Here is a 57,671-nt window from a genome sequence, read left to right on the forward strand (position 1 = left end):
TGTGCTTGACTTGGAAATGTCCATATAGGACATTTCTATTTGGTTATTAGGTAGGACATTTCTACTTGGGAATAACAATTTAACTTTAAAGCTACAATTTAATAAACAAATAATTGTACAAAAAGTATAAAATATAAAAAGGTATAAGATTTATTTTGGATTATGAGTAATCAACAAGAAAAAAAGCTATTTGCTGAACGACTGAATAAAGCTTTGCTGGAAGCAAAGCATCCTATTAGTCCCACTTACTTGGCGAATGAATTTAACAACCGTTACAATGGTCAACCTATCAGTGTACAGTCAGCCAATAACTGGTTATTAGGTAAAGCAATTCCTAATCAGGATAAGTTAGCCATATTAGCCTTATGGTTAAATGTATCTAATCAATGGTTACGTTTTGGAGACATTGATCAAATAAATACACCTAATAGTAATTCATTAGAGTCAATGGATTTAGATTTTCTATTGAAATTCAGAAGATTAAGTAATTCTCAAAAGAAACTGGTTACTTCATTGATAGATGAAATTCTAAGATAATTTATTATGTAGAAGCTTCATATAATGTTGCTTCTCCTTCCTGTAGATCTCAAGCAAATCTTCATATTCTCTTATTTTTGCATATAATCTTTTCAGCTCATTTTTTTTAATGACCACTGAATCTATAGGATCATAACAAGTTCCTAAACATGCCTTTTTTTTCTGTTCCATACTTAAAATAATAAATCAATATTTGATTAAATCATAAACCATCTACAATAAAAAACCAATAAAAAAGCCACAAAAATATACTTTTGTCTATAAAACTGTGACCTGGTTCATAAGCAAAAAACAATTTCAATCAATCACTTAATTTTACTTATTAAAGGAAACCATATTTTTTAATCAAAAAATCCCCGCAATTGCGGGGATTTTTTTATGAAATGATCAGCTGATGAATTACATCATACCGCCCATACCACCCATACCACCCATATCAGGCATCGCAGGTTTGTCTTCTGGAATATCAGTGATCATGCATTCAGTTGTTAACATGAGGCCAGCTACAGATGCAGCGTGCTCAAGTGCAGAACGAGTTACTTTCGCTGGGTCAAGAATACCCATCTCTAGCATGTCACCGTATTCGCCAGTTGCAGCGTTGTAACCAAAGTTACCTTCGCCATTTTTAACAGCGTTGATCACTACAGAAGGCTCATCACCCGCGTTAGATACAATTTGACGAAGCGGTGCTTCGATCGCGCGGCGAAGAATGTTGATACCTACATTCTGGTCATCGTTCGCGCCTGTTACACCTTCAAGTGCTTTAGCTGCACGTACCAGAGCAACACCACCACCAGCAACAACACCTTCTTCAACTGCAGCACGAGTCGCGTGAAGCGCATCATCTACGCGATCTTTCTTCTCTTTCATTGCAACTTCAGTTGCAGCACCGATTTTGATGACAGCAACCCCGCCAGCAAGTTTCGCTACACGCTCTTGAAGTTTTTCTTTGTCATATTCTGAAGTCGACTCTTCAATCTGTGCACGGATTTGCTGTACACGCTCAGAAATCTGAGTTGCATCACCAGCGCCATCAACAATTACAGTATTTTCTTTAGATACAGTTACTTTATGTGCAGTACCCAAGTGATCAAGTGTTGTTTGATCAAGCTGCATGCCGATTTCTTCAGAAATTACAGTACCGCCAGTCAAGATCGCGATATCTTGAAGCATCGCTTTACGGCGATCCCCAAAACCAGGCGCTTTCACTGCACATACTTTGATGATGCCGCGCATGTTGTTTACCACAAGTGTAGCCAGTGCCTCACCTTCAACATCTTCAGCAATGATCAGCAGCGGTTTGCCAGTTTTTGCAACAGCTTCAAGTACAGTGATCAGTTCACGGATATTACCGATTTTCTTATCAACAAGAAGAATGAACGGATTTTCAAGTTCTGCTGTCAAAGTATCTTGTTTGTTTGCAAAGTACGGAGAGATATAACCGCGATCGAACTGCATCCCTTCAACTACATCCAGCGAATCCTCGAAGCCTGAACCTTCTTCAACCGTGATCACGCCTTCTTTACCTACTTTTTCCATCGCTTGCGCAATCAGCTGGCCTACAGTCGTATCAGAGTTAGCAGAGATCGAACCTACTTGTTCAATAGCTTTAGAGTCTGATGCTGGTTTTGCAGTTGCCTTGATGTTTTCAACAACAGAACGTACTGCAATATCGATACCGCGTTTCAAGTCCATTGGGTTCATACCCGCAGTTACTGACTTGATACCTTCGTTCAAGATTGCTTGAGCAAGAACAGTCGCAGTCGTTGTACCGTCACCTGCGATGTCATTGGTCTTAGAAGATACTTCGCGAACAAGTTGAGCACCCATGTTCTCGAACTTGTCTTTTAAAGTAATTTCTTTGGCTACAGTAACACCATCTTTAGTGATGTGCGGCGAACCAAAAGAACGGTCGATGACAACATTACGGCCTTTAGGACCAAGCGTAACTTTTACTGCATCTGCAAGGGTGTTTACACCAGCAATCATTTTTGAACGAGCTGAATCACCAAATTTTACGTCTTTAGCTGACATATTTGACTCCGAATATTATTGTATCTTTACAAAATCTGATTTGGAACGAATAAAACTTTTTAGCGTAGATTAAGCTTCTAATACTGCTAAAATGTCAGATTCTTTCATGATTAAAAGCTCTTCACCGTCTACTTTTACAGTAGTACCTGCATACGTACCGAACAATACTTTGTCGCCAACTTTTACATCTAGTGCACGTACACCATTGTCGGTGATTTGACCATTACCAACTGCAATAACTTCCCCTTGAGCAGGTTTTTCAGCAGCCGAACCAGGAAGTAAAATCCCTCCCGCTGTTTTAGTTTCTTCTTCAACACGACGAATAACAACGCGATCATGTAATGGACGAATGTTGCTCATAAATAACTCCATCAGACTAAGTCTTTTTTAAGGTCACTGATGACGACTTAATTATTCCATGGGTCATCATCAAAAATTTTTGATGTCACTTTTATGGAGATGGAATAAAACGCTTCAAGGGCAAAAATGAAAAAAAATTGGTTTTTTTTAAAGAATTCTTAATTTTCGTCTATTTCTTGGACAGATCAGCTTTAAACACAAAAGATTGTGCCATTTCATCGAACAGATATTGAGAAATGTTTCCTGTGGCATCAATCAGGTTAAAGCTATTAGGTTCATTTTGATGCAGACGATTTGAGGCAGAAGTCCCCGCATGTACATCGTAAACCGGATGATCTAATCCTAGCTTAAATATCTGGTTCAGATCATAAGTCGCCGGTTGATGCAGATGTCCATGCAACACACCAAACAGGCCATGCTCCGCCCAGGCTTGTAACGCAATTTTAGCCATCAGTGGGCTGTCCTTGAAACCGCGCTTGTTTTGAGAAGGCACATAAAAAGGTTGATGGCTGACAATGATTTTTAGTTTGGAAACCGGTGCTTGGGCCAGCTTCATATCAATACGTTGAATCTGCTCAAGCGATAAATGTCCTTTGGTATGATACCGGCGCCGGATTGAATTCACGCCAATCAGGTAAAAGTTTTCTGTTTCAAACACCGGCTCCAGTTCGCCAAAAAAAATCTGGTAGCGGGTGAATGGATTGAAAAACCGGTTCCACAAATGATAAAGCGGAATATCATGATTACCTGGAATTACCATATAAGGTGTATTGAGCTGATCCAGAAATTTCTTACAGTCAAAGAACTGACCAAAACGCGCACGTTGCGTCAGATCACCACTCACCACTACCGCCTCCAATGGGTGAGACTGGCAAAATTGTTGAATCGCTTTTAAACACTCCGGTCTTTCTGTACCAAAATGCAGATCAGAAAGATGTAGAATCATGCGGCACCATTACATTTAAAGCATTTTTTAAAACTGAAATATTTAGAGGAGGTGTCATTTCTACAGTCTCTCCATCTATGGCGATCATCAGCTTGTTACGTCTAGATTCAATCCGTACCTGATCCGCAGCAAAACTATACACATCCGATGCTTCATCAATCTTGCCCCGGATGAGCTGATATACCAGCTTAAACAACGTCATTTTGTCACTCTTAGCGACCACGACACCGGCAACCTTCCCCTGTTCCGCAGCCTGAGCAATCCGCATTTTCATTTCGGCCAGTTGTAGTGGATTATTACCAAAAAAAATCAGTGGAGTTTTAACCGGGTATTTTTTTTGATCTACCCAGATTTTGAGTTTTAATTCTTTGCGATCGCGAATCAGCACATCTAGCGCAGAGGTATAGGCATGTATAGGTAGCCGCCCAAAGATCCGGTTGTAATCTTCACGCTTTTTTATAAATAAAGGATAGAGTCCCAAACTGGCATTATTCAGATAAATTTCCTGATTAATACGAGCGACATGAATAGATTTAATCTGACCTGTGGCAATGACTTGTGCGGCTTCAACCAAGTCCAAAGGAATACCCAGCAACCTTGCTACATAATTAAAAGTACCTAAGGGCAAAATACCTACCGGAATCTGCGTTTCAAGCAAATGCTTTGCGACAGAGTTCAAGGTTCCATCTCCACCAGCTGCGACCACTACCCCAGGTTCGGCAGACTGCTGATGGCGCAGTAAAACTTCGGCCATAATTGTTATAAATTGCTGTGAATCATTGATTTCATAGCTTTTAATCTGATAACCATGCGTTGAAAAAATTTCCATCAATTGCTTATAATTTTCTTGCTGATCGAGTAAACGAAAACCAGAATTATGATTATAAATAATCGATAAGGGTTTAGATTGATTAGACATTTTTTGTTCAGATTAATGTAGACCTATTGGCATTTTGTCCAATTCATACACAATTAATAGTGGCTTTATGTAAAATTCAAATAGTGACCATTTATTTAATCAATAACAAACAAGATTAAACCGTTTTATTTATATTATTGATTTTAAATAAAATAATTAAAATAAATACCATACATAAAATTAATAAATATTATATTAAGTCTTTGAATTTATTTGCATCTAACTGTTTTTTCTATATTTAAATTGAAAATAACATAATATTCCAAATAAGATCCAACGCTTCTTTGGTCTTATTTTTTTTACGATTTTATGCTTTAATACAGCCACTTTTTTTTCATATTTCATCTGGCCAGTATTTTATTGACCAGATTGTACTTTGTACAACATTTTGTACACATTTGAGATAGGCCTCACCATGACCCAAGTGAACGCACCAGAATTCGTTCGTCACCCTAAGCTTATTGCATGGGTGGAAGAAATTGCTAAATTGACAAAACCAGCAAAAATTGAATGGTGTGACGGTAGCGCAGAAGAATATCAACGTTATATCGACTTGATGATCGCTAACGGCACAATGCAAGCACTTAACCAGGAAAAACATCCGGGTTCTTATCTTGCAAATTCTGATCCTTCTGACGTTGCTCGTGTTGAAGGTCGTACTTATATCTGTTCAGAAAACAAAGAAGACGCTGGTGCGACCAATAACTGGGAAGCACCTGCTGAAATGCGTGCTCGCCTGAACGGTTTGTTCGACGGTTCTATGAAAGGCCGTACTTTGTACGTTGTACCTTTCTCTATGGGTCCTTTAGGTTCTCATATTGCACATATCGGTATCGAACTGACTGACTCTCCTTATGTAGCAGTCAGCATGTCTAAAATGGCTCGTATGGGTAAAGCTGTTTATGACGTTTTGGGTACTGATGGCGAATTTGTTCCATGTGTACACACAGTTGGTGCACCTTTAGAAGAAGGTCAAAAAGACGTTGCCTGGCCTTGCAACCCTGAAAAATGGATCGTGCATTATCCAGAAACGCGTGAAATCTGGTCTTACGGTTCTGGTTACGGCGGTAATGCATTGCTTGGTAAAAAATGCCTCGCTTTACGTATTGCATCTTATATGGGTCGTCAACAAGGCTGGTTAGCTGAACACATGCTGATCCTTGGCGTGACAAATCCACAAGGCGAAAAACACTACATCGCAGCTGCATTCCCATCTGCTTGTGGTAAAACAAACTTCGCGATGCTGATTCCACCAGCAGGCTACGAAGGCTGGAAGATTGAAACTGTAGGTGACGATATTGCCTGGATCAAACCAGGTGAAGACGGTCGTCTATACGCAATCAACCCTGAAGCTGGTTTCTTCGGTGTAGCGCCTGGTACTAATACCAAGACCAACCCGAACTGTATGGCTACACTGCACAAAGACGTGATCTATACCAACGTTGCTGTGACTGACAACGGCGAAGTTTGGTGGGAAGGTCTGACTAAAGAAGCACCTGCTAACCTGACCAACTGGAAAGGTCAACCACACACTGGCGAAGAAAAAGCAGCGCATCCAAACGCTCGTTTCACCGTTGCTGCTGGTCAATGCCCTTCTATCGATGCTGATTGGGAAAATCCAGCGGGTGTTCCAATTTCTGCGTTCATCTTCGGTGGTCGCCGTGCAGACACAGTACCGCTAATTTCAGAAGCTATTGATTGGGTTGATGGCGTGTATAAAGCTGCAACCATGGGTTCTGAAACCACTGCCGCTGCTGTTGGTCAACAAGGTGTTGTTCGTCGTGACCCATTCGCGATGCTGCCATTTGCTGGCTACAACATGGCTGACTACTTCACGCATTGGTTAGAAATGGGTGAGAAAGTGGGCGAGAAAGCTGCTGCTGCAGGCAACAAGCTTCCAGGTATCTACAACGTGAACTGGTTCCGTCGTGATGCTGAAGGCAACTTCGTATGGCCTGGTTTCGGTCAAAACATGCGTGTTCTTGAGTGGATCATTGACCGTTGTGAAGGTCGTGCAACTGCTGTTGAGACTCCAATTGGCCGTGTTCCAACTTACGAACAGTTGAACTGGAACGGTACTGATTTCTCTAAAGAACAGTTTGACCTGGTAACTTCTCAAGACAAAGATCAATGGATCAAAGAGCTTGAAAGCCACACTGAATTATTTAACAAATTAGGTGATCGTTTACCTGAAGCGTTGAAAAAACGTCAAGCTGAATTACTTGAAGCTGTTAAATCTGCTTAAGTGCTGATTTAATTTAAGAAGGTCGCGTAAGCGGCCTTTTTTATTAGGTGTCTAAACAATTGATCACAATTCGCCAGATCAACAGATCTGGCAAACTATGGCATACTCGGGACAATACATCAGGGAATATAACTATGAATAAAACCACAATTTTTTTAGGATTAGGTCTCAGCAGTCTACTCATCAGCGCATGCCAGACAGCACCACAACAATTTAATGGCCAGACAGGTTATGAAGTCCTGGAGCGTTCAGAAAATGCTGCGACCCTGAGCTATACACTCGCAGGACGACCAAGCCAAGATAAAAACCGCCTGCAAGCCGCTTGCAGACAGGTTTTAGGCAACTCTAAAACTTATAATATCCAGATTCTAAGCATAAATGAAATTCCCAACCCCACTGCGGAACAAGAACAATATGGCCGACAATTAGGGAACAGCCGTACGCAAATCAGCTTAAGCAATACACCTGATTTATATAATAGCGATAACCCCGGTGCACGCGAAGCCTTAGATGCCCGCCCGACGATCATGCGTGTGATTCGTTATACTTGCTCTTAATCACTGATACTTATTTAAAATGAGGCAATAAAAGGGCTAACAACCCTTTTATTTTTTAACTTTAAAGGGTTTTATAAAAACTGACATTACGAAACTCGGGTGACTCATCCAAATCCGGCCAGGTGGTCGCACTACGCTCATCCAGTTTTTCGTATTGGGGATGACTAAAGTTTTTTACCCGACTATCTGCAACCCACACCTCAGGCGCAAATTTTAAAAACTCATCCAAGAAGAAACGGTTGCATTGGTCATAAAGTACGTCGGCAGCTAACAGGATATTAACCTGTTCTGCCTTATACAGATCATCCAAGTATTCAAGCTCAACACCATTCAACTCAGCATTGGCACGACAAGCGTCTAAACTCACTTGATCGATGTCACAGCAAATCACACGCTTAGCACCTGCCATTTTTGCTGCAATTGCAACGACACCTGAACCTGCACCAAAATCCAACACTACTTTATCTTTTACATGATGTGGTTCTGCCAGCAGCCACTGCGCCATCGCAAGACCAGATGCCCAGCAAAAGATCCAATACGGCGTATCATTCCAGATACGACGGATGACTTCATCATCCAGCTTATCAGTTGGAAATACTGGCGGAATTAGCCAAAGTGAAATAGGTGTATCCGGCAATTGCTGTGCCAGCAACTCACAACCGGGAATTACCTCATGCAAGGGTTGAAGTAAATGATCAGGGGCTTTGGGGAATTGAAAAGTACAGCTCATTGGATTTCTTTTAATTGGTATTTATATCTTTGAAGAATCTCCCCTAGCCCCTCTTTAAAAAAGAGGGGGAAACTCCATCCAAAAATAGTGATCAGAGTTCCCTCCTTTGAAAAAGGAGGGTTAGGGAGGATTTAAAATTAACCTAGCGCTTTTTCAGCAGCTTCAACCGTTTGACGAATCAAAGTGGTAATGGTCATAGGACCTACACCACCTGGAACTGGCGTGTAAGCAGAAGCAATTTCTTCAATACCTTGTAACTGGATATCCCCCACACCGCCGCCATCACGTGGATGGAAACCGGCATCTACAACTACTGCACCTGGTTTGATCCAGTCTTTCTGAATCAGCTCAGCCTTACCTACCGCACCAACAATGATATCTGCTTGCTTCACGAAGCTTGCAAGATCTTGAGTACGTGAGTGGCAAATGGTCACAGTTGCATTGGCTTCAAGCAGCATTGCTGCCATTGGTTTACCCAAAATTGCAGAGCGACCAACCACTACCGCATGTTTACCAGCAATTTCAATGTTGTTTTCTTTCAGGATGGTCATGATGCCTGCAGGCGTTGCAGAACCATAAGCTGCTTCACCCATTGCCATACGGCCGTAGCCCAGGCAAGTGACACCATCTACGTCTTTTTCAAGCGAAATTGCATCAAAACATGCACGCTCATCAATTTGCGCAGGTACCGGGTGTTGGAGCAAAATACCATGTACATCTGGATTGGCGTTTAGTTTTTCAATTTCGGCAAGCAATTCTTCAGTAGTGGTTTCCTTAGGAAGTTCCACTTTAAGTGAATCCATACCAACACGGCGGCAAGCATTGCCTTTCATGCGTACATAAGTAGCAGATGCACCATCGTCACCTACCAAAATCGTCGCAAGAATTGGAGTACGACCTGATTTTGCTTTCAGCGCTTCTACGCGAGTAAACAAGTCAGCTTCTATTTGCTTCGCCAATGCACGACCGTCTAGAACTAATGCCACAGCATTTCTCCCAAGTGTTGATATGAATCAATTTTGCACATTCTACATGATAATGCTAAATATTTTCCGCCAGATGCTGTTTTTATGCGCATACGAATGAATACACTATTGTTTTTTTTTCTGAGCTTGATAATATACGCATCAACAAGACGCGGCGGGGTGGCAGAGTGGTCATGCAGCGGACTGCAACTCCGTGGACGCCGGTTCGATTCCGACCTCCGCCTCCATCTTGTTAAAGCCCGAGTGGTGAAATCGGTAGACACAGGGGATTTAAAATCCCCCGCCCACAAAGCGTGCCAGTTCGAGTCTGGCCTCGGGCACCATTCTTCTACTACAGAAAGATGGTGCAAATAAAGAACCCAGCGAAAGCTGGTTTTTTTATGCCTTTAATTTAGTTATTTCAAAAAATGAGTAAGTCTAAATTTCCTGTTTAAGTTTCATTACCTATTATGCCACCCTGCTTTCATTTAAAATATCATCCAGCAGAGCGTAAATATCCTTGCAGATCCTGTTCCAGTTTTTGCTGAAAATGAATTGGTTCAATGATTTTCACATAAGGTAACCAGTAACGCACCAAAGGCAGTAACTGCATTTCATGACGAATCTGGCAACTAATCAATAATTCTCCAGACTCCAGCTCCTGCTCAATCTGCTGTTCCGGAAATAAACGGCGCTCTTTAAAAAATACTGTGACTGCAGGCTGTACCTTGACCAAAACCTGCTGTTTTTGCCGTCCAAACCAGATACTGTCTTCATCTGTTAGCATTTTCAGTACTTCAGAATCATGCTCAAAACTTTCAGCCTCGAAGACCAGTTTTACCTGCTGCAACTGGCTTAGGCGATAGGTTTTCAACTCGCCCTGTATCACACCAGCCAAGTACCAGATACCATGATGATGAATCAAGCGATAAGGCTGGATAATTTGCACTTGATCTGAATAGAGTAGCTCAATCTGCTGACGTTTATAGATCGCACCTGCAAACAGCTTGAAATGTTCGGCAAACTGTTTGGCATCTTCAAAATAGTAGCCTTTTGCCGAAAATACCTGATTTGCCCGCTCATCCAGCAGTTCACGTATAAAAGACATATCCAGTGTCGGGTACAGATCACTGATCCCGGACAATTGGGCAAAATTCTGGATATCCTGTAACTTGAAACGTCCTAAATAGGAAGGTTCAAGATAATAGCGTTTTGTATTTTCATCCTGTATCAGCGGCAAATAAGAATTAAGGCGATCAAAATCACGCTCAATCGTTCGGGTGCTCACCTGAAATTCTCGTGCCAACTCCTGCACATTTAACTGATGCCCTATATTAAGTTTGGTTAAAATACTGGCCAAACGTTCTGCAAGGCGCTCATGCGTTGACGCATTGCCCTTCATAAATCCCCTCTTTCGCTATTTTTAGCGCAATGCATACTCTGCTTAGAATTTTTAAATTATGGGAAAATTATACAGCTTAATAAAAATGAGATTAGAGTTAATTACTTCAACTTAAGGCTAATAGGCACAGTCTTTTTAAGCTTTTTTACGGCGTTTAAAAGCAGATTTAGAACTTTTCCGGTTAAGCCGTTCCATATAGCGTTCCAGATGCAGCATGGCCTGATACAGCTTGTGTAAATCCGAACGGATGAACTGATTAAGAATAATGACTTTATGTAACCGCTTTAATGCCCGAAAGCCGTGTTCACGCGTATAGGGAGCTGACACTATTTTCATCATATACTTCCTCTTGTTATGTGATATTTCATTCAATACCAAACAATTTAGTCAGGTTAATTTTAATTGTTAATTTACTCCCCAGTTTCGACAGGTTGTGTCGAACAATTAACATTTTTACCATTTTTTAAAATTTAAACCCCTATATCAATCAATTAATTTAAATTGGTTGTCATTTTTTATGCAAAATAAAAGCCAACACAAGTTGGCTTTTATTGTTTTTAGTATTCTAATCACAAGAATAATTAGATGATTTCCACCACAATTTTTCCAATATGCTCACCCGTATCCATGGCTGCATGCGCCTCCTGAATCTGGTCAAACTTAAAGGTCTGATAAATCATTGGCAGACATTCGCCTTGTGCCCATAAGGGTGCCACATGCGTTTTCAAACCTTGTGCAATTTCAGCTTTTTCAGCCGTGCTACGTGCACGCATTGTTGAACCGGTAATAGTCAGACGTTTCATCATGATCTGACCCAGTTTCACTTCCTTAGCCTTGGCACCACCTAAAAATGCGATATATACCAGACGGCCATCACGGCGGAGCAAATTCAAATTACGCTCTAAATATGGCGCACCGACCATATCCAGAATCACATCTACACCTGCCTTATCCGTTGCTTCATTAATGACCTGCTCAAAGTCCTGAGTCTTGTAATTGATTCCTGTGGTTAGATGTGAAATCGCCTGGATTTTCTCGTCATTACCTGCTGTGGCAAAGGTTTTAATACCCAAGGATTTACATAGCATGAGTGCCGTGGTTCCAATCCCACTGGTTCCGCCATGCACCAGTACCGTCTCCCCTGCCTTGGCTTTACCCATCTGGAACACATTTGCCCACACCGTAAAGAAGGTTTCAGGAATCGCGGCGGCCTGCACAAAGCTCACGCCTTCAAGAATATTTAAAGTCTGGCTTTCAGGTACGACGCAATATTCTGCATAGCCACCACCATTGGTCAGGCCACAAACCTTGTCACCGACTTTAAACTGACTTACACCAGTTCCGACCGCAACCACTTCACCTGCCACCTCCAGACCTGGAACAGGAGTCACGCCTTTTGGCATCGGGTATAGACCCTGACGCTGCAAGATATCCGGACGGTTAATCCCAAAGGCATGAACCTTGACCAGCACCTCGTCAGCTTTGGGTTCAGGAATAGCAACTGTTTCATAAGCGAGTTTATCCACCCCACCCGGTTCTGTAATAATGACGTGTTGCATGTTTTGTTGCGACATGGATTGTTTCCCTAACATTGATGTTTTATCTCTCTTAAACTTATTTGAACATAGAACGCTTATGGATTGAAGGCTAATGGACTTATGTATAATCTTTGGGGTATTTTATAAATTGATATCAAGCAGACCATGACTATTATTATTCAAAAAGTTGAAACAGAAGATATAAATCCAGTTCTAGACATCTGGCTACATGCCTCCTTACAGGCGCATGCCTTTATTCCCGCAACATATTGGCAACAACAGCTGATTGCCATGCGTGATCTATATCTGCCTCTTTCTGAAAATTATGTAATCAAAGAAAATCATACAGTTCTGGGTTTTGCCTCACTGCTAAGATCAGAGCAGGTATTGGCCGCACTTTTCATTGATCCCGCCCAGCAGGGCAAAGGTTATGGTGTACGTCTGCTGGATTTCCTGAAACAGCAATGTGAGCAACTGCATTTAAATGTGTATGCTGAAAATACCTCAGCAGTTCAGTTCTACCAGAAACAAGGTTTTAAAATGACCAGTCAAGGGATTGACCAGAATACCGGCCATGCAGAACTGGCTATGAGTTGGTGCAGGCCTTGATCCGGAACATATAAGGGCAATTTATGTCAGCAGTCATCCTTTATAATGAAGATAATTATAGCGATTTTGAATGGTATGAAGGCCTTGCGGTGATCCGCTTCTATGCAGACTGGTGCAAGCCATGTGTTCAAAACTTTCCTGTATTTGAACAACTGGCAGGGTATTATGCTGAGTACAAACCAACCATCAAGTTCGGCAAGATCAATGTCGATCAATCGCCAATTCTGACTTTACGCTATAACGTCTATGGCCTACCTTCCACCCTGATTTTTAAAAATGGCCAGATTATTCACCGTATTGCCGGTGTAAAAAATCTGACTGAAATGAAAGCCATTCTGTCTCAAGTAATGGACGAATCATCCAACTGATGCAAGCAGACCAATGCCCTATTTGGCAGATTGATTCGGCATCTGCACAAACTGCATCAGGAATTTACGCACCAGTGGGAGTACCACCAGAATCAGTGGAAATGCCATCAGCCATGACATGCTCCAGGCATGCAGCCACACTGAGATAAACTGATCACTCCAGCCTTTATTCAGTAGCAGATTAAAGCAGGAAATTGCACCACTCATAATACCGGAAAGGATCAGCGGCATGAGCCAGTTCAGATGTTTGGCATGAAATTTGGGAACTATATTTTTCATCATTTTACCTAATTTTTAAATCGTGAATCGAATTACAGACGTGTGATGTTTATTGCTGCTTGGTCGATCTGTTTTGCAATCTTTTGAATATCTTCAGTGCTTAATTCATCATCAAACAGTTTGTATCGCAATGCAGCTTTCAGACTTTCCATCGCAGTATTAATGTCGATATAACGCTCATCATCTTTAATCCGGCGACGGGTTTCAAACCGGCGAAGAACTTTTTGCAGGGTTTCCTGATAGCTTTCCAGATGCTTAAGACCTTCGTCAGTAATGTGATATTGCTTGCGCTCATCAGCACTCATAGTCACTTGTGTATATTGCTGCTCTTCCAAATAACTAATGGTTGGACAGATCGTGCCGGTGCTCGGCTTGTAGTTTCCGCCGACCAGAGCAGCCACTTCTTTAATAATGTCATAGCTAAACCTGGGTGCCTGGGCAATAAAATGCAGCACCAGCAATTTCATTTCACCTGCTTCAAACAGACGTTTGCGAAGTTTTGGAGAGTTTTCTTGTTCTTCTGAAATAACAGAGTGAGGACTTACAGGCATGGTTAAGATATATCTTAAATTTAATTAAGATATATCTTATTGAGAATTTAATTAAAATTCTAGTTCTAATTCAACTTTTATTTGATCAACTTAAGCATCTAGAAAACCATCATGAATAATTTTATTTCTCATTTCTTTTAGAAAAGTCAAACTTGATGATTCGGACTCAAATAAACTTCCACTTAATTCATTCAACCTCAATAGTTTTCTTTTACCATGTTTAATATCATATTTATAACATTCAAGCTTTTGATAAGAAGAAAGTGTTATAAATTAATTTTCTTTCAAATTGATATGCATAATCCATCAATAGAGAGTGATATTCTTCCACCCCATTCTTGTAAAAAGATTGATTATTATTTTGTTCACCCTTTACCTCATTTAAATTAAAGTACAACATTTCAATTTCTCTTTTTTAACAGATTAATTCTTAATTATTTCCGACTCAAAAATTCTTTTATCATCTTTTCACTTACATCTTCCGGATAACAAAGTGGTGCATATCCACCAGCGCGGTTATAAGCACTGCGTTTCCCACAACGGCTGCCATTACGTGCAGTATTGTAAGGGCATGGACAATTGCCCGGATAACTCTCAATCGACTGTTTAATAATCTTCTGCTTGATTGCTTCAACACTTTGACTACTCTGTTTGGCTTCAGCTCCAAAAGCTACACACAAACCAACCAGTAATAATAATTTTTTCATAAATACCCCCATCTAGGGAGCATTGTATTAATTGACTAGTAAATTAAAAGATCACATTTTGACTAATCGAATGATTTTCATGCAAACAAAATTTAGGCAATAAAAAACCCGCTTTACAGCGGGTTTCTCTAAAACCAATCCAGTCTTATAGACGAACCAGTTCCACAATTTTCTCAGCAAGTTCTTCAGCAGATTCCTGAGCAAAAGTAACATCTGTACCTTCAGTTGCATCAGTTACTACAATCACACCAGTTTCACGAACCAGCGTAACTTGATCAGCTGAAAGACCCGCTTTCGCAATCGCAACCACACCTTGCTGGATCAGCAGGCTTTCAAGTGCTTGAGCATTTTCCAGTGCCTTAGCAGACACAGTTACTGCGGCAGGTTTCTGACCTAAACGCGCAGCACGCGTTTCAGCCGTTACAGGCTCGTTGTGCGCAGTCCATTCCACTGCCGCCTCAACCATCCCCGCACCCACAGTCACGTTGCTTAGACGGTCAATAAAGATGAATGAGCCGGTGTAACGACTATCCTGATAACGGTCGAATACCACTGGCGCATCAAATTCGATAGTGACATCAGCAATTGCATTCAGCTCCAGTTGCTCTACTTCCATTTTTTCCAATGTATTAACATTGGTACGGTAGTGAATTTTCGCAACTTTTGCTGGAATGGTCTGAGTACCGAACTTCACGTTATAAAGTTTGCCAATGACTAGCGGCTGATCATTCATCCAAACCACTGAGGCTCGCGCAGAACGTGAAATTAAAGGCTGCTCACCCGCTTTAACGAGAATGTTACCACGTGAAATATCAATTTCATCATTCAAAGTTAAAGTAATGGCTTGCCCCGCAACAGCGTGATCCAGATTACCATCAAAAGTGACGATTTCTTTGACTGTTGATTTCTTGCCAGATGGCAGGGCAACAATCTCATCACCAACTTTTATTTCGCCCAGAGCGATCGTACCGCAGAAACCACGGAAGTCGAGGTTCGGACGGTTCACATACTGAACCGGAAAACGGAATTCATCTTTGCTGGTATTACGCGTAATTTCAACAGTCTCCAAAGTCTCCATTAAGGTTTGACCTTGGTACCACGGCGTATTTGGTGATTTGTTAACGACGTTATCACCGTTTAGTGCAGAAATTGGCGTGAAAATAATATTTTCAGGCTTACGTTCACCCAACTGTTCAATAAACTTGTTGTACTCTGCCTGAATTTCATTGAAGCGTGCTTCAGAAAATTCAACCAAGTCCATCTTGTTCACGGCCACTACGATATTATGAATTCCTAAAAGACTCGCAATAAATGAGTGACGGCGGGTTTGAGTCTGCACGCCGTAACGCGCATCAATCAGGATGATCGCAAGATCTGCTGTCGACGCACCTGTCGCCATGTTACGGGTGTACTGTTCGTGTCCCGGTGTATCAGCAATAATGAACTTACGTTTTTCAGTCGAGAAATAACGGTAAGCCACATCAATAGTAATGCCCTGCTCACGTTCGGCCTGTAAACCATCTACAAGAAGCGCCAGATCAGGTGCATCGCCAGTGGTACCGACTTTTTTCGAGTCACGGGTAACTGCCTGCAGCTGATCTTCATAAATCAGTTTTGAATCGTAAAGCAAACGACCAATTAAAGTTGATTTACCATCATCTACGTTACCGCACGTCAGGAAACGCAATAAGTCTTTATTTTCATGTTGTTTCAAATAACCCAAGATATCTTGGCTGATTAAATCAGATTGATGAGACATTGCTCAAAGCTCCACAAATACGTTGAAATCGGTTGCTAATCTTTAAATCCACCTAAATCCTCCTTTAATAAAGGAGGACTTTCCTCCAATCAATTTCTGGAGTTCCCCCCTCTTTTCTAAAGAAGGGGTTAGGGGGAGATTACGAGACTCTAGAAATAACCTTCCTGCTTTTTCTTTTCCATCGAACCTGCTTCATCATGGTCGATCATACGGCCCTGACGTTCAGATGTGGTCGCTAAAAGCATTTCCTGGATAATTTCCGGCAAGGTGTTGGCTGTAGATTCCACAGCACCCGTAAGCGGGTAACAGCCTAGAGTACGGAAACGAACCGATTTCATTTGTGGTACTTCGCCTGGATTCAGGCGCATACGCTCATCATCCACCATGATCAGCGTGCCATTACGCTCAACCACTGGGCGTTCAGCCGCCAGATACAATGGCACAAGTTTGATATTTTCAAGATAGATATATTGCCAGATGTCGAGTTCAGTCCAGTTAGACAATGGGAATACACGGATACTTTCGCCTTTATTCACTTTACCGTTGTAAAGGTTCCACAGCTCTGGGCGCTGGTTTTTCGGGTCCCAACGGTGTTTAGAATCACGGAATGAATACACGCGTTCCTTCGCGCGTGACTTTTCTTCATCACGACGTGCCCCACCGAAAGCTGCATCAAACTGATATTTGTCCAGCGCCTGTTTCAGACCTTGGGTTTTCATGATGTCGGTATATTTTGAGCTACCATAGTCAAATGGATTTACGCCCGCATCACGGCCTTCCTTGTTCTGATGCACGATCAGATCAAAGCCATGTTCTTTTGCCATGTTGTCACGGAACGTGATCATGTCTTTGAATTTCCAGCCTGTATCTACATGCAGCAATGGAAATGGAAGTTTTGCAGGATAAAACGCTTTCAGTGCCAAATGCAGCATTACTGCTGAATCTTTACCGATTGAATACAGCATGACCGGATTTTCAAACTCGGCAGCAACTTCGCGGATGATATGAATACTCTCAGCTTCGAGCTGTTTGAGATGAGTAAGTCTTTCCTCATTTAACGACATGGACAACACCAGCTTAGAAAAACGTGTACTTATGACACTTTTGAAAATTTATATTCATTATAGTGATTTACCTATCCTATCCATTGCTTGTTTTATGATATTGATATATCAAAAGCTCATATAAAAATTCATCAATAATGAATATCAGTTTTTATGAATCAAGGTTTTGCATAACGCAGGCTTGGATATTTTGTAGTATTTATCCAGGGGCACTCTGTCAACAAACCAATAAAATCATAGAAAAATAATCTAAAGTAGTGGTTCTCAAACAGTTGAAAAATTACTAGAGTAAGCTCAACTCTGCCCTTTCATATATGTTATTTATGCCCTATAGCACTTTTGATCTCAGCACAGTAAAACACCGCCTGGAACAGGCTCAGCTTGCCGGCTACATTTATCAGCACCAGCAGCATATTTTAGTTCTGCAAGAACCTTTTAGTGATGATGGCAAGCCCTTGAATATCTATCTGCAACATGAACTGACCGCAGACCAAATCGGATTGCAGTTTGCTTTACGTTTACATGAAGGTCATTGGGAATTTCTAGTGGGCATCACCTATAGCAACCAGAATGCAGCTTACGAAATTGGTGTCAGCCATCTCAAAGGAGATCAAAAAGCCTTTAACTTGCTATATGCCTTTTATAATTATCCTAAAGCCTTCTATCTGGTGGCATTACCTTTGACGAGTAGTAGTCAAATGCTGGAGCAAACCCTGCAACAACAGCTTTTCAGTCAGCCTGATCTGAACTTCCTGAATACCGCAGTCAAGGTCAATCCTATGGGTGAACAGGTTAAATGGATGCAGCAGTATATTCTGCAACAGACCCTCGATATGAAAGTGCGAATTCAGACCGCCCTGCTCTAGCAGATTTAAACAGAAAATATAAAGATACTCTGGTTGAAGTATCTTTATATTTTTCCCAGAAACATACAGACAACAGGCGTTACTTGCCATAATTTCTATGGAATTATTCCATTTCTCTATCAAGAATCTGATTCGCTTATAGTTTATTATTAATTTTAATAGTTCACTGATTATTAAATAATCTATATATTCAATCCCTGTTTATTAGGTTTTTTGTTATTTTTTTGCATACAAAAACTACAATTACTGCTATCGTAAGCCTGATAAAAAATTTCAGATACTTTTCCTAAAAACATAATTATAGAGATAAAAAATGTGGGAACTGTTTACACATCCATCCAATATCGTATTTAGCATCAGTTTAAGCCTAATGCTGATGTTTGCTGCACTTGAGTGCATTCTGCTGTTGCTCGGTGGCGGATCACAGCATATGTTTGAACAGTTTTTACCTGACGACCCCCTGCATCCGGAAATAAGTCCGGATCACCCTCCCGGTGTTTTCAGCAAAGTATTTGACTGGTTATATTTGGGACGTCTGCCTTTATTTATCTGGCTGATTATTTTTCTGACCAGTTATGGTTTGAGTGGTTTATTGATTCAGGGCATATTTGAACGCCTGACCAGCCAACTTTTCAGTGTCTGGCTGATTTCTCCAGCCTGCCTGTTTCTGTGTATGCCCGTAGTACGCTTGCTTGCCAAGGCGGCCAGCAAGCTTCTGCCTCAAGATGAAACTTCTGCCATTCATAGCGATGAACTGATCGGACGTACCGCGACCATTATCTTGGGAAACGCTAGAGTGAATTCTCCGGCACAGGCCAGAGTTCAGGATCAGTATGGGCAGACCCATTATGTGCTGGTTGAACCTGAAAGTAATCAAACCTTAAATCAAGGCCAAGATGTGGTTCTGACCCAAAAAACTAAAAACGGCTTTCAAGCCATTGAACTTTAATTTTATTTAGCCAAAACTCAATTGAGACTTTATAACAATGTTAAAATTTGATTTATATAATATTTTAATTATTGCGGGAATTATTTTTGTAGCACTGGTGACCTTCGGTTTCATCATTGCACGCTTATACCGTCGTTCAAGCAAAGAAATTTCCTTTGTACGTACCGGCTGGGGTGGAGAAAAAGTGATTTTAGGCGGAGGTGCCATTGTGCTTCCAGTCTTGCATGAAATTATTCCGGTAAACATGAATACCTTGCGCCTTGAGGTGCGTCGTGCAGATGATCAGGCACTAATTACCCGTGACCGGATGCGTGTCGATGTCATGGCCGAATTCTATGTACGGGTCAAACCTACCGCTGATTCAATTGCCACCGCAGCACAAACACTCGGTCAAAAAACCATGTCACCCAATGAACTAAAAAATCTGGTGGAAGGCAAGTTTGTCGATTCACTGCGCGCAGTAGCCGCAGAAATGGCCATGGAAGAATTGCACGAAAAGCGGGTGGATTTTGTACAGAAAGTTCAGCAGGTGGTGTCTGAAGATTTACATAAAAATGGTCTGGAGCTTGAAACTGTTTCACTGACTGGTCTGGATCAGACCGGATTTAAATATTTCAATCCACAAAATGCTTTTGATGCAGAAGGCCTGACCAAGCTTACTGAAACTATTGAGGATCGTCGTCGCAAGCGTAACCATATTGAACAAGATACAGATCTGGCAATTAAAACCAAGAATCTGGAAGCTGAACAGGCTCGCCTGCAAATTATTCGTGAAGAAGAATATGCCAAGCTACAGCAGGAACGTGAAATTGCCATTCGACGTGCTGAACAGCTGGCTGAAATTGCCGCTCAGGAAGCTGGCAAAAAACGCGAAGCAGAGGAAGCCCAAATTGCGGCTGAACGCGAGGTCGAACTCAAGCGTATTTTGGCCGCCCGTGATGTAGAGAATGAAAACATTCAAAAGGCCCAGCTGATTCAAAAAGCCCAAGTCGAACAAAAGAAAACCATTGAACTGGCTGAACAGGATCGTGCCATTGCCATTGCTGAAAAATCCCGTGCCGAATCTGAAGCCAAAGCCCAGGCCGACCACGCCCGTGCGCAGGCGGTAAAAGCAGAAGAAGAAGTCATCACAGTACGGCAAATCCAGCAAGCGGAACGTCAAAAGGCGGTTGAGCTGGTCGCAGCCAAAGAACAGGCTGAAAAGGATGCGATTGCGATTACCGTAGCGGCTGAGGCAGGCAAACAGGCGGCAGCAGACGATGCAGAAGCCGTACGCATTGCTGCTGAAGCTGAAGCCGAAAAGGTTCGTCTCAAAGCCAAGGGTGAAGCAGATGCGAAAATCCTACTAGCTCAAGCGATGGAGAAACAGTATCAGGTCGATGCTGAAGGTACCCGTGCGGTCAATGAAGCTAATAATGTGCTGTCTTCAGAACAGGTCGAGATGCAGATCCGTCTGGCCATGCTGAAATACTTGCCTGAAATTATCCGGGAAAGCGTCAAGCCAATGGAAAATATTGACGATATCAAAATTCTTCAGGTCAATGGACTACATGGCAGTCATGCCGGTTCTTGTCAGGCAGATGCACATCATGAAGGGGGCAATGTTGCCCTTTCAGATCAGGTGGTCAATAGCGCCCTGCGTTATCGCAGTCAGGCACCGCTCATTGACAGCCTGATGAGTGAGCTGGGCATTCAGGGGGGTGATATCAACGGCATGACCCAGAGCCTCAAAGCTAAAACCTGAAAAATAGACTGAGATATAAAAAAGCTCCCATCTGGGAGCTTTTTTATTACACGTTTACTTTAGATATCAAGCTAAACCTTTATCTTTTAACACTTGCAGCATGGTTGAACCGAGTTCAGCAGGACTACGCGTATAGGCCATACCCGCACGCTCAAAGGCTGCAAATTTTTCTTCAGCTGTACCCTTACCACCTGAGATAATCGCACCTGCGTGACCCATACGTTTGCCTTTAGGCGCAGTTACGCCCGCAATATAACCAACAACCGGCTTAGTCACATTCGATTGAATATATTCAGCTGCTTCTTCTTCTGCCGTACCACCAATTTCACCAATCATAATGATGGCTTCAGTTTGCGGATCGTCCTGGAACAGTTTTAAGCAGTCAATCTGGTTCATGCCCGGAATCGGATCACCACCAATACCGATACAAGTCGACTGACCTAAACCTAGGTTGGTGGTCTGTGCCACGGCTTCATAAGTCAGTGTACCTGAACGCGAGATAATTCCGATTTTACCTGGTTGATGAATATGTCCCGGCATAATCCCGATCTTACATTCACCCGGCGTAATAATACCCGGACAGTTTGGTCCAATCAGACGTGTACCGTTGCCATTGGTTTCCAGATAACGCTTGGCTTTCAGCATGTCGAGGGTGGGTACCCCTTCAGTAATTACCACAATTAATTCAATGCCGGAATCAACCGCTTCAATAATGGAATCCAGTACAAAAGGTGCCGGAACATAAATCACCGAAGCATCTGCGCCAGTTTCCTTCACCGCTTCACGCATGGTATTAAAAACGGGTAAATCTAGATGGGTTTGACCGCCTTTTCCTGGAGTGACACCGCCCACAACTTTAGTGCCATAAGCCAAAGCCTGTTCAGAATGGAATGTGCCGTTTTTACCTGTAAAACCTTGTACCAACACTTTGGTGTCTTTATTAACTAATACGCTCATGATGGATACTCCTTAAGCTTTTACAGCAGCAACAATTTTTTCTGCAGCATCAGCAAGACCATGTGCAGAAATCAACTTCAAACCTGATTCATCCAGTAATTTTGCACCCAATTCCGCATTGTTGCCTTCAAGGCGAACAACCACAGGAACAGTCACATTTACTTCCTGAACCGCTGCAATAATTGCTTCAGCAATCATGTCACAACGTACAATTCCACCAAAAATATTGATTAATACGCCCTGTACAGAGCTATCTGCAAGAATAATTTTGAAGGCTTCAATCACACGCTCTTTCGTGGCACCACCACCCACATCCAGGAAGTTGGCTGGTTGACCACCGTAGAGCTTGATAATATCCATGGTTGCCATGGCAAGACCCGCGCCATTAACCATACAGCCAATGTTACCCTCAAGTGCCACATAGTTCAGATCAAATTCAGAGGCTTTCAGTTCGCGCTCATTTTCCTGAGATTTATCCCGCATAGCCGCGATTTCTGGCAAACGGTATAGCGCATTTGAATCAATTCCGATTTTGGCATCAACACACAGAATGTCACCATTCTCACGCACAGATAGCGGATTGATTTCGAAAAGTGCAAAATCATTCTCTACAAATGCCTGATAGGCAGCTGTCATGATTTTTACAAATTGATTGATTTGTCCATCTTTCAGTTTCAGTGCAAAAGCAACTTCACGTGCCTGAAATGGCATCAAACCGACTAAAGGTTCAACTTCAACTTTAATGATTTTTTCCGGGGTTTCTTCAGCTACCTTCTCAATCTCAACACCGCCTTCAGTTGATGCCATAAAAGTGATCCGGCGAGTCGAGCGATCGACTACAGCACCCAAGTACAGCTCGCGCTCAACCGGATAAACATCTTCCGAGACTAAAATGCTATTGACTGGCTGACCATTGGCATCTGTCTGATAAGTGACCAAGCGTGAACCAATTATCTGGTTGGCATATTCAGCAGCCTCGGCAGCCGATTTTACTACTTTTACACCGCCTGCTTTACCTCGACCGCCGGCATGTACCTGTGCTTTCAATACTGCGAACTTTCCACCCAACTGCTCAAAAGCTTGCACCGTTTCATCGGCATTAGTGGCCAGTATGCCCTCCTGTACAGGCATACCATATTTTTTTAATAGCGCTTTTGCTTGATACTCATGTAAATTCATGGAATAACCTTTTATTACTTCTTTAGCTTGTTATAACTCACCAGCACCCAGACGTCCGTCAAAGCAGCACCAGCATTTCTTCAAATCGTTATCTTTATTTTTAGATGATTGTTCCAATAAAAACAACCATGAAATACAAAAGAGCGACCTAAGTCGCTCTTTTTTTGCATTACTTACGTTTACGCTGAATCGCGTGAATTGCACGGCCATCAACAGCAAGAGCTGCTTCATGCACCACTTCAGAGAAGGTTGGATGAGCAAATGTCATTAACTGCAGGTCTTCAACTGACGATACAAACTCAAGTGCGATCATGCCTTGGTGGATGATATCAGACGCAGCAGGTCCAATCACATGCATACCCAATAGACGATCCGTTTTTGCGTCAGCAACAAACTTCACGAAACCAGCACCTTCACCCGCAGCCAAAGCACGACCATTGACAGCAAAACCGAATTGGCCAGTTTTTACTTCGTGACCTTTTTCTACAGCCTGCTGCTCTGTTAAACCAACCCACGCCGCTTCTGGGTGTGTGTAGATCACAGAAATAATGGTGTCATAGTTTACTTGCGCAGCATGTCCGTGAATACGCTCAACAGCCATCACACCTTCTTCCATGGCTTTATGCGCAAGCATTGGACCACGTACCAAATCACCAATTGCGTATACACCTTCAACTGAAGTTGCACACCAGTCATTTACTTCAACCAGACCACGTTCAGTCAGCTTGATACCTGAATCTTCAGCCAGTAGACCTTCAGCATAGGCACGACGACCTACACAAACGATCAATTTATCGAAAGTTTCAGTTTTATCTTCACCAGCTTGGGTATATTTAACTGTCACTTCACGACCGTTAATTTCAGTGCCAGAAACTTTCGCACCGATACGGATATCCATACCCTGTTTAGTCAGGATTTTTTGGTATTCTTTAGACAATGCTTTATCAGCCATTGGCAAGAATGCGTCCATTGCTTCAAATACAACAACTTCTGCACCAAGACGACGCCATACTGAACCTAGCTCAAGACCGATTACACCCGCACCAATCACACCTAAACGCTTAGGCACTTCAGTGAATTCAAGTGCGCCAGTAGAATCAACGATTAAGTCTTGATCTACAGGAGCTGAAGGAATGTTAATTGGTACAGAACCTGTCGCAAGAATCACGTATTTAGGCTCTAAAACTTGAACTTCACCTTCAAATGGTGTGAATTCAACTTTTTTGCCCGCAAGCAATTTACCTGTACCTTGCAACCATTCAATCCCGTTGCCTTTAAGCAACTGGGCAACACCGCCAGTCAACTGATCTACAACTTTGTCTTTACGACTCATCATTTTAGAAAGATCAAATTTAACTTCACCGGTCGTAATACCATGGTCATCTAAATGCTGAACGGTATCTTCATAACGATGTGAAGAATCAAGCAATGCTTTAGACGGGATACAACCCACGTTTAAGCAAGTACCACCCAAAGCTGGCTTGCCTTTATGAATACGTTTTTCGATACACGCAACTTTGTAACCAAGTTGAGCTGCACGAATTGCTGCTTCGTAGCCGCCCGGGCCACCACCAATTACGACTAAATCGAATTGAGACATGTTCATCTCCAAAAATGGGCCTAGAGTTTTGCCCTAAGCCCATAAATATATTCTTAAAAATTAAAGATCAAGGATAAGACGTGCTGGCTCTTCTAACAATTCTTTGATTGTTACAAGGAAACCAACTGCTTCTTTACCATCGATTAAACGGTGGTCATAAGACAATGCAAGATACATCATCGGCAAGATTTCTACTTGACCATTTACAGCCATCGGACGTTCCTGGATTTTATGCATACCCAGAATCGCAGTTTGTGGCGTATTTAGAATTGGTGTAGAAAGCAATGAGCCAAAAGTACCACCATTGGTGATCGTGAATGTACCACCAGTCATGTCTTCGATGCCCAGCTTACCGTCACGTGCCTTCGCAGCATATGCACGGATGCCGTTTTCAACTTCAGCATAGTTCATGCGGTCTGTATCACGAAGTACAGGAACCACAAGACCACGTTCAGATGAAACTGCAACACCGATGTCATAGTAACCATGATAAACAATATCATCGCCATCAATTGAAGCATTTACCGCTGGATAGCGTTTTAGGGCTTCAGTTGCTGCTTTAACGAAGAATGACATAAAGCCAAGACGCGCACCATGACGCTTCTCGAATGCATCTTTGTATTGAGCACGCATTTCCATGATTGGTTTCATGTTCACTTCGTTGAACGTGGTCAACATTGCAGTTTCTTGAGTTGCTGCAAGTAAACGTTCAGCTACACGCTTACGAAGACGTGTCATCGGCACACGTTTCTCAATACGCTCACCCACCGCAACGCTTAATGGCTGCGCTGCAGGTGCTGCCGGCTTCGCCTGATGATTTGCCACATCTTCTTTAGTGATGCGACCACCACGGCCCGTACCTTCGACATCAGCAGCAGCCACACCAGATTCAGTCAATGCTTTACGCACGGCTGGAGCCTGATCCTGTACCTGTTGACGTTCAACGATCGGTGCATTACCCGCTTCAGTTTGCGCAGCAGCTTGTTCAACTTTCTCTTCAGACTGAACTGCTTGAGTTTGCGTAGCGCCAGAAACAGCACCTTCTTCAAACTGTGCAATTACTTCAGCTGAAAGAACAGTATCGCCTTCACCTTTAATAATAGATGCAAGTGTACCGTCTGCAGGAGCGACAACTTCTAAAACAACTTTATCAGTCTCAATATCGCAGATCACTTCATCACGTGAAACTGCTTCACCTGGTTGTTTGTGCCAAGTTGCGATCGTACCGTCCGCAACTGACTCTGGAAATACCGGTGCTTTAATTTCGGTTGCCATTACTTAGAATCTCCTGGATTATTCAGCATCGATCGCAAGCGCGTCGTTGATGAGCTGAGCTTGTTGTTTTGCATGCAAATATGGTGAACCACATGCCGGTGCAGCAGAAGCTTCACGGCCGGCATAGCTAATACGTACTTGTTTACCCGCTTTCATCACATCATCATAAAGACGCGGTGCAATGAACAACCAAGCACCTTGGTTTTTCGGTTCTTCTTGTGCCCAAACAAGATCTTTCACGTTTGGATACTGAGCCAGAACTTCTGCCAGGCGTTTTTCTGGGTATGGATATAATTGTTCAATACGTACAATAGCAGTATTGTTCAATTCTTTTTCACGACGTTTTTCAATCAGATCGTAATACACCTTACCCCCACACAGAATCAGACGGTTTACCTCTGACTTGTTGATGTTATCTACTTCATCGATCACAGTTTGGAATGTGCCGTTTGCCAGCTCTTCCAGGCTCGATACAGCCAGCTTGTGACGAAGTAAAGATTTCGGCGAAGTAACGATCAGCGGCTTACGAATTGGACGAATCGCTTGACGACGTAATGCATGGAAAATCTGTGCAGGTGTAGTCGGTGTGATCACTTGCATGTTGTCTTCAGCACATAACTGCAAGAAACGTTCCAAACGTGCAGATGAATGCTCTGGACCCTGACCTTCGAAACCATGCGGAAGAAGCATGGTCAGACCACACACACGTTCCCATTTGGTTTCACCAGATGAGATGAACTGATCGATTACAACCTGTGCACAGTTTGCAAAGTCACCAAATTGTGCTTCCCAGATGATCAAGCTCTTTGGAAGAGTGGTCGCATAGCCATATTCAAATGCCAATACCGCCATTTCTGACAATAAAGAATCATAGATTGCAGTACGCGGCTGGTTTTCTTTGATGTGACAAAGTGGAATATAAGTTGAACCATCTACCTGATTATGCAGTTTCGCATGACGATGCGAGAAGGTACCACGGCCTACATCTTCACCTGTTAAACGAAGCAAGTAACCTTCATCTAGTACAGATGCATACGCCAGAGTTTCAGCAGCACCCCAGTTCAGTGGCATTTCGCCTGTTTGCATTTTCAGACGGTCATCAATTACTTTTGCAACTTGACGCTGCATCACGAAGCCTTCAGGAAGCTCACGCATTTTTACGCCCAGCTCTTTCAGACGTTCAATTGGGAAAGTTGTATCCCATTCGTCAGTATATTCATGACCCAGATAAGGCGTCCAGTCCACAAACATTTTTTTGTTCGGCTCAAGGACCAGTGCATTGGCAACGTGATTACCCGCTTCAAGATCTGAACGGTAGTTTTCTACCATCTGATCTGCGCTTGCACGATCAAGAATACCCTGCTGTACCAATTGATCCGCATAAAGCGTACGTGTAGTCGCTTTCTTGTTAATCACCTGATACATCATTGGCTGAGTTGCAGCTGGTTCATCTGCTTCGTTATGACCGCGGCGACGGTAGCAGAACATGTCAATCACAACATCTTTACGGAACGTATGACGGAAGTCATGTGCCAGTTGTGAAATGAACACCACCGCTTCAGGATCATCACCATTAACATGGAAGATTGGTGCCTGAATCATTTTTGCGATGTCAGTACAGTATTCTGTAGAACGCGCATCACGTGGATCAGAAGTGGTGAAACCCACCTGGTTATTGATCACGATATGAACCGTACCACCCACGGTATAACCGCGAGTTTGTGACATCTGGAAAGTTTCCTGGTTGACGCCCTGACCGGCAAATGCAGCATCACCGTGTACGATTAATGGCAATACATCATCGCCACCAATGTCTTTACGACGTACTTGACGTGCACGTACTGAACCTTCAACTACAGGTCCAACGATTTCCAGATGTGAAGGGTTAAACGCCAATGCCAGGTGAACTTCGCCACCCGGAGTCATGACGTTTGAAGAGAAGCCTTGGTGATACTTAACGTCACCAGAACCTTTCTTGTGAATAGACTTACCTTCGAACTCACCAAACAGGTCAGCCGGGTTTTTACCCATGATGTTAACAAGAAGGTTTAAACGGCCGCGGTGAGGCATACCGATCACAACTTCTTTACAACTTACAGAACCTGCACGCTGAATGATTTCGTTGACCATCGGGATGAATGCTTCACCGCCTTCAACGCCGAAACGTTTAGCACCAACGAATTTATTACCAAGATATTTTTCCAGACCTTCGGCTGCAGTCAAACGCTCAAGGATATGTTTCTTTTGATCTGCAGAGAAGTTAAATTTACCACGCGCACCTTCAAGACGTTGTTGAATCCAACGTTTCTCTTTAGTGTCTACGATGTGCATGTATTCAGAACCTACTGTATTACAGTAGGTAGATTCTAATGCTTCGACAATTTCTGCCAGGGTCGCTTCTTCTTTACCAATCGCCAGATTGCCAGTATTGAATACAGTATCTAGGTCAGACTGAGTCAAACCGTGCGCAGCCAGATCAAGGTCAGGTACAACTTCACGCTTTGCCAAACCTAATGGATCCAGTTTTGCCTTCTGGTGGCCACGATTACGGTACGCAGCAATCAACTGTAACACGCCAATTTGACGACGTTCATGTTCTGAGCTGACTGTTGACTGAACAACAGGCTGAATCCGGCTTGAATTGCGACCTAGCAGCAGGAATTGCTCACGTACATTACTGTGTGGTTGATCACCTTTTGGGAATTTATCGAAGTACGCTCTCCAGTCAGCACCCACTGAATCTGGAGCAGTCAGATACTGCTCATAAAGTTCTTCAATGTACGCTGCACTATCAGCGGAAAGTTCAGTGTCAAGACGCAGAGCGTCAGCAACTTCTTGCATTTGTGGACCCATTTCCTATTGCAAAAACATTTTCAGGATGCTTTTTAAGCAAAACCCAGGATTATTAGCATCAAATTGGTAATATGATACTAGTCCCCCATAAGGCATAAGCCATGAGGCGTTATCACCACACCAAGAAAATCTTGATATGTATAATGAACAATAACACCCCTCAGCGGTATCATCACTCATCGAATACCCGATCGAAACCGGGCAATTTTTTGCAAATCGACTTAGAAAAAAATAAGCATGAACAAAAGTTTTTTCTAAAGCGACTCAGTTCTATCTTTATATACCAGTCCCAGATTCTACAGTGTTTAAAAAATGTACCTAAAAGTGCTTTTTTTAAAGATATACATGGGCTGAATGCTACCATGTTCTCCACTTTTCAATTGATTTTTTTGACACATACCTTCTATAAATTGGCTAAATACAGTTCAGATATTTTACTCTAATATATGGTGCTTTATCCTAAAAATAGATTCAATGTAGACTTAAGTTCTAAGCATTTCCGATAAATAAAAAGAGAGCAAACTTCTCAATCCACTCCCTTTTCAAATTTCCGTTATATAATAACATCGTTCTTGTTATTTTTCAGGTCAGTTTTACACCGATCTTGTTATTTTTCAGCTCATTTTTAGCTCTAAAAGTCATAAATACCCCCAAATAATCCAGTGTCCGCCGTTAATGATGTTCAACATCTTCCTTATTCCCGAATTGCCTGAATCAACTCTATACATATTAAGTATGGTCTTCTTATTTTTATCTTATGATTGATTATTTTTTCTTGAATAATTTGCATAAAAAAGCACACCCTGAGGTGTGCCTTTTTCAAACTAGAGGAACAGCCTATTAGCCAGCCATATCTAAAAGCATATTACGGATGTGACCGATTGCTTTAGTAGGGTTCAAACCTTTCGGACATACAGATACACAGTTCATGATGCCTTTACAACGGAACAATGAGAACGGGTCGTCAAGACGAGCCAAACGCTCTTGTGTTCCAGTATCACGCGAGTCAATGATGAAGCGGTAAGCATTCAACAATGCTGAAGGACCCAAGAACTTGTCCGGGTTCCACCAGAATGATGGGCATGAAGTTGAACAGCATGCACATAGAATACATTCGTAAAGACCATCAAGATGCTCACGCTCTTCCGGAGACTGTAAACGCTCTTTAGGAGGTGCAGGCTGATTGTTGATCAAGAACGGATGGATCTTGTTGTACTGATCGTAGAACTGGTTCATGTCAACTACCAGATCTTTAATCACAGGAAGACCAGGCAATGGACGAACAGTAATTTCATTTGGTAAATCGTTCAGGTTCCAAAGACACGCCAAACCGTTTTTACCATTGATGTTCACACCATCAGAACCACAGATCCCTTCACGACATGAACGACGGAACGTTAAAGTTTCGTCCTGTACTTTCAATGCAAGAAGCGCATCAAGCAACATACGGTGCTTATCAGTCAGTTCCAGCTTAAAAGTTTGCATGTACGGTGCTTTATCCTTATCAGGATCATAGCGGTAGATATGAAATGTACGAGTACCTCTACTCATCTGAATTCTCCTGATTAGAATGTACGTGGTTTAGGTGGAATCGCATCAACCGACAATGGACGGTAACGAACTGGCTTGTACTCTAGACGGTTGTCAGCAGAGAACCAAAGAGTATGTTTCATCCACTCATCATCACGACGACCGTATGGGTAAGCAGGATGGTCTGGAGACTCTTCAAAGTCTACCACCGTATGCGCACCACGGCATTCTTTACGCGCTGCAGCTGAAATAAGCGTTGCTTTAGCAACTTCATACAGGTTTTCAACTTCAAGTGCTTCAATACGTGCTGTATTGAATACTTTAGATTTGTCTTTCAAGTGAATGTTGCGTACACGCGGTTCAATTGCAAGAATCTGTTTTACACCTTCTTCAAGCAGTGCAGATGTACGGAATACACCAGCGTGATCTTGAACGATGTCACGAATTGCATCAGCAACTTCTTGTGCATTCTCACCTGAGGTCGATTCGTCAAGTTTACGAACGCGCTCAACAGTTTGTTGAAGTACAGTGGTAGGCAGTGGTTCGTATTCATCACCGTGATGTTTAGTCACGTAATCAATGATGTGCTGGCCAGCAGCCTTGCCAAATACAACCAGGTCAAGTAATGAGTTTGTACCTAGACGGTTTGCACCGTGTACAGATACACATGAACATTCACCGATTGCATAAAAACCTTTCACTGGTTTAGTGAAGTCACGGCCTTCTTGATTGGTTGAATAAACGTCATTTTCTTTGTCGTAATGAGTAACAAGCGCTTCAGTTTCGCGAGTTTCAGGAACAACAACCTGGCCATGAATATTCGTCGGAATACCACCCATTTGGTAATGGATTGTTGGTACTACCGGAATTGGCTCTTTGGTGATATCAACGTTCGCGAATTTCTTGCCAATCTCGAATACAGATGGAAGACGTTTCATGATCGTATCCGCACCCAGATGCGTCATATCAAGCAGGATGTAATCGCCTTTAGGACCACAACCACGACCTTCTTTGATTTCCTGGTCCATAGAACGTGATACGAAGTCACGCGGTGCCAAATCTTTCAAAGTAGGCGCATAACGTTCCATGAACGGTTCGCCGTCTTTGTTACGAAGGATTGCACCTTCACCACGACAACCTTCAGTTAACAATACGCCTGCGCCCGCAACACCCGTTGGGTGGAACTGCCAGAATTCCATATCTTGTAATGGAATACCTGCACGAGCTGCCATACCAAGACCGTCACCAGTGTTGATATAAGCGTTTGTGGAAGCACGGTACACACGACCCGCACCACCTGTAGCGAATAATGTTGCTTTCGCCTGGAATACTGCAATTTTACCTGTTTCCTGGTCAATTGCAGTCACACCAAGTACGTCGCCTTCTTCATTACGGATCAAATCAAGCGCGATCCATTCTACGAAGAATTGAGTACCCATTTTCACGTTGCTTTGATAAAGCGTGTGAAGAAGTGCGTGACCTGTACGGTCGGCAGCAGCACATGCACGCGGAACCGCTTTTTCACCGTAGTTTGCTGAGTGACCACCAAACGGACGTTGGTAAATTGTGCCATCAGCATTACGGTCGAATGGCATACCCAGGTGTTCAAGTTCATATACAACTTGTGGCGCTTCGCGAGTCATGAACTCGATCGCGTCTTGGTCACCTAACCAGTCCGAACCTTTAACTGTGTCATAGAAGTGGTAGTGCCAGTTATCTTCTTGCATATTACCAAGAGATGCACCGATACCACCCTGCGCAGCAACAGTGTGTGAACGGGTTGGAAATACTTTAGTCAGAACGGCAACTTTCAAACCAGCTTGAGCAAGTTGGTAAGACGCACGCATACCTGAACCACCACCACCAACGATGACAGCATCGAAAGTTTGGTGTGGAATATTTGTGTAATCTTCTTTAGGGGTTATAGCGCCCATGATCTCTTCCTATCAAGCCCAGAAAATCTGGATCGCCCAGATCGCATATGCCAATACAGCGATAATCACTGCTGAAGTCAGTACAAGGCGTAAACCTGCTGCACCCGGGATGTTTTGACGAGTTGTCACATAGTCAGTGAATACTTGCCACATACCAATCCACGCATGCACAACTAACGAAAACACTGCCAATAAAGACATAATCTTCATTGGTGTTGTCATCATAAAGCCATACCATTGCTCAAAAGTGAATCCGCTATTGCAAAGGATCCAGCCCAATACAACAATAGTATAAACAGCTAGAACTACAGCACTGATACGTTGGAGAAACCAATCGCGAGAACCTGAACCTGTTAAACCAGTAGCGCTTTTCATTAGAGTACGATCCATACAAATGCTGCAACAATACCAATTGCAGACAAGATTAATGCGATAGTAGATGCAACACGGCCACTTTCTAGTTCTTCAGCAACACCCATGTCAGCAAGTAAATGCTTAACACCAGCGATGAAGTGAAAAATCAAGCCGGCGACAAATACCCATACAATGAAACGAACAATGAAACCACTCATGATTTCTTGAACTTGCGCAAAACCTTCAGGCGAAGACAATGACTTGTCTAAGAGCCATAGAAGGACCGGTACGAGTAAAAATACGATAACACCTGAAAGACGGTGTAGAATTGATGCAATAGCCACGGGTGATTTTAAGTTTACTTCTAAAACTTGACCCATGGACAAATTGACAGGTCTGTTGCTTTTCACAGCGGGCATCCTGTAAGTAAAAACTCCATCCGGAGTTTGTTGGAATTAATTCGAAGGAAAGCTGGCATTTTTAGGCAAATTCATTACCTAAAATCAAAACGACACTGAATTATAAAACGTCAACTATCAAAATACAAACGGCGGAATTTGGCTTTTTGGAGAAAAAGCCATTAAATAAGAATCATTAACATCAACAATTTAAATCTCTCTACCCTCCCAGTCCTCCTTAATCTTATCTATATGGTTGTTTTTAAAAAATTAATTTGATTAATTTAATCTACTTTCAACCTAAAGACTCATGTGCTCGTTTTAGACTAAAGACGCACAGTTCAAACACAAATATTATTTAAATCTCTTTTTAAATCAGATTAAAATCAATTGCCTATATTCTACAGACCAATTGCCCTCCATAAAAAGCAGATCAATCATGAAGATATCTCGTTGTTAAATAGCCACTTAATATTCATTACGATGGTTTTTTCAATCGATTTAGGCTATTTGGATTCAAAAAATCATTTATTTATTTTTATACCACGCCCTTCTGCTATAAAACTGGCCATTTATTAAGCTATTTTTTAATCAATTAAACAGAACTAAAAATCCAATTAATTGCTTTTATTTATAATTCCGAATGTGACGTTTTGGATGACAAAAACCATGTAAGTTATGAGATTTATATAGTTTTAAGCATATTGGCTTTAACTTCTGACAGCTTTTATCTCGATTTCTTATAAGAAAAAAACGCTTACAAATACCCCAGACAATCTATTTTTTTCTGCACCTAGGCATTAATTTGACTTATTATAGAGGTTTGATGCTGTGATTTTACTGAACTTTTTATACTGAACAGATCTGACTAAATTGCTGTGCGACTGTCATTTTTCATCCATAAGTATAATTGACAAAATTTCAGTACTCACTAATCTTATAGCAAATTTTTGATCCGTCCGTTTTGTGCATTAAAAAATTGATAGGCAAACCGGATATACATTCACCAGGACAGGAGATCTATTGAATGTCTGAAGCAACTGGCAAGAAAGCCGTTTTACAGCTTGATGGCAAAGAAATTGAACTACCAATTTACAGCGGCACATTGGGCCCAGATGTAATCGACGTTAAAGATGTGTTGGCTGCAGGTCACTTTACTTTTGATCCTGGTTTTATGGCGACAGCGGCGTGCGAATCTAAAATCACGTTCATCGACGGTAACAAAGGTGTACTTTTACACCGTGGCTACCCAATCGACCAGTTAGCGACTAAAGCAGATTACCTGGAAACTTGCTATTTACTGTTAAATGGTGAACTTCCAACTGCTGAACAAAAAGAAGAATTTGACGCTAAAGTACGTAACCACACGATGGTTCACGATCAAGTTAGCCGTTTCTACAATGGTTTCCGTCGTGATGCGCATCCTATGGCGATCATGGTGGGTGTGGTTGGTGCGTTATCTGCGTTCTATCACAACAACCTTGACATTGAAGATGTAAACCACCGTGAAATCACCGCGATTCGTTTAATCGCGAAGATTCCAACACTGGCGGCTTGGAGCTACAAGTACACGATCGGTCAACCTTTCGTTTACCCACGTAACGACTTGAACTATGCTGAAAACTTCCTTCACATGATGTTCGCAACTCCTGCAGACCGTGATTACAAAGTTGATCCAATTCTTGCAAAAGCAATGGACCGTATCTTCACACTGCATGCTGACCATGAACAAAATGCGTCTACATCTACAGTACGTTTAGCTGGTTCTACCGGTGCGAACCCGTATGCATGTATCGCTGCTGGTATCTCTGCACTTTGGGGCCCTGCTCACGGCGGTGCGAACGAAGCTGTTCTTAAGATGCTGGACGAAATCGGCACTGTAGAAAACGTTGCTGGCTTCATGGAAAAAGTGAAGACCAAAGAAGTTAAACTGATGGGCTTCGGTCACCGTGTTTACAAAAACTTCGATCCACGTGCGAAAGTAATGAAAGAAACTTGTGACGAAGTTCTTGGTGCACTTGGCATCAATGATCCACAGCTTGCCTTGGCTATGGAACTTGAACGTATCGCACTTTCTGACGAATACTTCATCAAACGTAACCTTTACCCGAACGTAGACTTCTACTCAGGTATCATTCTTAAAGCGATTGGTATCCCGACAGAAATGTTTACTGTGATCTTTGCGCTTGCACGTACTGTTGGCTGGATCAGCCACTGGCTAGAAATGCACAGCGGTCCTTACAAGATCGGTCGTCCTCGTCAGCTTTATACTGGCGAAGTTCAACGCGATATCGCTCGTTAATTCGAACGACGTTGAAAGACAGAAAAACCACCCTTTAGGGTGGTTTTTTATTACTGACAAAATCCTACACTTAGGTTATTTAATATCTTTTAAAATGAATAAATCTAAACCAAATTCATAGATTAAAATTCGAACAGGATTTGTACTTGATGTTGTTTTATGCTGCTCTGCCTTTCATTCTGAAACTTGTCCGTTTTGAACAGTTCAAATGTCGCAGCCTAACCCCTGGTGAAATCAGCATCTGCCAGCAGGTATTTGGCAACCTGATTGACTATTCAACAGTCAAAGTCATGAACCACCCCTACCTTCCCTGGCAATCCAGACATGTCATTATGGCACCCAGCGGCTATATTCATGCACGCAATTTAAATTATCGAGAAGACTATTCACAGGAAAGCTTGGCATATCAGGCACTATTCATTCATGAGATGACGCATATTTATCAATACCAACAGAAGATTAATGTGGTTTTAAAAGGCGCACTCCTGCAAAGTGCTTATTTTTTAAGCTTGAGAAAATATAATCCTTACAAATATCAATTTAATCCCAACAAATCATTTTCACACTACAATATTGAACAACAAGGTGATATTGCACGAGATATTTTCTTAAAAAGAATCCCGAATATAATTTTGAATCCCTGAATAAGCAGATGATATTTAATTACTTTAATTTTAAGAAAAATCAAAAGCACATATTTTAAAATCCCTTATTCCCGCTTAAGTCTTTACTTCTGCATATGTATACATGTATAAAACATCAGCATATTTTGTAATTTTATATCATTACTTTCCCATTCGATGTCTCTTCTTGCTAAGTCAAGTCTAGCTTATCGATAAAATTTCGATAAAATAAGCCAGTATGATTATTTTACTTCGCACATTAAGATTCAGTAATCATGCGATAAAAAGTTTTTAGTTTAGCCATTTGGCATTTTATGAATATCGAAGTGCACTTAACTGGATAATTAGAATAATAAAAATCAGTAATTTAGTGTATTAACCTATAGGAATAGGATTTAATTGGATGAAAAGTTTTAAAATTGCAATTGCTCAATTCTCTCCACATGTCGGCAATCTGGATGCAAATGCGCAAAGAATGATTGAGTTGGCTAGTCAGGCCAAAGAAGATAAAGCGGATCTGATCATCTTTCCTGAGCTTTCAACACTGGGCTACCCTGCAGAAGATTTATTAATTCGCCCAAGTCTGGTGAAACGTACCAAGGCGGCTTTTGAAAAACTGACTGAAGTAAAAGATATTGTCATGGTCTTTGGTTTCGTCAATCAAACCGAAGATGGTCAGCGTTATAACTCAGCTGCTGTCATGAAAGATGGCGAAGTGCTGGGGATCTATAACAAGCAAGTGTTGCCAAATTATGGGGTATTCGATGAAAAGCGCTATTTTGGCGAAGGTCATCAGCACCTGGTTTTTGAGTATCTCGGACACAAATTTGGCATACTGATCTGTGAAGATGTCTGGTCTTTAGCGACCGTTCAGCAACTGGCTAAATTGAATGTTGACACCGCTTTGGTACTCAATGCCTCTCCATATGAAGTAGGTAAGCCCCAGCATCGTATTGAAACTATGGCAGCCTTAGTCAAGCAGCTGAATATCAATCTGGTGTACTGTAACCAAGTTTGTGGACAGGATGATTTGATCTTTGATGGTACCAGCTTTGTGCTGAACAAATCTGGTGAGGTAGCTGTACAGGCCCCAAGCTTTCAGGAAAAACTGGCGATTGCCGAGTATGATGCTGAAAAGCTTCAATTCAAGACAGGTAGCATCACTCCTGCCTTAGACACCATGGCTGAGATTTATCAAAGCCTGGTCATGGCAACACGTGATTATGTACAGCGCTCCGGCTTTCCTGGTGTAATTCTAGGGCTGTCTGGCGGTATTGACTCTGCCCTGACTCTGGCAATTGCCGTAGATGCACTTGGTGCAGATAAAGTTCAGGCTGTGATGATGCCTTATACTTATACCGCACAAATCAGTGTGGAAGATGCAGCTGCTCAGGCCAAAAATATGGGCGTGACTTTCGGTATTGCCGAAATCAATCCAGTGGTAAACGGCTTTATGCAGGTGCTGTTCCCATTCTTTGGTAATGCTCCAGTCGATGCGACCGAGGAAAACCTGCAAGCACGCTCGCGTGGTACTTTATTGATGGCTCTGTCCAACAAATTTGGTAACCTGGTGCTGGCAACTGGCAATAAATCCGAAATTTCTGTAGGTTATTGCACCCTGTATGGCGACATGGTGGGTGGTTATGCTGTTCTGAAGGACGTGTATAAAACTATTGTGTTCGAATTGGCGAAATACCGTAACAGCATTTCAGAAACGCCAGTAATTCCAGAACGTGTTATTACACGTCCGCCTTCAGCAGAATTGCGCCCAGATCAGGTCGACCAAGACTCTTTACCTGCCTATGACATTCTGGATGCGATCTTGTATTCTTATATTGAAGAAGATATGAGTCAGGATGACATTATTGCCAAAGGCTTTGATGCTGAAGTGGTGAAGAAAGTGATTCGTCTGGTTGATACCAATGAATACAAGCGCCGCCAAGGAGCAATAGGTCCTCGTATCAGCTCACGGTCTTTTGGTCGTGAACGCCGTTACCCACTCGTCAATGGCTGGAAAGCAGGAAACTAAATCCAGTTTTCAATGATATAAATTAGAATCGTTCCAGCGAGTGCCGGGACGATTTTTTTATGCTGTACTAAAGTTTAAAGATCATATCTCACATCAAATAAAACTGATAGGTTGAGAACCTGTGCAAAATTAGTAGATACTTCAAGTATTATTTATGATTTTCTCTGCAGGCTTTTCTATCGACAAAAAAAGAGACCAAGCTGAGAGCTTGGTCTTTAAAAATGGTGGCTATGACGAGACTTGAACTTGTGACCCCCGCATTATGAGTGCGGTGCTCTAACCAACTGAGCTACATAGCCGTAAACTGTGTGCGCATTATCGTAATTTAAGCGTGTATCGTCAAGCATTTTAGAACACAAATGTTCAGACTTTATGCAAATACCCAATAAACTTTTAAAATATAAACAATAAAGCTTTTTTAGTAGGTAATTCACGTATTCATAATACTATCTATTGCTTATAGGATTCATCAAATGCATAAAATCAAAATACTTATTTCAGCAACCGGACTTTCATGTCTCAGTGCCTGCCAGATCATTTCCCCAATTTTTGTAGATTACAATGGCGTCAGACGTGATGTCGCACAGTGGATTAACCAGCAGCAACTGATGAGCATGCAGCAGAAACGCTCTTTGGCACAACTCAGCAGAGCACAGCAAAAAATCAAACGCTATCCGGAATATGAGCAAAATCAACGACTGGAAGTGACTCGAGAAAATCAGATCGCCTTACATTGTGCACGTTTGCATGTGACAGAACATAAAATCCGGCAGCTGCAACAGCAAATTTATGCAGATGAAACCCAAACCATTTTAAATCGCTATGAACAGCTGTCACCGCAAATAAAACTAGACCCCGCCTCTATTCAATGTGACTGACCGCAATTTTGGGCAAGCTTATTTTTTTACATATAAATGATTCACTTAGATTTCATCAACAATCAGATTAAAGCACTGTTAGCAGATGCTTTACTCTTCAATCTATTAGATCTTATACCTATGTATTTACTTGGTTTTATTTTTATAAAATACAGGCTATGATCAAAGTATAAACAATTATTCGTATTTCAGTTCAACGCGTCACAATTTTATAACTCTTACTTCCTCTCAGGAGAATTCTAATGCCTTTTGAACATATTTTAGTACCCATCGACGGTTCAGAAACATCTTATGCTGCAGTAGATAAAGCAGTAGAAATTGCCAAAGCATTCAACAGTAAAGTAACAGTCGTTCAGGTGCTGGCACTGGATCCTTATATCGCTGCAGAATATATCTCTGCGGCACAGACCAACGACCTGATTGAACGTGCCCGCACTTCAATCTTAAAAACCCTGGATGAAGCCAAAGCAAAATTCTCTGCGTCAGGTATTGAAGTGGATACACAGCTGCTTGAAGGTCAAGTGATTCACAGTGAGATTCTGGCAGCCGCAAAAGATTTAAATGCTGATCTGATTGTAATCGGTTCCCATGGCCGTACTGGCTTCAAAAAACTGTTCCTTGGTAGCGTAGCGCAAAGTATTCTTGGACAGGCGGACATTCCAGTCATGGTGATTCGCAAGTAAATAATTTTTAAAATTCCCATTTATACAAACCTCCACTTCTCAAAAAGTGGAGGTTTTATACTTCAACCTGACCATTCCACTGATAGCATTTTAAATCCACACGCTCACCTCTTAGAACAACTCCTTCCTGCATGAGTTTTTGCTGCTGGATATTTTGGCCATGCTGATCCAGTTGCTTCAGACTGATTTTCGCCTGAGCATTGATCACCCGATACCAGGGAATATCGCTATCAGGTTCTAAATGGCTTAATACTCGTCCGACCAAGCGTGCATGTTTAGGCAAACCTGCCAGTCTGGCAATCTGTCCATAAGTAGCGACTTTGGCATACGGAATCTGATTCACCACAGCCAAAATCATTTCTGCCATTTCCTGACTGGCTGAAGTTGTTTTGGTCACTGGCATGTTTTAATAACCCGTTTAAATGAAAATATACCTGTCTCCTTACACAACTCTCTGAGAATGATCAAGCCTGCTTATACTGATTTAGGCTTGTTCGATTCTTTGCCTAAACAAAAAACCCCATAGTATTTTGATATCATTGATCTTATATTTAGAAGTTGTCCGGGTTTTCTAACCGTTTGACTTCCTGAACCTTATCTGGATGATGCACCGTAGCGACGCCATCTTCATCTTTTTGATCAATCATGATATCAGGCTGAAAGACGGTGATGGTTTCATTTCCTTTGGTATCTTCCCCGACAATATAGCGAAAGCCCTTACGGTTCAGCTTGTGGCACATGCGTTGATACCAGCCTTTGAAGCCCTCAGTTTCTTCATTGGGATTATAGTAAAAGGCATTCATCACCGCAGGTAAGCCCAAGCCACATACCACACCGGACAATAGCACCACAATAAAGGTATAGCCCACCAGAATACTGCTATAGGCTTCCAGTTGTGGAACATTGGCTACAGCTAAAATGAGTGCCAGGGAAATCCCGCCCCGTACCCCACCCCAAGACAGGATGGTTAAGCTACCGTTATAGCTTTTCTTGCTGACTTTTGGAAACATGGCAAAGGCCAGATAGTTGGCTGCAAACCGGGCCAAATGCAGAATGACAAAGGCCACCATTCCGCCCAGAACCAGGCTGGTACTCAAGTCCAGAATAAACAATTCCAGACCAATCAGTGTAAACAGGAATGAATTGATAATTCCTTCAACGGTATGCCAGAAATGATTAACATCACCGATTTCAGCATCAGCCAGGATTTCTTTCCATTTATTACCAACAATCAAGCCACCAATTACACAAGCAATTGGCGCTGAAGCATGGGCCAGTAATGCCACCAGATATGAACCGCAGGCCAGCAAGGCTGTGGTCAGAATAAGCGATTCCATTTCATGTTTGCCGCGCAAAATCCGCAAGATCCCAAAACCAAATCCCAGACCGATCAGCACTGCCACCACAATCTCATAAAGCAGGGTTTGCAACACCCCTAAGACTGTAAAGTTTTCACCTTGCAGAACATTGAGCAAGGTCATAAATAGGGCAATACACATCGCATCATTAAATAGTGATTCGCCTTCCAGCTTGACAATCAGATGATGCGGTGCGCGAACCGAACTCAATACCCCCTTAATACCGATCGGGTCTGTGGCACCCAAAGCCGCACCGAGCAACAGTAAAACCAGCAGGTCGACATGCTTACCAATCAGGAATTGATAACCATATAAGGCCACACCAAAGAATACCGCACAAAACACCAAAGCCAGGCCCGCCAGAATACTGATGGGCCGCCAGTGGTTACGCAAATCCGAGACCTTAAACTTCAGTGCAGATGAGGTCAGAATAAAACAGATTACGCCATTGATCAGAAAATCATAAAAATCCACATGACGAACAGCCTGCTCGATATTGTCAATATTGATGCTAAAGAATGGATTGCCATGCAGTAAACTGGCACCCCACTGCAAAATAAAAACAAAAATTGCCGAGACAATCGGAACACCGATCGCTTGTGGAAAGCCCAACACACGCTTATTAAACATGGTTGTGGCAATGGACAAGGCAAAGACGACTGTGAGTAGCTGAAGAAAAAAGAAATTTCCCATTCGGTTTCCTAAAATCGGGCGAGATGGAGCACTATGCGCAGAGTGGAGTTGTTAAAATAGAGGTTTGAATAGCAGCGTATTCTGACAAAACAAGTTTAATCCTCTTTTTATCGAATTGAGTTAAGTTTCTTTTCAGTATTTCCGAATGATGATTTAACATACAGATCAGCACTTGGCTTTTGCTTTCCTCACCTTTCTATTTTGAATTTTTCTCCCATGCATCAAACTGTCAAAACCATTTTCCGCCTCTGTTTTGCAAGTTTGATTTTTCTGGTCACCTTGTCCTTATGTTTTACCAGCTTCGCTAAAATTCAGGAAATTCTGCAAGCTGAACAGCATTATCAGCAGGCAACCAGCATCCCCCTGAAAAGTACCGCTAGCGAACAGTATGTTCTGGTATCTAATAACCAGCGACCGGACAATGCTATTTTCATTCTGATAGCAGGAAATGGGTATGTGGCTAAAATCAACTGCGAGCATTACAGCACTTTATGCAGCGATGATTATAATCAATCACATACCCGCCAAATCCAGAACATTGACCTCATTAAAGCAGGAAACCTGTTTTATATTGAAAAAATCCAGTTTAGAGACAGCCGCGCCAGTAAAGAAACTACTCTTAAATATTCCAAACAGGATATTCAGCAGTTTTATCAGAATGACATCAGCAACCTGAAATATACAGTCTTTGCAATTACCCTGTTTGCTTTGGCTGCATTATTTGTCAGTATCAAAATATTAAGAAATTTCCGACGTTTTCTGTATAAATAAAAAAGGAGCCTAAAGCTCCTTTTTTATAAGCAAATGAGCTAAATATTTTGATTAAAGGTATCGCAATTCGCAATCTGACCGGATTGCAAGCCAGTATTAAACCAATGTACTCGCTGTGCGCTGCTGCCATGAGTAAAGCTGTCCGGTACCACCTGTCCGCGCGCACGTTTCTGTAAATAGTCATCACCAATTTTATGTGCAGCATCCATGGCTTCCTGCACATCACCCTGTTCCAGAAACTGGGTCCGCTGATGATTATGGTAGGCCCAGACTCCGGCCAGACAGTCTGCCTGTAATTCCTGGCGTACTGAAAGCTGGTTACTCTGTACTTCACTTGCCTGCTGACGTGCCTGTTGTACCTGGGAAGAAATACCTAGAATCGTCTGGATATGATGACCCACTTCATGGGCCACAACATAGGCCAAGGCAAAGTCTCCAGCCTGATCATTGCGCGAGAGTTCGGTGGCATTCTGTTCTCCGCTAATGCCCATCTGGGTACGCATATCTTTAAAGAATGCAGTATCAATATAGACTTTCTGGTCTGCCGGACAGTAGAAAGGTCCCATCGCCGCCTGAGCCGTACCACAACCCGAATTCACGATGCCATTAAACAGCACCAGTTTCGGAGGAACATACTGCTGGTTTAACTGCTGCTGGAACACCTGATTCCAGGTATCTTCAGTATCCGCCAATACGGTTCCGACAAACTCAATCGATTCCTGCTGTTCCGGGGTGGGATTTTCCAAGCCACGGGTTTCTGTTGCACCCGAGATACCCTGAGTTACCTGTTTGGTAGTTTGATAGGTTTGTTGTGGATCAACGCCAAAAAACTTCCAGGCCACAAAGGCGACAATTAACCCGATAATACTGATTCCGCCAGCTTTGGCACCGCCACCGCGACGGTCTTCTACATTGCTACTGACACGACGACCTTTCCAACGCATAGCCTTTTCCTTCTTTTAATCTGCTCAATTTCCAGATATTTCTGCATCTTAAGCTTTTGATGATTTAGGCCAGATCTTTTGGATCATTGCGACTACAAGCAATACCACGAGGCCCGCAACAAAACCAATGACCAGATTAATTAAAGTGGGAGTAACCGCACCAATAATATTTCCAACATTTGGAATATGCTGTATATGATCAACAGAATCTTCAGTTAAATGATGAAACCACGGAATAGTATGGGCAATAATCCCGCCGCCCACCAAAAACATGGCAAGTGTTCCCACAATGGTCAGTGTTTTCATTAATTTTGGAGCGAAAGCCAGCAAGCCACGTCCAATGCTCTGCTTGAAACTCGATGCCTGCTCAGTAAGATACAGTCCCAGATCATCAATTTTGACAATCATGGCTACAAATCCATACACACCAACGGTCATTACAATAGCAATCAGTGAAAGTACCATGACTTTAGTATCAAAAGCTGCTGTTGCTACTGTGCCTAATGAAATCACCACAATTTCAGCCGACAGAATAAAATCGGTCCGGATTGCACCTTTAATTTTTTCTTTTTCAAATTGGGCTAAATCGGTCTCAATTGTATTGAATTCGATTTCAGCTGCTTCTTCAGTTTTAACTTTTTTATGCTTCAGGCTATGCAGTACTTTTTCCACACCTTCATAACACAAAAACAAGCCACCAATCATCAGCAGAGGATTGATAAGCCATGGAGCGACGACACTAATCAGTAAGGCTAGAGGAACAAGAATCAGCTTGTTAACAAAAGACCCTTTGGCAACTCCCCACACGACAGGCAGTTCACGCTCGGAGCGTACACCACTGACTTGCTGGGCATTCAATGCCAGATCATCACCGAGGACGCCTGCTGTTTTTTTTGCTGCCATTTTGCTCATGACAGCGACATCATCCAGAACAGTAGCAATATCATCTAATAATAGTAATAAACTGCTCGCCATACTTATTATCCTTATCGTATTTCAGCTTATTTTAATCAAAATTCTTAAAAATATTGTATTCACTTGTTTAATTTATAAGATTTTTTTACTACAGCTTTTTTTCTGGCTGACAATCAAAAACAGAATGCCGTACAATGTTGCCATTCGTTAAAATACAGCTGTAGTACTGACTACCCTTTGGAATAGATAATGAGTAATCAAGATAATCGTCCAGTGATCTTGACGGGCGACCGTCCTACCGGACAACTCCACCTCGGCCACTTTGTAGGTTCATTACGCTCTCGTGTAGGTCTGCAGGATTCCCATCATCAACACCTGTTACTTGCGGATGCTCAAGCCTTAACCGATAACGCGGACAATTTTGAAAAGGTACGCCGTAACATTATTGAAGTGGCAACGGATTATCTGGCTGTGGGTATTGACCCGACTAAAACCACAATTTGTGTTCAGTCTTGCCTTCCTGCACTGAATGAATTGACCATGCTTTACCTCAACTTCGTGACAGTTTCACGTCTTGAGCGTAACCCGACCATCAAGTCTGAAATCCAGATGCGTGGTTTCGAACGTGATATTCCAGCTGGCTTCTTGTGCTATCCAGTGGCTCAGGCTGCTGACATCACAGCCTTCAAGGCCACTGTGGTTCCTGTGGGTGAAGATCAGATTCCAATGATCGAACAGACCAACGAAATTGTACGTCGTTTAAACCGTCAAATTGGTCATGACCTGTTACCAGAATGTAAGGCACTTCTTTCCAATGTTGGGCGCCTACCTGGTTTTGATGGTAAAGCAAAAATGTCGAAATCTTTGGGCAATACCATTGTGCTGGATGCGACAGATAAAGATATCAAGAAAGCGGTAAACGCCATGTATACCGATCCGAATCATCTGCGCATTGAAGATCCGGGGCAGGTAGAAGGCAATGTAGTATTTACTTATCTAGATGCTTTTGATCCAAATAAAGAAGAGCTGGAAGAACTCAAAGCCCATTATCGTCGTGGCGGTTTAGGTGATGGTACGGTAAAAAAACGTCTGGAAGGCATTCTTAAAGAATTGATTGGTCCAATTCGTGAGCGTCGTATTGAACTGGCTAAAGATCCAGACTACATCATGGACATTCTGAAAACCGGAACTGATAAATGTCGCGATATTACCCAAGCAACACTGGATGAAGTTAAATCTGGTCTCAGCGTATTCCATTTTTAAATATAAAAAATTGCTTTTAAAAGCTCTTCTGATGAAGAGCTTTTTTATTTAAGCTGAAAATGCGCAGTAATAATGCAAATATCCCCACATAATCTCCATAGTTTTAACCTTATTTAACATGTATTAACATGAATACTGATGAGTCATATGAGAATGCATCCTATTATGATCATATTCAGTAAGGAATCAGATTTAACTCTCTCCACAGTTAATGAAGTAGTTTGAAAGACGTTCCTTTTTCTACGCAATGACAACCCCAATCATTGCGTTTTTTTTGTCTTGAATTTAGTAAACCTATAAAAATAAAAAAGCCTACTCAGTCGCAGGACTTTTCAGTATCTAAAATTAGTATTTAAACAGCCCTTTCTCTAAAGGAATTTCGATTCCAAGTGAGGCTCCCCCATCTTGGCCATTCACCTCGGAATTACTCACCCAGACATTGAATTTGAGTGGCATGTTGGGACGGATATAATGCGACCAGTTCAAATCCAATGCTTTAATCTCATCATTAAAAGCAAAAGCAGCATTATTAACAGCAGCACGTTCTGATTGATTCACCTCAGCCAAAAGTATACGACCTGATAAGCGGTTCATAAAATCAATACGAAAGTTCCCACCCACGGAAATCATCTGCGCATCTCCCCCCAGAGCATGTGCCAGAGGATAACCATGCTGATAAAAACCATCTGTATAATTCGTATGATTATAAGAAATCCCTTGAACCTTGCCATTAGTCCGCGTATCTGCCCATTCTGCATAAACTTGGTATGGCATATTTTTCAAACTAGCAGAATAGTCGATTCCAGCCAAATACATTTTTTTTGCAGGTAAGCCGCCAGCCTCGTCCTCTCCCACATATTGAGCATATAGACCTACCGGAATTTGGGTAAGAGAAAATAAATTTAACCGCACATCGAAGCCGGCAATCTGGTTAGACGGGTCAGGTTCACCTGTACCCCCATTATCTTTACTGCCTACAAAAGCATCCCATAGCGAACTTAAACTTTCAGGTCGACCCTCACCCCCCACTGAATCGCACGCGAGGCACCGAGCTCTAAATAAGGTAAAGGCTGTGCTGTAACACGCAAACCAATCAATTTGGCGTCTGGAACTGCGTTATAGTCATCGAGTTGACCTGCAAAAGCCTGATACTGCCACGCCCCAATCCAAGAAAACCATTTATTTTCAAATGCTGTCTGTTCTGCACGTTGAACTGTAAAGCCATAGACCGGACGACTAGCATCACCACGAATCAAGCTGCCATCATGGCCTGGGCCCCAGTAAGTTGGAATCTGACCACCAATCAGCCATTGATTCCAAAGTTTCCCTGCTAGATAAGAGCCTTCAAGATTTACATTCTGATCATTATCAATTTGTGGATCTTTTTCAGCATTCACCCTGATTTTGGCATCCCAATTCGCATTGCCAGCATTAAACTCTAAAGCTGCCTGATATTGTGCTTTTTGCTGATCCCCGAAAGCCTGTGGAATATTTTTTTTATCCGTTTCTGCAAACAAACCTAATTTTAGCTGTTGATTATCTGCCTTTAGTTTAGAGAGAACCGAATCGATTACACGCTGCTGTACAGTATTACTGATCTGCGCATTTGATAAGGCTCGTTGAATTTCATCCCCACTAAGCGGCCAGGTTGAGGTACTGATTTAACCAGTTCAGGTCAGTACGCAAATTTGCATCATTTAGAACCAAGCCCTGAGCAAAAGCAGGAAAAGTAAATGTACTCAGCAATATTTTTAATAATTTTTTTTTAAACAACATAAACTAATTTTTCATTATTATTTTTATTCTACCCTAATCATGTTCATATTAATTTTCAATAACTAAATTGTTTATTTTTTAATCATTTTTCAAATATTTCTATAAAAAAATAACCCACACGATGGTGGGTTATTTTGTATTCAGCACTTAAGCATTTTTATGACGCATATGCGGGAACAGGATTACATCACGGATACTTGCTGCATTGGCAAAAATCATCACCAGACGGTCAATACCGATGCCCTCACCTGCTGTTGGAGGAAGACCGTATTCCAGTGCTTCGACAAAGTCTGCATCGTAATGCATGGCTTCATCATCACCAGCATCTTTTTCAGCAACCTGTGCCTGGAAACGTTCAGCCTGATCGATTGGATCATTCAATTCCGAGAAGCCATTGGCCAACTCACGGCCACCGATGAAGAATTCAAAACGGTCAGTAATGTGCGGATTATGATCATTACGGCGCGCCAATGGAGAGGTTTCCGCTGGATATTCTGTAATGAACGTTGGCTGACGCAATTTGGTTTCTACGGTTTCTTCAAATACCATCGTTTGCAGTTTGCCCAGACCAAAACCTGGCTTCACCTGCTCTTTCAATTCTTCCTGAAGGAATTTTGCCAGGAACTCACGGTCATTGACATTTTCAGGAGTAAATTGTGGGTTATTTTCAAGAATCGCATCGAACATTGAAATTTTCTTGAATGGACCTTTGAAGCTATACACTTCATCACCATAAGGCACGTCAGTGGTGCCCAAGATATCAATCGCCAGACGCTCCAGCATTTGCTCGGTCAATTCCATCAAGTCTTTGTAATCCGCATAAGCCTGATAGAATTCAATCATGGTGAATTCAGGGTTATGACGGGTAGAAACACCTTCGTTACGGAAGTTACGGTTAATTTCAAACACACGTTCAAAACCACCGACTACCAAACGTTTTAAATAAAGCTCTGGCGCAATACGCAAGAACAATGGCATATCTAATGCATTATGATGTGTTTCGAAAGGACGCGCAGATGCACCGCCTGGAATCACATGCATCATTGGCGTTTCAACTTCCATATAGCGTTTTTCAGTCAGGAAGGCACGGATACCTGCCACAACTTTGGCACGAATTTCAAAAGTCTTACGCGTTTCTTCATTGACGATTAGATCAAGATAACGTTTACGATACTTTACTTCAGTATCGTTCAGGCCATGGAACTTGTCTGGAAGCGGACGCAATGATTTGGTCAATAATTCAAAATGCTCGATATGTACATACAGATCGCCTTTACCCGAACGACCGATATAACCTTCCACTGCGATGATATCGCCTAGGTCCAGACCTTTAATGGTAGCAAGTACATCTTCTGGGAGTTCTTTACGCGCCACATAAAGCTGAATACGACCGGTCATGTCCTGGATCACGATAAATGAACCACGGTTCAACATCACACGACCGGCAACTTTAACGTAGACTTTTTCGCCTGCTTCAATTTCTTCTTTAGATTTATCAGCGAACTGGTCTTGTAAATCCTGGGCATAATGCTCACGCTTAAAGGTATTCGGCCATGGGCTCTTACCTGTTTCTTGTGCCTGAGCTTCGATTTGCTTTAACTTGGCATGACGCTGTGCAATTAAATCGTTTTCGGAAATGATTTGTTCAGAAGTCGATTGAGCGTTAGTTTGCGTCATCTCTGCCTCGAATAAGATTAGTTAAAAAATAGAAGTTGCATAGAATAGCAGAAATCGTTCCCAAATCGTAGCGCAAACCCTTCCACGAACCGGCTTTTCTTTGGAAATATCTACTATCCCCTTCTTTTTGCAATTCAGTTGCATCCATCTGCCACCCTGTTAAATTTCTTTTGCCCAATTTTTTGCAGCATTCGGCTGCTCTCAACTACGATTAAAGTCCAAAGCAAAGAGGTTTTACATAAAATTATTGGAGTGTGAAACGGCGGCTTAGACCAATAGCTAACTGTCTTGTACAGCTAGACGTTTTACAATGATGCTCAGATTGAAGAAGGCATGCCCATCCACAAATAAGCAATATGGCATGTCTCATAAAAATGAGTAATAAACTATGTCTAAGATTTTGTTTTTACATGGCTTAGATTCCTCGAAAGAATCCACCAAGTTCCATGCCATCGATATAGCCCCTAAATACTGTATCGATGTCGATTACCGAAATCTGAGCTATAGTTCGGTTGCCGAGTTTTATCACGAGACGATTGAAACCATCAAACCGGATATTCTGGTCGGACACAGTCTGGGCGGCTATTGGGCATTGAAAATGTCCCATGCCCATCAGATTCCATGCGTCATTGCAAATCCCAGTCTGCAACCCAATTTTCGTGATGACTATCCTGCAATTTGCGACAGTGATTTGCAGCACGATATTCCGCAAATGGCTTATCTGGAATTAGGCGATGAAATTCTGGATATGCATGCTGTACAAGCTCAGCTGGAAGATTATATGCAGATTCATGCTATTGATGGCGGACATCATCGTCTGGAGCACCCGGAACAGGTGAACGAGCTGATTCAGGAAATCGAATATCATTTTATCCGACAATAAAAAAGCCCCAATATCCGGGGCTTCTTTATATGCTTTAAGCTTAGGCTACTGCAGCTTCAGGCTGGGATTTATCATCCAGTACTGACCAGATCTCCATGCCTAATTCCATATGCAGGTCAGGAAGATCAAGGAAGATACTTGCACCTAGAACTTCATGCTGGCATTTTTGAGCCAGTTCATGAACCGCTTTTAGAGTTCCACCAGTTGCCAGAACGTCATCCACAATAATTACTTTTTGGGATTGAACTTCCGCAGACATTTCTAACCGATCCAGCCCATATTCCAGGCTATAACCGACACCGACCACTGGAGGTGGTAATTTCCCTGCTTTACGAACCAGCAATAAGCCTTTACCTGTACGTTGCGCTAACAAACTTGCCAAGACAAAACCACGTGCTTCAACCGCAATAAAGCTTTCTACTTCTGCCAATTTGTCAGCAGGAATGCTAGCAATCAAGGCATCAGTCAATGGACCAATATTGCTCATGAAAAGTGGTGTCAAATCATAGAAGCAAATTCCAGGTTTTGGAAAATCTTGGACCGTACGAATGTGAGACCACAAAGAAGTAGACAAATTGCTCATGGGAGATCTTAAAAAAGAAAAGGAATATAAGAATTTTAAACTTATTTGAGGTACGTAGACAAGCCAAGCTGTATAATAAAAACCCGTTACTTAATAACAACTATTTGATTTTATTTAATTCATTTATTTTAAAAAATATTTAATCCAGACTTTAGCTATTTTAAATTACCTGAAAAGGAGAATTTTTACTGCAAGACTTTGGTCGGTCACACCAGAAAACTGTAATTTTTATTCATAATCAGATTGGTGTCTTCAACCGCCTACAGCAGTAAAGCAGATGAAAGTAGTTTTCTGATAAATAAGGAATGCGAGCTCTATTCTGCTGCTAATTTCGCTGATTAAGCTTTTATTCACTTTACTTTCTGAACAGAACTGCGTAAAAATTTAGCCAAATATGTTCACTGTTAAAAAGTTATATTCTTTTAGAGTCTTGCTATTTTATGGATTTTAAGCTGACGCCTAGAATTGCTTAGTTTTGGAGAGTTACATGAGAAAGTTTCAATGCATCGTATGTGGATGGATTTATGATGAGGCAGAAGGCTGGCCTCAAGACGGAATCGTAGCAGGAACCAAGTGGGAAGATATTCCGGATGACTGGACCTGTCCAGATTGTGGCGTGTCTAAAGTCGATTTCGAGATGATCGAAGTCTAATGACGCCCAGTTAAAGGCCATATCTATATGGTCTTTTTTTATGCCTTTCTATCATTTATACAGCATGGAGCTCTACCATATGGAAACAACTATGCATCCTATCGTCATTATTGGTTCAGGTATGGCGGGTTATGCCGTAGCACGTGAATTTCGCAAGCTGAATCCCGAGCATGAACTGCTAATGATTTGTGCCGATGATGCGGTCAATTATGCCAAACCGACGCTTTCCAATGCTCTGGCCGGCAATAAAGCACCTGAACAGATTCCACTGGGCGATGCAGCTAAAATGTCAGCACAGCTGAATATGCACATTGAACAGCACACCTGGGTCAAAGCGATTCATCCGGAAGATCATCAGCTGATTCTTGAAAAAGATGGTCAGGAACGCACGCAACCTTATAGCAAGCTGGTCTTGGCAGTCGGTGCCAATCCGGTACGTCTGGCCATTGCCGGGGACGCCAGCGATGATATTCATGTCGTCAACAATTTAAATGACTATAAAGCTTTCCGTAATAATCTGGCGGCACGTGAAGATAAGCGTGTAGTGATTTTAGGTGCCGGTCTGATTGGCTGTGAATTTGCCAACGACCTTCAAAATACCGATCATCAGGTTACCGTCATTGATTTGGCACCGCAGCCGCTTGGCCGTTTATTGCCGGAATATGTTGCCACAGCATTCCAGAAAAATCTTGAAGAAACCGGCATCCACTTTGTCTTGGGCACCACGGTCGAAAAAGTTTCTCGAGCCAATAACGGTGATTATCTGGTCACGCTGGCCAATGGCCAGTCTCTGGTCGCAGATGTGGTGTTGTCTGCCGTAGGTCTACAGCCAAATATTTCTTTGGCGAAACAGGCAGACATCCATACCAGTCGCGGAGTTTTAACCACAGCACAACTGGAAACCAGTCAGGCCGATATTTATGCTGTAGGTGACTGTGCCGAAGTGAATGGGATCTTACTGCCTTATGTCATGCCAATCATGCAACAAGCTCGCGCTCTGGCAAAAACCTTGAACGGTGAACACACTGCCGTACATTATCCTGCCATGCCTGTGGCAGTTAAAACGCCTGCTGCACCTTTAACGGTATTGCCTGCACCCGTCGATGTTGATGTCATCTGGGAAACTGAAGAGTTTGACGATGGCATGCTGGCTAAAGCAATTGACACCCATGGAACCTTACGTGGTTTCGTACTTTTGGGTGCCACTGCAGCCAAACAGCGTCTGGCCTTGACCAAGCAGGTTCCTGACTTGATTCCTGCAGCAGTTTAGAGGTTTAATAGCAAGGATATTTTTTAAACAAAATATCCTTTTATCAGGACAGCGACCATGTACAGCTTAGAACAGCTTAATCTTTCCCCTTATACCCCGTTCATGCATGAAACTAAGGTCGATCTTGGTAATGGGATCCAGCTACATGTCGAGGTTGGCGGCAATCCGGAACATCCTACTATTTTGCTGATTATGGGGCTGGGTGGGCAAATGCTATACTGGCCGGATTTTTTTTGTAAATCCCTGATTGATAAAGGTTATCATATTGTTCGTTTTGATAATCGTGATATTGGGCTGTCTTCAAAAATCCATCATAAAGGCCCACGTCTGAACACCCTGAAAATGATGAGCCGTTTTGTTCTCGGTCTGGGCAATCAGGGTGCACCTTATGATCTGTATGATATGGCGGAAGATGTCAGTCTGTTGATTGAAAAAATGCAGTTGGGGCAGGTCTATGTGCTGGGTGCCTCAATGGGCGGTATGATTGCGCAGATTCTGGCAGCCCGCTATCCGGACAAAGTTAAAAAACTGGGGTTATTATTTACCAGCAATAACCAGCCGCTGTTACCACCACCCTTTCCCAAGCAGCTCTTTAGTTTAATTGACAAACCATCTTCAACAGATGAAGATGGTATTGTCGACCATAGCTTGAAACTGTTTAAGATCATTGGCTCACCAGGTTATGTCAATCATCTGGAGGCAGTACAGACCGCACGCAAATTATATAAGCGAAGTTACTATCCTGCCGGTATACTTCAGCAGTTTTTAGCAATATTATGTACAGGCTCATTGCTGCAACTGGACAAGCAAATCAAACAAGATACCCTGGTGATCCATGGTTCTCGAGATCGATTGCTACCTCCTAGCCATGGCAAGGCCGTTGCGAAAGCAATTTCAGGGGCTAAATTTGAATTAATTGATGGAATGGGGCATGATATCCCACCGCATTTTATTCCATATCTTAGCGAATTATTTGCTGATCATTTTAAATCATAAACATTAGGACACTATGGCTGCATTACCATCCCTAAGACAGCTGTCATACCTCGTAACACTGTCAGAGACGCTGCATTTTACAGAAGCTGCTCGCCGCTCGTTCGTCACCCAGTCTACCTTGTCTGGCGGCATCATGGAGCTGGAGCGTTTACTCGGTGGCGTACTTGTTGAACGCGACCGTCAGAATGTTCGTTTAACGCCTCTTGGTGAACAAGTGGTTGCTCGCGCACGTGTTCTACTGGCCGATGCTCAGGATCTAATGCGTTTAAGTCGTGAGATGAGTGAACCCTTAACTGGTGATTTACATCTCGGAATCATTCCAACGATCGCTCCTTTCCTGTTGTCCCAGCTGCTAGACGAAGTGCATAAACAGTTACCAAAAATTCAGTTGCATCTACATGAAGCACAAAGTGAAAAGATTGTAGAAAAGCTAGAACACGGTAATCTGGATATGGTCGCCCTGGCATTGCCTTTCGACACCCGTGGTCTGAAAGTCGCTGAAATTGCCAAAGAGAATCTGTATCTGGTTTATCAAAAATCTGATCAGCATGCGGCACAAGCCAATTCTCTGGCAGATCTGGACCTGTCTCGCCTGATGTTACTTGAAGAAGGTCATTGCCTGCGTGATCATGCTTTAAGTGCCTGCCCGATTGGTGAGCGTAAAAATGATCATCGGCTAAAAGCCAGCTCACTGCCGACTTTAATCGAAATGGTTTCAGCCAATCTTGGTTTTACCCTGTTGCCTGAAATTGCGATCCATACCAATATGGTAAAAGCTAATCCTGAGATTCAGGTAAAAGCCATCGAGTCAGCCCCAAGTCGTACCCTGGCATTGGTAACCCGTAAAAGCACTCCGCTACAAAGCGAGTTTGATGTGTTGTTACAGATTTTCCAGAAGATTACCCGTCACGACGGCGCTTAATCCCAGTATGATAAAAAGGAGCAACAAGTGTGCTCCTTTTTTTTATATCCTAAAACTCATTATCCAACTCAAATAAAGCCAGCAAATCCTCAGATTGAATATGAGTAAAAATATTCCGAGATAGAAGATCAGCAGCCTAAAATAAATATCAGATCATTTCAGTTACTGCACCTATTCTGCAGCACAGTTAAATCCTCTTTTCAAAATAAAAAAAGAGGCTGAATCTTCAGCCTCTGGAAATACTTAAACCTATTTAAACAGCTCTAGTAAAACACGTTGTGCATTATGCGGCTTTTCACCTTCTTGTGGCTGTGCTCGCACCCAGGTTCCATCACCTTGCAATAACCAGGCTTGCTGGTTATCTTTCAGGTAATTAAAAAGACCCTGCTGATAGATACGTTTTTTCAAGCCTTCATCTTCTATCGGGAAACAGGCTTCGACCCGGTTAAACAGGTTACGATCCATCCAGTCGGCACTTGAACAGTAAATCCGTGCATTGCCATTATTGCTGAAATAATACACGCGGGTATGCTCCAGAAAACGCCCGACAATTGAACGTACCCGAATATTTTCAGACAGGCCCGGTAATCCCGGACGCAAACTGCAAATCGAACGGATAATCAGGTCAATCTGCACCCCGGCCTGAGAGGCCTCATAAAGTTTATTAATCAATTGCATTTCGGTCAGGGCATTGACTTTGACGATAATCTGCGCCGGCTTACCTGCCTGGGCAAAGGCAATTTCATTATCGATATAGTTCAGTAACTGGGCATGCAAGGTAAACGGCGCATGTAGCAGCTTTTTCAGCTTGGCCATTTTCCCCATACCGGTCAGTTCCTGGAAAATCCGATGCACATCTTCACACAGGTCTTTATCCGTAGTTAACAGACCATAGTCGGTATAGATTCGCGCATTGCCGGCATGATAGTTACCGGTACCCAGATGCACATAGCGCACCAGTTTATTATTTTCCCGGCGTACCACCAGAATCATCTTGGCATGGGTCTTGTAGCCCACAATACCATACACCACCACTGCACCAGCTTCCTGCAGTACATTGGCGACTTCAATATTGGATTCCTCATCGAAACGCGCGCGCAATTCAATCACTGCCGTGACTTCCTTGCCATTACGGGCAGCTTCAGCCAGGACCTGCACAATTTCAGAATCCGGTCCGCTACGATATAAGGTCTGTTTGATGGCCAACACTTGTGGATCACGTGCCGCTTCACGTAATAATGAAATGACCGGTGCAAAAGATTCAAACGGATGATGCAGCAAGATATCCTGTTTCTGCATTGCACTAAAAATATTTTCAGATTTTTTCAGTACTTTGGGAATAACCGGCGTATGCGAGTCATAGCGTAAATGTGGGCGCTTAAAATTAGACAGCAAACGTGCCAGATTGACCGGGCCAGCAACTTTATAAAGCTGATCCTCATCCAGATCAAATTCATTCAGCAGATATTCATAAATATGCTGTGGACAGTTTTCCGTTACTTCCAGACGCACCGCACGACCAAACCGGCGTGAACTGAGTTCACCTTTAAGTGCCTTGGCCAGATCTTCCACATCTTCATTCAAGGCCAGGTCAGCATTACGGGTAACACGGAACTGATAACAGCCTGTCGCTGTCATACCCGGAAACAGATCGGAGACATGCTCATGAATAATGGCAGACAGCATCACATGATGTTCTTTGCCATCGGTCAGTTCATCGGGCAAACGTACCACGCGTGGCAATGACCGCGGTGCAGGCACTACGGCCAGATCAATCTGACGACCAAAGGCATCTTTGCCTTCCAGCGTCACAATAAAGTTCAGTGATTTATTCACCAGCCGCGGGAATGGATGCGCAGGGTCCAGACTGATCGGCGTGAGAACCGGCGCCACCTGCTCCTGAAAATATTTTTTAACCCAGGCAGATTGTGCTGGAGTCAGCTCACCACGGCGCAGGAAACAAATATCTTCCTCACGCAGTTTTGGCAAAATTTCTTCATTTAAAATACGGTACTGACGTTCAATCGCGGCATGCGCAGTTTTAGAAATCTGCTCCATGACCTGCTTGGGTGTGAGACCATCCGGGCTGCGGCTTTCATTTCCCAGATCAAGCTGCTCTAAAACACCCGCAACGCGAATTTCAAAAAACTCGTCCAGATTACGCGAGAAAATCAACAGGAAATTCATGCGTTCGAGCAATGGATGTAAAGGATCGACAGCCTGTTCCAGAACGCGTAAATGAAAGTCCAGGATAGACAGTTCACGATTAATATAACGATCATTATATGTATATTCGGGCTGTACTGAAGTGCTGCTGGCTGCCGTATTCATATCAAACCTACGTGGATTTAAAATTGTGCTTATCGTTCCAAGTATGCTTCAATTTTATGACAATTTCATAAAAAAAGCCCAAATAATTGGGCTTTCTCTCTAAATAATATCTTAAGGTAATTCTGCATAACGCATATAACGCTTAATCATCCGCTTACGTGCATTTAAAGCAGACGAGTTACGATGATCCTGAAAATATTTCGGATTGGTGAGAATGGCAGCCAGAAAGATGGCCTGATCCTGGGTCAGGCTTTGCGCGGTTTTACCAAAATAATGTTTGGCCGCGGCTTCCACTCCATAGATGTTGTCCCCGAACTCGATCGAGTTCATATACACTTCCAAAATTCTCTGTTTGGACCACATGCGTTCCATCATCCAGGTGGCGACAGCTTCTTGTCCTTTACGTACAAAAGAGCGCTTATTGACGAGGAACAGGTTTTTCGCCAGTTGCTGGGAAATGGTGGAACCTCCTGCAACGACTCGGCCTTGATCTCGGTTTTTATTCAGCGCCTGTTGAATGCCCTCCCAGTCAAAACCATGGTGATGAATAAATTTTCCATCTTCCGCAGTGACAATTGCACGTTTCAGATTCAGGCTGATCTCGTCGTAGGGCCTCCACTGATGCTGAATCGGTTTGGAAGGTTCTGACCAGTAATCGATCCGCATCATCATGGTGGTGTTTACCGGATGGGTGCGCCACCAGGCCAGACTGGCAAAGATCCACAATTGAACCAGCAGGATCACACTGACGATGACGAGCATCGTGCGGATCAGAAAGGCTTTCATGTCAGTGCGTTACTCCTGAAAATTTAATTTTTCGTGTTAAGCTTATTCGAAATATACAATCACAGCAAAAAAATAGCATGTCTGAATACTCTCCCCCTGTCGCACATCGCAAACTTGAAATGCATCT

General features: G+C 42.5%; 52 protein-coding genes, 3 tRNA genes and 1 pseudogene (1 of these 56 running past the window's edge). 23 read left to right on the forward strand and 33 right to left on the reverse strand.

What is annotated here, in order from left to right; translation table 11 throughout:
- Positions 1–162 precede the first annotated feature (162 nt).
- Complete coding sequence (locus tag VXP95_RS10840) at positions 163–537, forward strand: hypothetical protein (protein ID WP_064095609.1); 375 nt, start codon at positions 163–165, stop codon at positions 535–537.
- Between the two features lie 399 nt (positions 538–936).
- Here VXP95_RS10840 and groL read toward each other — a convergent pair whose 3' ends face one another.
- The 4 genes from groL to VXP95_RS10860 all read right to left on the reverse strand — a co-directional run bounded on the left by groL (position 937) and on the right by VXP95_RS10860 (position 4,796).
- Positions 937–2,571 carry a chaperonin GroEL gene (gene groL / locus VXP95_RS10845; protein ID WP_064095611.1) on the reverse strand — a complete coding sequence of 545 codons (1,635 nt, stop codon included), beginning with the start codon at positions 2,569–2,571 and terminating at the stop codon, positions 937–939.
- Positions 2,572–2,640: 69 nt separating this feature from the next.
- Positions 2,641–2,931, reverse strand: coding sequence for a co-chaperone GroES (locus VXP95_RS10850; RefSeq protein WP_064095612.1), 291 nt, complete (start codon positions 2,929–2,931; stop codon positions 2,641–2,643).
- 169 nt (positions 2,932–3,100) lie between these two features.
- Positions 3,101–3,877, reverse strand: a complete 777-nt coding sequence (locus VXP95_RS10855; RefSeq protein ID WP_064101477.1) for a metallophosphoesterase family protein — start codon at positions 3,875–3,877, stop codon at positions 3,101–3,103.
- Positions 3,858–4,796, reverse strand: a complete 939-nt coding sequence (locus VXP95_RS10860; RefSeq protein ID WP_416712023.1) for a diacylglycerol/lipid kinase family protein — start codon at positions 4,794–4,796, stop codon at positions 3,858–3,860. The genes VXP95_RS10855 and VXP95_RS10860 overlap by 20 nt, the downstream gene beginning before the upstream one ends.
- A 415-nt stretch (positions 4,797–5,211) precedes the next feature.
- Here VXP95_RS10860 and VXP95_RS10865 point away from each other — a divergent pair, with 415 nt between their 5' ends.
- Together VXP95_RS10865 and VXP95_RS10870 are read left to right on the forward strand one after the other, a co-directional pair.
- Positions 5,212–7,041: a phosphoenolpyruvate carboxykinase (GTP) gene (locus VXP95_RS10865; protein ID WP_064095615.1), complete on the forward strand. Its 1,830-nt coding sequence runs from the start codon at positions 5,212–5,214 to the stop codon at positions 7,039–7,041.
- A 134-nt stretch (positions 7,042–7,175) separates the two neighbouring features.
- Positions 7,176–7,598, forward strand: a complete 423-nt coding sequence (locus tag VXP95_RS10870; RefSeq protein ID WP_416679876.1) for a hypothetical protein — start codon at positions 7,176–7,178, stop codon at positions 7,596–7,598.
- Positions 7,599–7,659: 61 nt separating this feature from the next.
- On the opposite strand, the gene VXP95_RS10875 is transcribed toward VXP95_RS10870, so the two are convergent.
- Complete coding sequence (locus VXP95_RS10875; RefSeq protein WP_416712024.1) at positions 7,660–8,328, reverse strand: class I SAM-dependent methyltransferase; 669 nt, start codon at positions 8,326–8,328, stop codon at positions 7,660–7,662.
- A gap of 137 nt (positions 8,329–8,465) precedes the next feature.
- On the reverse strand, positions 8,466–9,314 hold the full coding sequence (folD, locus tag VXP95_RS10880; RefSeq protein WP_064095618.1) for a bifunctional methylenetetrahydrofolate dehydrogenase/methenyltetrahydrofolate cyclohydrolase FolD: 849 nt from the start codon (positions 9,312–9,314) through the stop codon (positions 8,466–8,468).
- A 153-nt stretch (positions 9,315–9,467) separates the two neighbouring features.
- Here folD and VXP95_RS10885 point away from each other — a divergent pair.
- Positions 9,468–9,541, forward strand: a tRNA-Cys gene (locus tag VXP95_RS10885).
- A gap of 10 nt (positions 9,542–9,551) precedes the next feature.
- Positions 9,552–9,637, forward strand: a tRNA-Leu gene (locus VXP95_RS10890).
- Between the two features lie 152 nt (positions 9,638–9,789).
- On the opposite strand, the gene VXP95_RS10895 is transcribed toward VXP95_RS10890, so the two are convergent.
- The 3 genes from VXP95_RS10895 to VXP95_RS10905 form a co-directional block, all read right to left on the reverse strand.
- Entirely contained in the window at positions 9,790–10,695 is a 906-nt protein-coding gene (locus tag VXP95_RS10895) for a helix-turn-helix transcriptional regulator (protein ID WP_416712025.1), read from the reverse strand.
- Between the two features lie 135 nt (positions 10,696–10,830).
- Positions 10,831–11,031 carry a hypothetical protein gene (locus VXP95_RS10900; RefSeq protein ID WP_064095620.1) on the reverse strand — a complete coding sequence of 67 codons (201 nt, stop codon included), beginning with the start codon at positions 11,029–11,031 and terminating at the stop codon, positions 10,831–10,833.
- Between the two features lie 245 nt (positions 11,032–11,276).
- Entirely contained in the window at positions 11,277–12,269 is a 993-nt protein-coding gene (locus tag VXP95_RS10905) for an NAD(P)H-quinone oxidoreductase (protein ID WP_416712026.1), read from the reverse strand.
- 129 nt (positions 12,270–12,398) lie between these two features.
- On the opposite strand from VXP95_RS10905, the gene VXP95_RS10910 reads away from it, so the two are divergent.
- Together VXP95_RS10910 and VXP95_RS10915 are read left to right on the forward strand one after the other, a co-directional pair.
- Positions 12,399–12,842: an N-acetyltransferase gene (locus VXP95_RS10910; RefSeq protein ID WP_416705181.1), complete on the forward strand. Its 444-nt coding sequence runs from the start codon at positions 12,399–12,401 to the stop codon at positions 12,840–12,842.
- A 23-nt stretch (positions 12,843–12,865) separates the two neighbouring features.
- Entirely contained in the window at positions 12,866–13,210 is a 345-nt protein-coding gene (locus VXP95_RS10915) for a thioredoxin family protein (RefSeq protein WP_416679871.1), read from the forward strand.
- An 18-nt stretch (positions 13,211–13,228) separates the two neighbouring features.
- On the opposite strand, the gene VXP95_RS10920 is transcribed toward VXP95_RS10915, so the two are convergent.
- The 5 genes from VXP95_RS10920 to cysD all read right to left on the reverse strand — a co-directional run bounded on the left by VXP95_RS10920 (position 13,229) and on the right by cysD (position 17,570).
- A complete protein-coding gene (locus VXP95_RS10920; protein WP_416679870.1) occupies positions 13,229–13,489 on the reverse strand; it encodes a DUF2798 domain-containing protein in 261 nt (86 codons plus the stop codon).
- A gap of 32 nt (positions 13,490–13,521) precedes the next feature.
- Positions 13,522–14,040 carry a PadR family transcriptional regulator gene (locus VXP95_RS10925; protein ID WP_416679869.1) on the reverse strand — a complete coding sequence of 173 codons (519 nt, stop codon included), beginning with the start codon at positions 14,038–14,040 and terminating at the stop codon, positions 13,522–13,524.
- 434 nt (positions 14,041–14,474) lie between these two features.
- On the reverse strand, positions 14,475–14,747 hold the full coding sequence (locus VXP95_RS10930; protein WP_416679868.1) for a hypothetical protein: 273 nt from the start codon (positions 14,745–14,747) through the stop codon (positions 14,475–14,477).
- A 145-nt stretch (positions 14,748–14,892) separates the two neighbouring features.
- Entirely contained in the window at positions 14,893–16,506 is a 1,614-nt protein-coding gene (gene cysN, locus VXP95_RS10935; protein ID WP_416712027.1) for a sulfate adenylyltransferase subunit CysN, read from the reverse strand.
- Between the two features lie 149 nt (positions 16,507–16,655).
- Positions 16,656–17,570 carry a sulfate adenylyltransferase subunit CysD gene (cysD, locus tag VXP95_RS10940; protein WP_064095628.1) on the reverse strand — a complete coding sequence of 305 codons (915 nt, stop codon included), beginning with the start codon at positions 17,568–17,570 and terminating at the stop codon, positions 16,656–16,658.
- A 323-nt stretch (positions 17,571–17,893) separates the two neighbouring features.
- Here cysD and VXP95_RS10945 point away from each other — a divergent pair, with 323 nt between their 5' ends.
- The 3 genes from VXP95_RS10945 to VXP95_RS10955 all read left to right on the forward strand — a co-directional run bounded on the left by VXP95_RS10945 (position 17,894) and on the right by VXP95_RS10955 (position 21,129).
- Complete coding sequence (locus VXP95_RS10945; protein ID WP_416705178.1) at positions 17,894–18,436, forward strand: hypothetical protein; 543 nt, start codon at positions 17,894–17,896, stop codon at positions 18,434–18,436.
- Between the two features lie 313 nt (positions 18,437–18,749).
- On the forward strand, positions 18,750–19,385 hold the full coding sequence (locus tag VXP95_RS10950; RefSeq protein WP_416705177.1) for a YqiJ family protein: 636 nt from the start codon (positions 18,750–18,752) through the stop codon (positions 19,383–19,385).
- 37 nt (positions 19,386–19,422) lie between these two features.
- On the forward strand, positions 19,423–21,129 hold the full coding sequence (locus VXP95_RS10955) for a flotillin family protein (RefSeq protein WP_416712028.1): 1,707 nt from the start codon (positions 19,423–19,425) through the stop codon (positions 21,127–21,129).
- Positions 21,130–21,195: 66 nt separating this feature from the next.
- Here VXP95_RS10955 and sucD read toward each other — a convergent pair whose 3' ends face one another.
- From sucD to sdhC, 9 genes are all read right to left on the reverse strand, one after another.
- Positions 21,196–22,086: a succinate--CoA ligase subunit alpha gene (gene sucD / locus VXP95_RS10960; RefSeq protein ID WP_144724966.1), complete on the reverse strand. Its 891-nt coding sequence runs from the start codon at positions 22,084–22,086 to the stop codon at positions 21,196–21,198.
- Positions 22,087–22,098: 12 nt separating this feature from the next.
- Complete coding sequence (gene sucC / locus VXP95_RS10965) at positions 22,099–23,265, reverse strand: ADP-forming succinate--CoA ligase subunit beta (RefSeq protein ID WP_064095632.1); 1,167 nt, start codon at positions 23,263–23,265, stop codon at positions 22,099–22,101.
- 169 nt (positions 23,266–23,434) lie between these two features.
- Positions 23,435–24,865: a dihydrolipoyl dehydrogenase gene (gene lpdA / locus VXP95_RS10970; RefSeq protein ID WP_064095633.1), complete on the reverse strand. Its 1,431-nt coding sequence runs from the start codon at positions 24,863–24,865 to the stop codon at positions 23,435–23,437.
- A gap of 60 nt (positions 24,866–24,925) precedes the next feature.
- Positions 24,926–26,140: a 2-oxoglutarate dehydrogenase complex dihydrolipoyllysine-residue succinyltransferase gene (odhB, locus tag VXP95_RS10975; protein WP_064095634.1), complete on the reverse strand. Its 1,215-nt coding sequence runs from the start codon at positions 26,138–26,140 to the stop codon at positions 24,926–24,928.
- A gap of 18 nt (positions 26,141–26,158) precedes the next feature.
- A complete protein-coding gene (locus tag VXP95_RS10980; protein ID WP_064095809.1) occupies positions 26,159–28,981 on the reverse strand; it encodes a 2-oxoglutarate dehydrogenase E1 component in 2,823 nt (940 codons plus the stop codon).
- 852 nt (positions 28,982–29,833) lie between these two features.
- On the reverse strand, positions 29,834–30,544 hold the full coding sequence (locus VXP95_RS10985) for a succinate dehydrogenase iron-sulfur subunit (RefSeq protein WP_064095636.1): 711 nt from the start codon (positions 30,542–30,544) through the stop codon (positions 29,834–29,836).
- Between the two features lie 14 nt (positions 30,545–30,558).
- Entirely contained in the window at positions 30,559–32,457 is a 1,899-nt protein-coding gene (locus VXP95_RS10990) for an FAD-binding protein (RefSeq protein WP_416712029.1), read from the reverse strand.
- A gap of 12 nt (positions 32,458–32,469) precedes the next feature.
- Entirely contained in the window at positions 32,470–32,832 is a 363-nt protein-coding gene (gene sdhD, locus VXP95_RS10995; protein ID WP_416712030.1) for a succinate dehydrogenase, hydrophobic membrane anchor protein, read from the reverse strand.
- On the reverse strand, positions 32,832–33,230 hold the full coding sequence (gene sdhC / locus VXP95_RS11000; protein WP_081406340.1) for a succinate dehydrogenase, cytochrome b556 subunit: 399 nt from the start codon (positions 33,228–33,230) through the stop codon (positions 32,832–32,834). The genes sdhD and sdhC overlap by 1 nt, the downstream gene beginning before the upstream one ends.
- A gap of 1,006 nt (positions 33,231–34,236) precedes the next feature.
- Between sdhC and gltA the strand changes: the two genes are divergently transcribed.
- From gltA to VXP95_RS11015, 3 genes are all read left to right on the forward strand, one after another.
- Positions 34,237–35,511, forward strand: coding sequence for a citrate synthase (gene gltA / locus VXP95_RS11005; protein ID WP_064095640.1), 1,275 nt, complete (start codon positions 34,237–34,239; stop codon positions 35,509–35,511).
- A gap of 149 nt (positions 35,512–35,660) precedes the next feature.
- Positions 35,661–36,155 (forward strand): hypothetical protein, encoded by a 495-nt coding sequence (locus VXP95_RS11010; protein ID WP_416712039.1) that lies wholly within the window; start codon positions 35,661–35,663, stop codon positions 36,153–36,155.
- A gap of 382 nt (positions 36,156–36,537) precedes the next feature.
- Positions 36,538–38,163 (forward strand): NAD+ synthase, encoded by a 1,626-nt coding sequence (locus tag VXP95_RS11015; RefSeq protein WP_416679860.1) that lies wholly within the window; start codon positions 36,538–36,540, stop codon positions 38,161–38,163.
- A gap of 222 nt (positions 38,164–38,385) precedes the next feature.
- Here VXP95_RS11015 and VXP95_RS11020 read toward each other — a convergent pair.
- Positions 38,386–38,462: transfer RNA gene (locus tag VXP95_RS11020), tRNA-Met, on the reverse strand.
- 174 nt (positions 38,463–38,636) lie between these two features.
- On the opposite strand from VXP95_RS11020, the gene VXP95_RS11025 reads away from it, so the two are divergent.
- The gene (locus VXP95_RS11025) at positions 38,637–39,041 is read left to right on the forward strand and encodes a hypothetical protein (protein WP_416679859.1); all 405 of its coding nucleotides are present in this window, start codon (positions 38,637–38,639) and stop codon (positions 39,039–39,041) included.
- Between the two features lie 242 nt (positions 39,042–39,283).
- Positions 39,284–39,724 (forward strand): universal stress protein, encoded by a 441-nt coding sequence (locus VXP95_RS11030; RefSeq protein WP_064101489.1) that lies wholly within the window; start codon positions 39,284–39,286, stop codon positions 39,722–39,724.
- A gap of 55 nt (positions 39,725–39,779) precedes the next feature.
- On the opposite strand, the gene VXP95_RS11035 is transcribed toward VXP95_RS11030, so the two are convergent.
- Together VXP95_RS11035 and VXP95_RS11040 are read right to left on the reverse strand one after the other, a co-directional pair.
- Positions 39,780–40,127: an MGMT family protein gene (locus VXP95_RS11035; RefSeq protein WP_416679858.1), complete on the reverse strand. Its 348-nt coding sequence runs from the start codon at positions 40,125–40,127 to the stop codon at positions 39,780–39,782.
- A 148-nt stretch (positions 40,128–40,275) separates the two neighbouring features.
- The gene (locus tag VXP95_RS11040; RefSeq protein ID WP_064101490.1) at positions 40,276–41,775 is read right to left on the reverse strand and encodes a cation:proton antiporter; all 1,500 of its coding nucleotides are present in this window, start codon (positions 41,773–41,775) and stop codon (positions 40,276–40,278) included.
- A 216-nt stretch (positions 41,776–41,991) separates the two neighbouring features.
- Between VXP95_RS11040 and VXP95_RS11045 the strand changes: the two genes are divergently transcribed.
- Positions 41,992–42,546, forward strand: coding sequence for a hypothetical protein (locus VXP95_RS11045; RefSeq protein WP_416712031.1), 555 nt, complete (start codon positions 41,992–41,994; stop codon positions 42,544–42,546).
- 38 nt (positions 42,547–42,584) lie between these two features.
- Here the strand turns inward: VXP95_RS11045 and VXP95_RS11050 are convergent, their stop codons facing one another.
- Both VXP95_RS11050 and VXP95_RS11055 read right to left on the reverse strand, forming a co-directional pair.
- A complete protein-coding gene (locus VXP95_RS11050) occupies positions 42,585–43,490 on the reverse strand; it encodes a neutral zinc metallopeptidase (protein WP_064101492.1) in 906 nt (301 codons plus the stop codon).
- A 48-nt stretch (positions 43,491–43,538) separates the two neighbouring features.
- Positions 43,539–44,465, reverse strand: a complete 927-nt coding sequence (locus tag VXP95_RS11055; protein WP_416712032.1) for a DUF808 domain-containing protein — start codon at positions 44,463–44,465, stop codon at positions 43,539–43,541.
- 189 nt (positions 44,466–44,654) lie between these two features.
- On the opposite strand from VXP95_RS11055, the gene trpS reads away from it, so the two are divergent.
- On the forward strand, positions 44,655–45,668 hold the full coding sequence (trpS, locus tag VXP95_RS11060; RefSeq protein WP_416712033.1) for a tryptophan--tRNA ligase: 1,014 nt from the start codon (positions 44,655–44,657) through the stop codon (positions 45,666–45,668).
- Positions 45,669–46,013: 345 nt separating this feature from the next.
- Here the strand turns inward: trpS and VXP95_RS11065 are convergent.
- Together VXP95_RS11065 and lysS are read right to left on the reverse strand one after the other, a co-directional pair.
- A pseudogene (locus VXP95_RS11065) lies at positions 46,014–47,444 on the reverse strand (capsule assembly Wzi family protein).
- Between the two features lie 147 nt (positions 47,445–47,591).
- On the reverse strand, positions 47,592–49,121 hold the full coding sequence (lysS, locus tag VXP95_RS11070; RefSeq protein ID WP_064095664.1) for a lysine--tRNA ligase: 1,530 nt from the start codon (positions 49,119–49,121) through the stop codon (positions 47,592–47,594).
- Between the two features lie 388 nt (positions 49,122–49,509).
- Between lysS and VXP95_RS11075 the strand changes: the two genes are divergently transcribed.
- Positions 49,510–50,004 carry a YqiA/YcfP family alpha/beta fold hydrolase gene (locus tag VXP95_RS11075; RefSeq protein WP_064095665.1) on the forward strand — a complete coding sequence of 165 codons (495 nt, stop codon included), beginning with the start codon at positions 49,510–49,512 and terminating at the stop codon, positions 50,002–50,004.
- Between the two features lie 40 nt (positions 50,005–50,044).
- Here VXP95_RS11075 and VXP95_RS11080 read toward each other — a convergent pair whose 3' ends face one another.
- Positions 50,045–50,587, reverse strand: a complete 543-nt coding sequence (locus VXP95_RS11080) for an adenine phosphoribosyltransferase (RefSeq protein WP_064095666.1) — start codon at positions 50,585–50,587, stop codon at positions 50,045–50,047.
- A gap of 487 nt (positions 50,588–51,074) precedes the next feature.
- On the opposite strand from VXP95_RS11080, the gene rubA reads away from it, so the two are divergent.
- From rubA to oxyR, 4 genes are all read left to right on the forward strand, one after another.
- A complete protein-coding gene (gene rubA, locus VXP95_RS11085) occupies positions 51,075–51,239 on the forward strand; it encodes a rubredoxin RubA (RefSeq protein ID WP_004279415.1) in 165 nt (54 codons plus the stop codon).
- A 91-nt stretch (positions 51,240–51,330) separates the two neighbouring features.
- Entirely contained in the window at positions 51,331–52,509 is a 1,179-nt protein-coding gene (gene rubB, locus VXP95_RS11090; RefSeq protein WP_416712040.1) for a rubredoxin reductase RubB, read from the forward strand.
- 57 nt (positions 52,510–52,566) lie between these two features.
- On the forward strand, positions 52,567–53,505 hold the full coding sequence (gene estB, locus VXP95_RS11095; RefSeq protein WP_064101494.1) for an esterase EstB: 939 nt from the start codon (positions 52,567–52,569) through the stop codon (positions 53,503–53,505).
- Between the two features lie 13 nt (positions 53,506–53,518).
- Positions 53,519–54,427 (forward strand): LysR family transcriptional regulator OxyR, encoded by a 909-nt coding sequence (gene oxyR / locus VXP95_RS11100; protein ID WP_064095669.1) that lies wholly within the window; start codon positions 53,519–53,521, stop codon positions 54,425–54,427.
- Between the two features lie 249 nt (positions 54,428–54,676).
- Here the strand turns inward: oxyR and ppk1 are convergent, their stop codons facing one another.
- Together ppk1 and mtgA are read right to left on the reverse strand one after the other, a co-directional pair.
- A complete protein-coding gene (gene ppk1 / locus VXP95_RS11105; protein ID WP_144725197.1) occupies positions 54,677–56,758 on the reverse strand; it encodes a polyphosphate kinase 1 in 2,082 nt (693 codons plus the stop codon).
- Between the two features lie 111 nt (positions 56,759–56,869).
- Entirely contained in the window at positions 56,870–57,544 is a 675-nt protein-coding gene (gene mtgA, locus VXP95_RS11110) for a monofunctional biosynthetic peptidoglycan transglycosylase (RefSeq protein ID WP_064095671.1), read from the reverse strand.
- Positions 57,545–57,621: 77 nt separating this feature from the next.
- On the opposite strand from mtgA, the gene VXP95_RS11115 reads away from it, so the two are divergent.
- Positions 57,622–57,671, forward strand: partial view of a rhomboid family intramembrane serine protease gene (locus VXP95_RS11115; RefSeq protein WP_416679855.1) — the start only. It continues 769 nt past the right edge of the window; the window shows 50 of its 819 coding nt (coding positions 1–50); its start codon is at positions 57,622–57,624; its stop codon lies beyond the right edge, outside the window.

Source organism: Acinetobacter sp. 226, assembly GCF_048147925.1.
In the GTDB taxonomy this organism is placed as follows: Bacteria; Pseudomonadota; Gammaproteobacteria; order Pseudomonadales; family Moraxellaceae; genus Acinetobacter; species Acinetobacter pecorum.

Coding starts and splice junctions, on each gene's coding strand:
- VXP95_RS10840 (WP_064095609.1), top strand. CDS start 163: ATGAGTAATCAACAAGAAAAAAAGCTATTTGCTGAACGACTGAATAAA.
- groL (WP_064095611.1), bottom strand. CDS start 2,571: ATGTCAGCTAAAGACGTAAAATTTGGTGATTCAGCTCGTTCAAAAATG.
- VXP95_RS10850 (WP_064095612.1), bottom strand. CDS start 2,931: ATGAGCAACATTCGTCCATTACATGATCGCGTTGTTATTCGTCGTGTT.
- VXP95_RS10855 (WP_064101477.1), bottom strand. CDS start 3,877: ATGATTCTACATCTTTCTGATCTGCATTTTGGTACAGAAAGACCGGAG.
- VXP95_RS10860 (WP_416712023.1), bottom strand. CDS start 4,796: ATGTCTAATCAATCTAAACCCTTATCGATTATTTATAATCATAATTCT.
- VXP95_RS10865 (WP_064095615.1), top strand. CDS start 5,212: ATGACCCAAGTGAACGCACCAGAATTCGTTCGTCACCCTAAGCTTATT.
- VXP95_RS10870 (WP_416679876.1), top strand. CDS start 7,176: ATGAATAAAACCACAATTTTTTTAGGATTAGGTCTCAGCAGTCTACTC.
- VXP95_RS10875 (WP_416712024.1), bottom strand. CDS start 8,328: ATGAGCTGTACTTTTCAATTCCCCAAAGCCCCTGATCATTTACTTCAA.
- VXP95_RS10895 (WP_416712025.1), bottom strand. CDS start 10,695: ATGAAGGGCAATGCGTCAACGCATGAGCGCCTTGCAGAACGTTTGGCC.
- VXP95_RS10900 (WP_064095620.1), bottom strand. CDS start 11,031: ATGAAAATAGTGTCAGCTCCCTATACGCGTGAACACGGCTTTCGGGCA.
- VXP95_RS10905 (WP_416712026.1), bottom strand. CDS start 12,269: ATGTCGCAACAAAACATGCAACACGTCATTATTACAGAACCGGGTGGG.
- VXP95_RS10910 (WP_416705181.1), top strand. CDS start 12,399: ATGACTATTATTATTCAAAAAGTTGAAACAGAAGATATAAATCCAGTT.
- VXP95_RS10915 (WP_416679871.1), top strand. CDS start 12,866: ATGTCAGCAGTCATCCTTTATAATGAAGATAATTATAGCGATTTTGAA.
- VXP95_RS10920 (WP_416679870.1), bottom strand. CDS start 13,489: ATGAAAAATATAGTTCCCAAATTTCATGCCAAACATCTGAACTGGCTC.
- VXP95_RS10925 (WP_416679869.1), bottom strand. CDS start 14,040: ATGCCTGTAAGTCCTCACTCTGTTATTTCAGAAGAACAAGAAAACTCT.
- VXP95_RS10930 (WP_416679868.1), bottom strand. CDS start 14,747: ATGAAAAAATTATTATTACTGGTTGGTTTGTGTGTAGCTTTTGGAGCT.
- cysN (WP_416712027.1), bottom strand. CDS start 16,506: ATGTCTCATCAATCTGATTTAATCAGCCAAGATATCTTGGGTTATTTG.
- cysD (WP_064095628.1), bottom strand. CDS start 17,570: ATGTCGTTAAATGAGGAAAGACTTACTCATCTCAAACAGCTCGAAGCT.
- VXP95_RS10945 (WP_416705178.1), top strand. CDS start 17,894: ATGCCCTATAGCACTTTTGATCTCAGCACAGTAAAACACCGCCTGGAA.
- VXP95_RS10950 (WP_416705177.1), top strand. CDS start 18,750: ATGTGGGAACTGTTTACACATCCATCCAATATCGTATTTAGCATCAGT.
- VXP95_RS10955 (WP_416712028.1), top strand. CDS start 19,423: ATGTTAAAATTTGATTTATATAATATTTTAATTATTGCGGGAATTATT.
- sucD (WP_144724966.1), bottom strand. CDS start 22,086: ATGAGCGTATTAGTTAATAAAGACACCAAAGTGTTGGTACAAGGTTTT.
- sucC (WP_064095632.1), bottom strand. CDS start 23,265: ATGAATTTACATGAGTATCAAGCAAAAGCGCTATTAAAAAAATATGGT.
- lpdA (WP_064095633.1), bottom strand. CDS start 24,865: ATGTCTCAATTCGATTTAGTCGTAATTGGTGGTGGCCCGGGCGGCTAC.
- odhB (WP_064095634.1), bottom strand. CDS start 26,140: ATGGCAACCGAAATTAAAGCACCGGTATTTCCAGAGTCAGTTGCGGAC.
- VXP95_RS10980 (WP_064095809.1), bottom strand. CDS start 28,981: ATGCAAGAAGTTGCTGACGCTCTGCGTCTTGACACTGAACTTTCCGCT.
- VXP95_RS10985 (WP_064095636.1), bottom strand. CDS start 30,544: ATGAGTAGAGGTACTCGTACATTTCATATCTACCGCTATGATCCTGAT.
- VXP95_RS10990 (WP_416712029.1), bottom strand. CDS start 32,457: ATGGGCGCTATAACCCCTAAAGAAGATTACACAAATATTCCACACCAA.
- sdhD (WP_416712030.1), bottom strand. CDS start 32,832: ATGAAAAGCGCTACTGGTTTAACAGGTTCAGGTTCTCGCGATTGGTTT.
- sdhC (WP_081406340.1), bottom strand. CDS start 33,230: ATGCCCGCTGTGAAAAGCAACAGACCTGTCAATTTGTCCATGGGTCAA.
- gltA (WP_064095640.1), top strand. CDS start 34,237: ATGTCTGAAGCAACTGGCAAGAAAGCCGTTTTACAGCTTGATGGCAAA.
- VXP95_RS11010 (WP_416712039.1), top strand. CDS start 35,661: ATGTTGTTTTATGCTGCTCTGCCTTTCATTCTGAAACTTGTCCGTTTT.
- VXP95_RS11015 (WP_416679860.1), top strand. CDS start 36,538: ATGAAAAGTTTTAAAATTGCAATTGCTCAATTCTCTCCACATGTCGGC.
- VXP95_RS11025 (WP_416679859.1), top strand. CDS start 38,637: ATGCATAAAATCAAAATACTTATTTCAGCAACCGGACTTTCATGTCTC.
- VXP95_RS11030 (WP_064101489.1), top strand. CDS start 39,284: ATGCCTTTTGAACATATTTTAGTACCCATCGACGGTTCAGAAACATCT.
- VXP95_RS11035 (WP_416679858.1), bottom strand. CDS start 40,127: ATGCCAGTGACCAAAACAACTTCAGCCAGTCAGGAAATGGCAGAAATG.
- VXP95_RS11040 (WP_064101490.1), bottom strand. CDS start 41,775: ATGGGAAATTTCTTTTTTCTTCAGCTACTCACAGTCGTCTTTGCCTTG.
- VXP95_RS11045 (WP_416712031.1), top strand. CDS start 41,992: ATGCATCAAACTGTCAAAACCATTTTCCGCCTCTGTTTTGCAAGTTTG.
- VXP95_RS11050 (WP_064101492.1), bottom strand. CDS start 43,490: ATGCGTTGGAAAGGTCGTCGTGTCAGTAGCAATGTAGAAGACCGTCGC.
- VXP95_RS11055 (WP_416712032.1), bottom strand. CDS start 44,465: ATGGCGAGCAGTTTATTACTATTATTAGATGATATTGCTACTGTTCTG.
- trpS (WP_416712033.1), top strand. CDS start 44,655: ATGAGTAATCAAGATAATCGTCCAGTGATCTTGACGGGCGACCGTCCT.
- lysS (WP_064095664.1), bottom strand. CDS start 49,121: ATGACGCAAACTAACGCTCAATCGACTTCTGAACAAATCATTTCCGAA.
- VXP95_RS11075 (WP_064095665.1), top strand. CDS start 49,510: ATGTCTAAGATTTTGTTTTTACATGGCTTAGATTCCTCGAAAGAATCC.
- VXP95_RS11080 (WP_064095666.1), bottom strand. CDS start 50,587: ATGAGCAATTTGTCTACTTCTTTGTGGTCTCACATTCGTACGGTCCAA.
- rubA (WP_004279415.1), top strand. CDS start 51,075: ATGAGAAAGTTTCAATGCATCGTATGTGGATGGATTTATGATGAGGCA.
- rubB (WP_416712040.1), top strand. CDS start 51,331: ATGCATCCTATCGTCATTATTGGTTCAGGTATGGCGGGTTATGCCGTA.
- estB (WP_064101494.1), top strand. CDS start 52,567: ATGTACAGCTTAGAACAGCTTAATCTTTCCCCTTATACCCCGTTCATG.
- oxyR (WP_064095669.1), top strand. CDS start 53,519: ATGGCTGCATTACCATCCCTAAGACAGCTGTCATACCTCGTAACACTG.
- ppk1 (WP_144725197.1), bottom strand. CDS start 56,758: ATGAATACGGCAGCCAGCAGCACTTCAGTACAGCCCGAATATACATAT.
- mtgA (WP_064095671.1), bottom strand. CDS start 57,544: ATGAAAGCCTTTCTGATCCGCACGATGCTCGTCATCGTCAGTGTGATC.